The organism is Echinicola salinicaeni (assembly GCF_014280965.1).
Lineage (GTDB): Bacteria > Bacteroidota > Bacteroidia > Cytophagales > Cyclobacteriaceae > Echinicola > Echinicola salinicaeni.
In genome coordinates this window covers 1-49,759 of record NZ_JACODZ010000014.1, presented here as the reverse complement: position 1 = coordinate 49,759, position 49,759 = coordinate 1, and the positions used below count along the sequence as shown (strand labels likewise).

Annotated in this window: 37 protein-coding genes; 3 read left to right on the top strand and 34 right to left on the bottom strand. The window is 38.1% G+C overall.

What is annotated here, in order from left to right; genetic code table 11:
- Positions 1–770 precede the first annotated feature (770 nt).
- On the top strand, positions 771–1,052 hold the full coding sequence (locus H7U17_RS20130; protein ID WP_186758652.1) for a DUF6520 family protein: 282 nt from the start codon (positions 771–773) through the stop codon (positions 1,050–1,052).
- 347 nt (positions 1,053–1,399) lie between these two features.
- Here the strand turns inward: H7U17_RS20130 and H7U17_RS20125 are convergent, their stop codons facing one another.
- From H7U17_RS20125 to H7U17_RS20115, 3 genes are all read right to left on the bottom strand, one after another.
- On the bottom strand, positions 1,400–2,764 hold the full coding sequence (locus tag H7U17_RS20125) for a RagB/SusD family nutrient uptake outer membrane protein (RefSeq protein ID WP_186758651.1): 1,365 nt from the start codon (positions 2,762–2,764) through the stop codon (positions 1,400–1,402).
- A 773-nt stretch (positions 2,765–3,537) separates the two neighbouring features.
- Positions 3,538–6,753: a SusC/RagA family TonB-linked outer membrane protein gene (locus H7U17_RS20120; RefSeq protein ID WP_186758650.1), complete on the bottom strand. Its 3,216-nt coding sequence runs from the start codon at positions 6,751–6,753 to the stop codon at positions 3,538–3,540.
- Positions 6,750–8,126: a TlpA family protein disulfide reductase gene (locus H7U17_RS20115; protein WP_186758649.1), complete on the bottom strand. Its 1,377-nt coding sequence runs from the start codon at positions 8,124–8,126 to the stop codon at positions 6,750–6,752. The genes H7U17_RS20120 and H7U17_RS20115 overlap by 4 nt, the downstream gene beginning before the upstream one ends.
- A 1,415-nt stretch (positions 8,127–9,541) precedes the next feature.
- On the opposite strand from H7U17_RS20115, the gene H7U17_RS20110 reads away from it, so the two are divergent.
- Both H7U17_RS20110 and H7U17_RS20105 read left to right on the top strand, forming a co-directional pair.
- The gene (locus tag H7U17_RS20110) at positions 9,542–10,075 is read left to right on the top strand and encodes a helix-turn-helix domain-containing protein (protein ID WP_186758648.1); all 534 of its coding nucleotides are present in this window, start codon (positions 9,542–9,544) and stop codon (positions 10,073–10,075) included.
- A 321-nt stretch (positions 10,076–10,396) separates the two neighbouring features.
- Positions 10,397–13,015, top strand: a complete 2,619-nt coding sequence (locus tag H7U17_RS20105; RefSeq protein WP_186758647.1) for an AAA family ATPase — start codon at positions 10,397–10,399, stop codon at positions 13,013–13,015.
- Positions 13,016–13,108: 93 nt separating this feature from the next.
- Here H7U17_RS20105 and H7U17_RS20695 read toward each other — a convergent pair whose 3' ends face one another.
- From H7U17_RS20695 to H7U17_RS19950, 31 genes are all read right to left on the bottom strand, one after another.
- A complete protein-coding gene (locus H7U17_RS20695) occupies positions 13,109–13,459 on the bottom strand; it encodes a hypothetical protein (protein WP_230981514.1) in 351 nt (116 codons plus the stop codon).
- A gap of 92 nt (positions 13,460–13,551) precedes the next feature.
- On the bottom strand, positions 13,552–14,481 hold the full coding sequence (locus tag H7U17_RS20095) for a nucleotidyltransferase family protein (protein WP_186758646.1): 930 nt from the start codon (positions 14,479–14,481) through the stop codon (positions 13,552–13,554).
- Positions 14,482–15,141: 660 nt separating this feature from the next.
- On the bottom strand, positions 15,142–16,191 hold the full coding sequence (locus H7U17_RS20090) for an NAD-dependent epimerase (protein WP_186758645.1): 1,050 nt from the start codon (positions 16,189–16,191) through the stop codon (positions 15,142–15,144).
- A gap of 26 nt (positions 16,192–16,217) precedes the next feature.
- Positions 16,218–17,951, bottom strand: a complete 1,734-nt coding sequence (locus H7U17_RS20085) for a capsule assembly Wzi family protein (protein ID WP_186758644.1) — start codon at positions 17,949–17,951, stop codon at positions 16,218–16,220.
- 37 nt (positions 17,952–17,988) lie between these two features.
- On the bottom strand, positions 17,989–19,002 hold the full coding sequence (rfbB, locus tag H7U17_RS20080) for a dTDP-glucose 4,6-dehydratase (protein WP_186758643.1): 1,014 nt from the start codon (positions 19,000–19,002) through the stop codon (positions 17,989–17,991).
- Positions 19,003–19,118: 116 nt separating this feature from the next.
- Positions 19,119–19,973 carry a dTDP-4-dehydrorhamnose reductase gene (rfbD, locus tag H7U17_RS20075; RefSeq protein ID WP_186758642.1) on the bottom strand — a complete coding sequence of 285 codons (855 nt, stop codon included), beginning with the start codon at positions 19,971–19,973 and terminating at the stop codon, positions 19,119–19,121.
- A complete protein-coding gene (rfbC, locus tag H7U17_RS20070; protein WP_186758641.1) occupies positions 19,966–20,538 on the bottom strand; it encodes a dTDP-4-dehydrorhamnose 3,5-epimerase in 573 nt (190 codons plus the stop codon). The genes rfbD and rfbC overlap by 8 nt, the downstream gene beginning before the upstream one ends.
- Before the next feature lies 1 nt (position 20,539).
- Positions 20,540–21,421, bottom strand: a complete 882-nt coding sequence (gene rfbA, locus H7U17_RS20065) for a glucose-1-phosphate thymidylyltransferase RfbA (protein WP_186758640.1) — start codon at positions 21,419–21,421, stop codon at positions 20,540–20,542.
- Positions 21,418–22,521, bottom strand: a complete 1,104-nt coding sequence (locus H7U17_RS20060; protein WP_186758639.1) for a DUF1972 domain-containing protein — start codon at positions 22,519–22,521, stop codon at positions 21,418–21,420. The genes rfbA and H7U17_RS20060 overlap by 4 nt, the downstream gene beginning before the upstream one ends.
- Positions 22,522–22,650: 129 nt before the next feature.
- The gene (locus tag H7U17_RS20055; protein ID WP_186758638.1) at positions 22,651–23,640 is read right to left on the bottom strand and encodes a glycosyltransferase family 4 protein; all 990 of its coding nucleotides are present in this window, start codon (positions 23,638–23,640) and stop codon (positions 22,651–22,653) included.
- Positions 23,633–24,901 carry a hypothetical protein gene (locus H7U17_RS20050; RefSeq protein WP_186758637.1) on the bottom strand — a complete coding sequence of 423 codons (1,269 nt, stop codon included), beginning with the start codon at positions 24,899–24,901 and terminating at the stop codon, positions 23,633–23,635. The genes H7U17_RS20055 and H7U17_RS20050 overlap by 8 nt, the downstream gene beginning before the upstream one ends.
- Positions 24,888–25,937 (bottom strand): ATP-grasp domain-containing protein, encoded by a 1,050-nt coding sequence (locus H7U17_RS20045; protein ID WP_186758636.1) that lies wholly within the window; start codon positions 25,935–25,937, stop codon positions 24,888–24,890. Before H7U17_RS20045 ends, H7U17_RS20050 begins: the two co-directional genes overlap by 14 nt.
- Before the next feature lies 1 nt (position 25,938).
- Positions 25,939–27,414 carry a lipopolysaccharide biosynthesis protein gene (locus tag H7U17_RS20040; protein WP_186758635.1) on the bottom strand — a complete coding sequence of 492 codons (1,476 nt, stop codon included), beginning with the start codon at positions 27,412–27,414 and terminating at the stop codon, positions 25,939–25,941.
- A 14-nt stretch (positions 27,415–27,428) separates the two neighbouring features.
- Positions 27,429–28,913, bottom strand: a complete 1,485-nt coding sequence (locus H7U17_RS20035) for a capsular polysaccharide export protein, LipB/KpsS family (protein WP_186758634.1) — start codon at positions 28,911–28,913, stop codon at positions 27,429–27,431.
- Positions 28,914–28,995: 82 nt separating this feature from the next.
- Complete coding sequence (gene pseI / locus H7U17_RS20030) at positions 28,996–30,030, bottom strand: pseudaminic acid synthase (RefSeq protein WP_186758633.1); 1,035 nt, start codon at positions 30,028–30,030, stop codon at positions 28,996–28,998.
- Positions 30,027–31,037: a GNAT family N-acetyltransferase gene (locus H7U17_RS20025; RefSeq protein ID WP_186758632.1), complete on the bottom strand. Its 1,011-nt coding sequence runs from the start codon at positions 31,035–31,037 to the stop codon at positions 30,027–30,029. The genes pseI and H7U17_RS20025 overlap by 4 nt, the downstream gene beginning before the upstream one ends.
- A complete protein-coding gene (gene pseF, locus H7U17_RS20020; protein ID WP_186758631.1) occupies positions 31,012–31,707 on the bottom strand; it encodes a pseudaminic acid cytidylyltransferase in 696 nt (231 codons plus the stop codon). The genes H7U17_RS20025 and pseF overlap by 26 nt, the downstream gene beginning before the upstream one ends.
- Positions 31,700–32,884: a UDP-4-amino-4,6-dideoxy-N-acetyl-beta-L-altrosamine transaminase gene (gene pseC / locus H7U17_RS20015; RefSeq protein WP_186758630.1), complete on the bottom strand. Its 1,185-nt coding sequence runs from the start codon at positions 32,882–32,884 to the stop codon at positions 31,700–31,702. Before pseC ends, pseF begins: the two co-directional genes overlap by 8 nt.
- 32 nt (positions 32,885–32,916) lie before the next feature.
- Positions 32,917–33,942 carry a UDP-N-acetylglucosamine 4,6-dehydratase (inverting) gene (gene pseB, locus H7U17_RS20010; protein ID WP_186758629.1) on the bottom strand — a complete coding sequence of 342 codons (1,026 nt, stop codon included), beginning with the start codon at positions 33,940–33,942 and terminating at the stop codon, positions 32,917–32,919.
- Between the two features lie 44 nt (positions 33,943–33,986).
- Positions 33,987–35,099 (bottom strand): Wzz/FepE/Etk N-terminal domain-containing protein, encoded by a 1,113-nt coding sequence (locus H7U17_RS20005; RefSeq protein WP_186758628.1) that lies wholly within the window; start codon positions 35,097–35,099, stop codon positions 33,987–33,989.
- Positions 35,100–35,217: 118 nt separating this feature from the next.
- Complete coding sequence (locus tag H7U17_RS20825) at positions 35,218–35,388, bottom strand: four helix bundle protein (RefSeq protein ID WP_186758627.1); 171 nt, start codon at positions 35,386–35,388, stop codon at positions 35,218–35,220.
- A 361-nt stretch (positions 35,389–35,749) separates the two neighbouring features.
- Entirely contained in the window at positions 35,750–35,953 is a 204-nt protein-coding gene (locus H7U17_RS19995; protein ID WP_186758626.1) for a four helix bundle protein, read from the bottom strand.
- A 233-nt stretch (positions 35,954–36,186) separates the two neighbouring features.
- Positions 36,187–38,772 carry an SLBB domain-containing protein gene (locus H7U17_RS19990; RefSeq protein ID WP_186758625.1) on the bottom strand — a complete coding sequence of 862 codons (2,586 nt, stop codon included), beginning with the start codon at positions 38,770–38,772 and terminating at the stop codon, positions 36,187–36,189.
- A 204-nt stretch (positions 38,773–38,976) separates the two neighbouring features.
- Positions 38,977–39,339 (bottom strand): four helix bundle protein, encoded by a 363-nt coding sequence (locus H7U17_RS19985; RefSeq protein ID WP_186758624.1) that lies wholly within the window; start codon positions 39,337–39,339, stop codon positions 38,977–38,979.
- 195 nt (positions 39,340–39,534) lie between these two features.
- Positions 39,535–40,851 carry a UDP-glucose dehydrogenase family protein gene (locus H7U17_RS19980; protein ID WP_186758623.1) on the bottom strand — a complete coding sequence of 439 codons (1,317 nt, stop codon included), beginning with the start codon at positions 40,849–40,851 and terminating at the stop codon, positions 39,535–39,537.
- A gap of 176 nt (positions 40,852–41,027) precedes the next feature.
- On the bottom strand, positions 41,028–41,390 hold the full coding sequence (locus tag H7U17_RS19975) for a four helix bundle protein (protein ID WP_186758622.1): 363 nt from the start codon (positions 41,388–41,390) through the stop codon (positions 41,028–41,030).
- Positions 41,391–41,637: 247 nt separating this feature from the next.
- The gene (locus H7U17_RS19970) at positions 41,638–42,150 is read right to left on the bottom strand and encodes a winged helix-turn-helix domain-containing protein (protein WP_186758621.1); all 513 of its coding nucleotides are present in this window, start codon (positions 42,148–42,150) and stop codon (positions 41,638–41,640) included.
- 1,308 nt (positions 42,151–43,458) lie between these two features.
- On the bottom strand, positions 43,459–44,775 hold the full coding sequence (locus H7U17_RS19965) for a nucleotide sugar dehydrogenase (RefSeq protein WP_222439255.1): 1,317 nt from the start codon (positions 44,773–44,775) through the stop codon (positions 43,459–43,461).
- Positions 44,776–45,593: 818 nt separating this feature from the next.
- A complete protein-coding gene (locus H7U17_RS19960) occupies positions 45,594–46,592 on the bottom strand; it encodes a mannose-1-phosphate guanylyltransferase (RefSeq protein ID WP_186758620.1) in 999 nt (332 codons plus the stop codon).
- 30 nt (positions 46,593–46,622) lie between these two features.
- On the bottom strand, positions 46,623–47,696 hold the full coding sequence (locus tag H7U17_RS19955; protein ID WP_186758619.1) for an SDR family oxidoreductase: 1,074 nt from the start codon (positions 47,694–47,696) through the stop codon (positions 46,623–46,625).
- 248 nt (positions 47,697–47,944) lie between these two features.
- Positions 47,945–49,261 carry a UDP-glucose dehydrogenase family protein gene (locus tag H7U17_RS19950; protein WP_186758618.1) on the bottom strand — a complete coding sequence of 439 codons (1,317 nt, stop codon included), beginning with the start codon at positions 49,259–49,261 and terminating at the stop codon, positions 47,945–47,947.
- Positions 49,262–49,759 lie beyond the last annotated feature (498 nt).

The following is a 49,759-nucleotide window of genomic DNA, read 5'->3' as shown; positions in this document are numbered from 1 at the left end:
CGGAGAGAACTTCGCTTACAATTTTTCTACGTGCATTTTCGGAAAATTTTTCCAAATCCTTCATTTTGTCCGATTATAGGTTTACAATTTTCAATTAAATTGTGTCAACCTATTTCAGGACATGACCGTCATCCCGAGGTAGCAGCTTGTCCCGACAATTGTCGGGAAGGGATCTCTTCCAGTAACATAATACATGAGAAGTCGAATCGTAACCGTCATTGCGAAGGATCCGCCACAGCGGAGACTGCGGCAATCCCGTCTTTCGAAGGTGGGATTGCTTCTCCCGGCTAACCAGGTATTAGGGATTATTGAAGTATTGAGTATTGAGTCTTGTGTATGAGGTACTAAAAAATAGTTGAGTCAGAGACTCAATTTTCATCGTCCCGCAGCTAAGCTAACGGGACAACGGAGGTACAACTGACGGGACAACGGGGTGAGAGATAGTTTTGCTACTTAGCCACTTACCCCGAAGGGGTAAAATCTACGTAGACGAAATCGCTAAGGTAAATCCACACGACCCTGAAGGGGTCGAACAAAGTTTAATCGTCCCGTCCGCCACGGCGGGATCGGGACAACGGATCATAAAACATTTGCCCAACCCTTGGGAAGGAAGTATTAGATAGGGTTAGCTTTTTTCCCCGGCAATGAAAGGAGGATGCCGAAAATCCTGGAAAGAGTAGGCAAAGCAACCTATGACCCGAAATATACTAATGCACAATCCGGGTTTAAACGTTAGGGGATTTTGATCGTTAAAAATCCCATTTTCAACCATGAATAAATTTTTGAAAAGTTTGCCAGCATTGGCCTTTGCACTGGCTGCATCTGTAGCTTTTGCTTTTAATATGCCATTGGATGATGCAAGTTCAGCCACTAAGGTCTGGACACCGGATGCAGCTGAACCTCACGGTTACAGAGAAGTGACTTCCATTGTCCAGGAAGAGGAATACGATTGTAATCTTTCTTCCAATGAATGCCTGGTAGAATTCAGCAATGACGATCCAGCTACTGGAATGAAAACCATTCTCCAAGATGGAGATTTCCAGGAGCAATAAGGTAATCTAATTTGAAAAACTTATCCAAGGCCGGGTGGCCTTGGATATTTATTGTTTTTATTTAACAAGCCTTAAAAGGGTGTTAGTTTAAAGATGTTGATGTTTCGGAGTCTAGGGACTCCTTTTATTTTTTAGTTCCAAGTCACCGCTTCGCTAAAGATTTGCAACAGCGAAAGACAAAATCGAATGTCATCCCGAGGCACCTAGGGATCTCTTCCAGTAACAAATAGCTAATGAGATCCCTCCTTTGTCGGGATGACAAAAAGGGAATAAGGAGTCCCGCACCTGTTCACCTTGGCGTAACTCAGCTGACGGGACAATTGACTGAGTAGTCAACTGATCAAACATTACCTTGGATTCTGTTCGATCCCTGATTCTCTTATTTCCTCGGGAGGTATGGGGAAGATGTATTTTGGACTGTTAGGGTCTAAGGTATATACCTTATTGTTTAGGTTCCTTTCCAAGGTCATTTGGGTAGAGGCCTCCTGGTTCAATCGCCTCAAATCTGCCCAACGTAGTCCCCTACCGATCAACTCTTTCTGGCGTTCCACTAATATCCTATCTAAAACATCTTCATTCTCCAAGTGATCAAGCCCCTCCCAGGTTCCGGTTGTATAACGCTTTTCCAATAGGCGGTTCAAATATCCCTTGGCTTTATTCAAATCACCTGTTCGAAAGGCGGCCTCTGAGGCAATTATCAACATCTCACCAATTGCAATTCCTCCAAAGAAACGGCTATTACCAGTTAACTTTCCTGTATACTGATATAAACCGCCCTCCATTTCTGTAAAATAAAGGGATTTCCTCAGGTCATTCTCCTCATAGACATCCATCAAATCAGTATCCACATAGGTCTCATTCCCGTTCATATAGGAATAATTCTGCAAGCTGGAATAATAGATCAGCTCTGCATTGAACTTGTCAAAAGGTCGGGAGGCTGCTGGATCAAGCTCATTGAAATCCAGGCTTTCTGGATGCGCTTCCAAGACTTTCTCCGATGCCTCCAAGGCAGTTTGATAATCCCCTACCATTAAACTGGCACGGGCCATCAATCCCCAGGCTACAGATTTTGTGGGCCTGGTCTTTGGCGTAGTATTAGTCGGCAAATTATCAATGGCCAAATTTATATCCATAAAAAGGGCTTGATAAGATGCCTCAAGGTTTGACCTTACGGGATCGACTTGCACATCTGGTTCGTCCCTGAGGACAATACCCATTTGAGAACTATTGTCCTCCCCTTCTTTATAAAGCGGGGCATAAACCTGCAAGAGTTGTAGATAAGCATAGGCCCTATGAAAATGGGCGGTTCCCAACAATTCATAAAATCCCTTATCCTTTTCCCCTGAATATGTTTCCAAGCCTTTCAGGGCCACATTCGCATAAAAGACCTGTTCATAAGGCCCTGCCCAAACATTGGTCACGCCTCCCTGATAGGGATCATCTGCCCAGATATAAGTGGCCTGTTCTGCAGGATTGGAAAGTGCTGCCCAGCCTTCATCCGTGGTCCAGAATTCATCCGAAGCAATGCTCGTCAGACCTGCTTGGGTATTAAAAACAACGGTATTATCCAGTAAGGCCTGTATATCTTCCAAGGTCTCTGGAACCAGTACGCTATGATCCGGCCTCGGATCCAAAAAACTATCGCAAGCGGATAGCAGCTGCATTAGGCTGATGATCATGATTTTGAATATGGGTTTTGAAATATTTTTCATGTTTATAGTATTTAGTCATGAGTATTTAGTCATGAGCCTGCCTGGCGGCAGACAGGTAGTTAGTATTGAGACTTGTTTTAGGTAGCGAGAACGAGTGTCACCCTGAGCCCTTCGACTTAGCTCAGGATAAACTTAAGTAGAAGGGAGACACGGAGGCTTCGACTCCGCTCAGCCTGACATACTGGAATTGCGGCAATCTCGTATTTCGAAGGTGAGACTGCCGCGGATTCCTTGTGGTCATCCTCGCAGTGACGTGTTCTTTGACTTTCCTCCTTCTTCTTTACTCTTTTTTCTAAAAAGAGTCCCCGTTTCCCGTCTGGAAACATTTCCCGCCGATGATTTTGTGTTTTAACATATGAAGAAAGTACGCGGTAAGGGACTCGATTTAGATGTTAGACACAAGACGCTAGATGAAAGACTTGTTTACGTGGGCGAGGTCATATCGCCACAGTCATTGCGATCCCGGTAAGCCGGGAGAAGCCCGCCTCCCGGAGGGCAGGCAATCCCGTCTATCGAAGGTGAGATTGCCTACCTGAGGCAGGTAAACTTCACTTCACTTCTCTACGTTCGCAATGACGGAGAAACAGGTGTTCTCATCTCCGAACTCAATCTTTCCTCCTTCTTCTTTACTCTTTTTTCCATCTTGCTACTTGATACTTTCATCTTGATACTCAAAAAAAAGCTCCGCCCACCTGCCTATGTGTAACCCGGTTAATATTTGATTTAAGTTGAACATTGATTGATTTGGTGGACGAAGCTATGTCTTTGAGGCTTTAGAAATCTATTTTTACTCCCACCGCCAAACTCTTCAATGGTTTGGCAGTGCCAAAGTCAGGGTCCCATGCTTTGTCGGCGGCTTTCCAGATCATGCCCAGGTTATTTGCGTAAAGGTAGAGCTGGGCGCTATGGAGCTTGGACTTATTTAGCCAAGTATCTGGCAATACATAGCCCAAGCGTACATCCTGTAAGCGGATATGGTCTCCACTTTGTACCAAAACCGAACTGTTGCGGTAGAAAGTATCCCTATAAGTATCCCGCTGATCAGGTTGGGAAGGTACATCAGTATGGGCTTCATCTCCTGGTTCCTGCCAGCGATCAGCATAATCACTGTGTCCTCCCCTGCCCAATAAGATATCATTATACTGTACCGAGGTCTTTTTGAAATAGTAGCCCATTCGGAAAGCAATATTCACCGAAAGGCTCCAGCCCTTATAACCTAAGGTATTCCTAAAGGCCCCAAAGGTAGTAGGCCTGGCAGGGCCATGATAGATAATACTTTCCATACTGGCATCATTGACAAGGGTGCGATAATCCTGGCTGCTTTCTCCATCCAAGACACCCTGCGGCGCTCCTGTATCAGGATCCAGCCCCGCCCAAGGCAGAGAATAGACTCCAAACAGCGGTTTGCCCTCTACCGGGAAATACTCTCCTCCCAATCCCGAGGAACTGTAATTCAATAAACTGGAAACAGGAATTTCATTTTCATAAGCCAGCACCTCCTCCTTTAATCCGCTTAGGAGCAGTACCGAAGACCAGTGCCAATTGTTCCATGATTGCTTATACTCCAAATTCAGGTCATAACCCATGGTCAAGGTGGATGCATTGTTTCCCCTGAATCGGGCTATGCCGGTGGACGGAGCGAAGGGGCTTTCCCCGATCAGATCTAGTCCTTCCTTGTGGTAAAACTCCAAGCTTCCTGAAAGAGAACCCGAGCGGTTTTCAAAGTCCAATCCTGCATTGATCACCTTAATACGCTCCCATCTTAGGTCCTTATTGGGTGGGTTCATGATCTGGGCATAGGGCAATCCAGTGGTGGGATTAAAGCTCACCATCCGGGCAGTGGTGAAGGCGGTTAACCTCCGGTCAACATTCCCATTATAGCCATAGCTCAGCCTGAGTTTCATATAGGGCATTTGACTCCAATGATAGAAATCCTCCTCGCTTAATGTCCAGCCCAAACCTGCAGACCATAAGGGAACGGCCCTTTGGTTGGTATTTACGCCGAAGAGATTGGAGGCGTCTTTCCTGGCGCTAAGGGTCAGCAAATACCGCTTTTGATATTCCAAGGAGGCATTGCCATACAGTGAATAAAAGCGGTCCTGGGTGATGGAATGCCCATCGAGATTCGGGATTTGTGCCGTGCCATAGGGATTGTCAAATAAAGGATAGGGATTGACCAAGTCTACTGCCTGACTGGTGGCCCTATTTTCATTATAGCCATAATAGCGGGTACTATGGGCAATAGCCTTAAGGGCCCTTATCTCCGTTCCTGCCAGGGCATTCAAAGCCCAATCTCCTTTCCAAGTATTCTGGTAGTTTGCCTGTAGTCTACCCGAATGACTTTGGGTATTACTATTTCTATGGTCCAAAATTCCTCCTTCGGGAATACCATAGATCAGGTTTTCGTTATCATCAATCTGGGTATAGCGGTTGATCAGGTTTCTGGTGGTATAACTTTCTTCCGAGTAATGGATTTGATTGCTCTGACTGTTGGTCCAGTACTGGTAAAGCCCTTCCAAATTAAGTCCTTCAGTCAACTTATAGCTCAGGGATGTATTCAATCTCCAGACATTACCTAGGCTCTCCTCTGGTGCCCGGCCGATTTCCTCCAAGGGAACAAAGTCCCAATTATACAATCCAGCAGCTTGCGCTTCCTCCTTAAAGCTTTGTCGGTATTCCCGATACAGGGGCAAGGGATTTCCCTGCTCATCGGCCAGTCGGGCATAGGGATAGACTTGGCCTGAGGTATTAAAGATCAGATCGGATGGCCCCATATTCTGATCTGACCGGCTAGTTCTGATCCCATTGATACCTGTGCGGATTTTCAGTTTATCCTTTAAGAGACTGAAATCATTTTTAAGGTCCAGGGTAATACGGCGATTTTCATTGCCCACCGTGCCCTCACGGTTCTGGTCAAGGCCCAAACCTATCCTATAGGCATGCTGATCCGCTCCCCCACGGATGCCCAAGCTGTACTGTTGGTTCAGCTGTGGACGGAGCATGTATTCCGCGATATCCTTTCGCAGGTCATAGCCCCTATACTCCTTGATCAATGCTTGGGCTTCTTCGGGACTGATCAGGCCATCCCTTTCTTGGATCAAGGCCTCCACCACTGGACTGAGCACGGGGTTACGGACATTGTTTTCATAACTGTTATAAAAACCATCCGCAAACAGCTGCTGCTCCACATCGATATAATCCGCCACCGAGAGGATGGGATTACGGAAGGGATCCATTTCCTCTATCCAGTTGGCATTGGCGGAAAAGCTTATTTGGGTGTCCTGCTTGGTACTGCCCGACTTAGTAGTAATCACGATCACTCCATTTCCTGCCCGGGCCCCATAGATGGAAGCCGCTGCCGCATCCCGCAGTACCGTGATACTGGCCACATCATTAGGGTTGATATCCGATAGCTCACCATCATAGGGGAAATTGTCCACTACGATCAAGGGCCTGGCATAAGCTCCCAAGGTACTTCGCCCACGGATGGATATGGGATCACGACCTGTATCTCCTGTACGGTTGATGATCAGACCAGAAGTGACATCCTCCAAACGGTCGATCAGGTTGGTACTTACCCGTCTGCTGAGCAGTTCCTCATCCAAGCTGACAAAGGAACCCGAGGCCCGGTATTTGGGCAAGGTTTGGTAACCCGTGGAGAGGACCTCCACTTGTTCCAGTTCAATATCCTCCCCAATCAATTCCACTTTCATAAGGCCATCCTTGGGCACCGAAACAGGAATGGTTTGGGTTTGGAAACCCAGACTCCCGAAGGTAATCCTATAAGCTCCCCTATCCAGATTAAGGCTAAAGTACCCCTCTTCATCACTGATGGTGGAATTGCTTTGGTCCACCACCTTGATCCACGCACCGGGGATAGGCTCTCCAGTACCAATTTCCATGATCCTCCCTTTCAGGATCTCCTGGGCCCAGGTAAAGGATAGCCCCAGCCAAAGGCCTAACAGCACAGCAAGTACAAGTCTTTTCATGGCATATGGCTTTTAGGATTTCCAATTTTCTTCAGTACCAGCACCGGGATTTCCTCTTCCCTTTTCACCAGGTCCAGACCGATTTCATTCAGTCCTTTTTTCAGACTTTCCCGATTGGAAAGGGCGGCCTTGACCTCAAAATCTATGGGATAATCAATCCCCGTAAGGTCCATTACCGGATAGGAACTGTTTTGCATAAAATAGAGATTCAGGTAATAGATGAATCCGGTCAGGGTGGATTTGTCCACCCGTATCCCAGTAGGCCTGACATCGTACCAAACCTTGTCTGCTGTGGATGCAGAAAATACAGCGCCCTCCTTTTTCACTATGGCCCAGACCGTTTGCGGGCGCTTTTCCACCTTGGCCTCGATATGGGGGAAGTAACGCTTGAGGTCTTCCTTCATCAGGCTGTACTTGTCCATGCCCGGAGGTGTGATCAGCTCATAGCCATATACATGGCCGCCGGCCTCCATCCATTCCAAATAGTCTATGCCCGTACGGTCGGTAAAGAGCTCCTCTTCCCCAAATCCCTCCGCGATGATGCGGTTATTGCCAAAGTAATTGGCCAGGTCCTTTCCTGAATAGGCCATTCTGTACAATTTGTACAGGGGCACATTGACCAGCTGTATATGCCCGCCCTTTTCATCCGAATCCAACTGGGCGCCACGCACCCCCGGGATATAGCGGGTCAAGGCCGACTGGAAGCTGATATTCTTATCGGGGATCTGTGCATTTTCACTGATCAGGCGCTCCTCATGCTCGAAGGGAATACGCTTGTCCGACTTTAATCGGAAAGTAGGGTTTCCTGTACGTATAAGTGCCTTAAGTTTATTTTCTGTAAGGTCCTCCTTGCCCGTGATGGCCAGCACCTTTCGTTTGGGATCCAGGATTACAAAGTGCGGCAGGGTATTATGCGGAAAGCTCCTTAAGAGTCCCCTTTCCCCTACCACCATCGGCAGGTTGACATCCTTGAGGGCCGGATAGGCCTGTAATACCGCTCCCACCTTATCCGGATCATCCATGGTAACGGGCAGGAACTGGATTTTATCGCCAAAATCCTCCTGTAGCTTTTCCAGATCAGCCAGGTAATGCGTGCTGGCACTGCATACCGTGGACCAAAAACTCAGCACCAGGTATTTGCCCTTGAAATCCCCAAAGGCCAGGCTTGACCCTGAGTGGTTGATGGCCCTTTCAAAGCTCTTGTCCTCCGGCAAGCGGTCCCCAATGGTCAGGGTATCTAAAAGGGAAACAGGAGCCCCGCCCCCATCTCCCCTTGCTGAGGTGTACGCAACTTTATTCAGTTCTTTTCCATATACTTTGCTTCCTAAAAGGCATAGCAATGCCAGGAAGCACGTGAACGTTGTTTTTTTCATGCTTAAAATGCGGTTGTGTAGAAAGTGTTGGGACAAGACTCGGAGTCTTGTCAGAAGCTAGACGCTAGACTAAAGACATAAGACTGGATTTCGGAGGCGAGAGCTCTCTCAAACCCGTCATTGCGAACCATTGGTCATTGAGCCCGTCGAAATGTCCAATGGTGAAGCAATCCCACCTTCAGAACACGAGAACACACCCAAACCCGTCATTGCGAAGAATCCGGGCAAGCGGAGACTGTGGCAATTCCGCTTTCCGAAGCAGCTTTTACCCTCACTTTTCCTTTGCCTTACTTTTTCCTCCCGATAGGAATCGGGACAGGCTATCACTGGAAAAAGTAACAAAAAAAGCTAGGCCGGTGGAGCGTACTTCAAATTGGATAGATATGGTTTACGATTCCAATTGGTTAAGTCCAATTTGATTTTTGCCCAATTGTTCCAGGCTAAAAATGAGTGGATCTAGCCGAGGACTAGCTAACTCATTTTCTTCACGCCTTTCTCAATTGTTCAAAAACCGTACGCTCCAAGGGCCGGAAATAAGGATTTCGTAAACGAAGATACTTCCGCCACTCAGCTTCCTGACTCCGTGTTTTCTGTACAATACGTACTCCAAAGCTTTCGGCCTTCGCCTTTCGACTTTTAGCTTCCTTCTTTCTACAATTGTTAAGAAATCATTTAATTACCCCAGTACTAATAAAGCCCCAGGCCAGGCTGCCCTACCAGACGCGAGGGGCGTCCCCCAGGCGAATGCAGCCTCCGAATCGTCGAAAAGTACGAGGTATGAGGTACCCGGTACGATGTATACATTTTAAAATAGGTTTGATGGTGTTTTTGGGTATTTGGAATGGAGCATATGTGCGCAGAATTCATATCCTCTATACTTCCATCCAAATGCTGTTAAATCGGATTTTTTGGTTTTTTCTCAAATAGGATGTCAAATAAATTTATATCCCACTTAGAAATGAACTGAACAAAACAATACAAGCATAACTCTCCTATTTTCCTAACAAGAAAAGATATTTTAAATCTGTAAAGGAGGTTTTCAGATTGCTTCATTTGAATCTATAATTAAAACTTTCTCCAAAAATGAAGCATCTCTCTATCTAAAAAATGTAAGAGATGGTGCTACACTCATGGCATGTTGTATGGGACGTAGGAGACCCGAATATCTCTATTTAAGATATTCTGAAACGCATGCTCAAGAGTGAGCCCACCTCTATATAGCAAATATAGTGGATGGGCTACTACTCTCTGTCCTGCGTTTCAAGAAATTTCCTACGTTTCTACAACAAGACTTTGATTAGTTGCCTATTTCACGATTAATATGTTCTAAATAACATTGGCAATATAAAAAATAGTACTCAATAAACAAACTAAATCCCAAACAATGAGGACAAATGTTTTTTTCTATTTGTTATATGAAGGGGAAAAAACAAGTAACCATAGATTTATCTCAATTAGCAAAAAATTTAAAGTCATTAAGAATTGAAGCTAAGCTTTCTATTTATGGTGTAGAAGCTGCTACAGGCTTTTCATCCGATCATATCAGACAACTTGAAAGAACTGACAATCAAGTAAATCCAAACACCAAAACCTTGTTAGCTTATTCGAACCTCTATGACGTTTCAATTGATGACCTATTAAAAAAAGTTAATATTAGAATTGGAAAGGATCTAACAGTTTTGCACCAATTCAAAAATGAAAATATTATGAACAAAGAATATTTTCATAATAAAAACTCCTTGCCCGACTTTTTATTAAGCAAAGTTCTCCCCCATCCAGAAATGAAAAAAGGATTAAAAATATCAGAGATAATAACAATGTTTTCTGACTATGATTTGAAAAGTAAAGCTGTATCCAGAGAGATGAGTAGATTAGTGGATAAAGGTAAAGTCATTAAAGAAGATAGAACTGGAACTGGTGCTGTTTTCCATTATAAAGTAAAAGGATAAAATCTACAGCCTCTAGTGGATTTAAACTTTCAAAGTTCTTAAATTAAGGAAGCTAAGAAATTGCGATAAGTTGTTTAAACCCTATTCAATAAATTAAGGAAGCCCTTCGATTGGAGGGCTTTTTTTTGTGGGGTTTTGGTGAAAAATACCCCAAGTGGGGTATTTTATTTATGAAATGGACTTTTTAGCTTTAGAGTTTGAAAAAAAAATAAAAGGAACTAAAACCAGACTTATCCTACTAAATTGGAAGAATATGTCTGGAAAAACCAGACATATAAATAAGTTATGCTTTATTAAAAACCAACCTGATAAATATAAATAATGCCAATACTAAATGATATAATTGATTGGGTGGAAAACAAGCCTATTTTTTGGCAAATTGCCGTTGACCGTTTAATCAGAAACAATGAACTAACCGATAATGATATTTCGGAATTAAAGGAAATCTGTAAGGTAGATTATGGCTTATCAGACTTTGATTTTGACGAAGTGGATTTTGATGATTTAAGAGACTTCGCAAATAACTCAACAAGCAGTGATGATTTAATACTTTCAAAAATTTCAAATGTCAACAACATAAATGCACTCTCACAAACCAGTGAATTAGAATTTGCCTCAAATGGACTTACGCTTATCTATGGAGATAACGGTTCAGGAAAATCAAGCTATGTTAGCATTTTAAAACACGCTTGTAATACTAGAGGAAGTAAGCCGAAAATAAATGACAACCTATATGATCCAGCTTCTTTTGGAAATGATAAAAAAGCGGATATTGAATATACTACTGATGGAATAAATTTCAACACCGTAAATCTTATAAATGAAGTAGTAAATGATTCTGTTTTAAAAAGCATTGATGTTTTCGACACGTTTAGTGCAAATCATTACATTGAAGGAGAAGATGAAATTGCCTTTATTCCGCAAGGTTTATCGATTGTCGAAAAATTAGCTGTCTGCATTAAAAAAGTTGAGAATGAACTAAATGAGGAATTTTCAAACCCTGCATTAGCAAAATTCGACCATACACTTCTAGAAGTTTCTGACTCTTCAACTGCGAAAACATTTCTCGATAATTTAAATTCTGAAACTACACTAGACGAATTAAGAGCTGAATCCATTTGGAATACTGCCAAAAACTCTAGACTTGAGGAGCTAGTCAAAAGAATAGATAAATTAAAGGCAACAGACCCACAGAAAACTTTAAAAGATAACGAGGATAAGATTAAACGTTTTGAGATTTTATTAAACAAATTTCAAACCTTAGAAAACAACTTGACCGGGGGGAAATTAAAAGATTTACAACATATATTAAATAATCTTGTAACCACAAATGAGGCTCTTAAAGAATCTTCTGAAAAAGCATTCTCTGAATTACCAATTGAAGGAGTTGGCAACAGTTCTTGGAAGTTGCTTTGGGAAAGTGCTAGAAGATTCTATAACGAAAGTACCAAAACAGAAACTTTTCCAAAAGTAGATGGAGAAAGTAGTTGCCCTCTTTGTTTTCAAGATCTAGGAGAAGACGCAAAAAGCAGATTTTCAGCTTTTGAAGATTTTGTGAAAAATGATATTCAAAAAACTTATGATGAAGCTTCTGATAAATTTGATTTAGAATTAGAAAATTTAAAAAGTCTAAAATTCTCTTTTGATGAGCAAAAACCAACAACAATTGAATTAGATGAACTAATTGATGATTTTTTAAAAAATCAATTAGACTATTTAGAACTACTTTCTAAACAGAGAGATTATTTGGTAGGACTTTTTAATTCCAAAAAGACGGTTGAAATAATTCAACCAATTGAAATTGAGAATTCACCTAGAGTACAAATTCAAAATCTTATTAAAACTTTAAAAGAAACAAATGAGAAATTAAAGGTTCAATCAATTGAAGAAGAATTAAAACCTCTAACTAAGGAATTAAATCAATTGAATGGAGAAAAAAAGATTTTTGATTTTAAACCAAAATTAGGTCGTGAAATTTATCGACAAAAAAAGATAAAACTACTTAATAAATGTACGAGTAAATGTAATACTCGAACAATCACCACACTTAGTAACGAGTTAGCGACAAATTACATTAGTCAAAATCTTAAACAGAATTTCAAAGCAGAGCTTAGTAAACTAGGTTTTAAAAACATCAAAATAGAAACCGAGACAAAAGGACAGAGGGGAAAACAATATCACTATTTAAGACTTGACGAGCAAAACGCAAATGGAATTGCCTTAAAAGAGGTTTTAAGCGAAGGAGAACATAGGTGTATTTCCTTGGCTACGTTTTTATCTGAATTATCTATTTCAGAACATAAAAGTGCTATAATTTTTGATGATCCAGTCTCATCTCTAGACCACAAATGGAGAAATAAAATATCAAAAAGAATTGCAGAAGAAGCTTTAGAACGACAAGTTATCGTATTCACTCACGACATCACTTTTCTATTAATGATTCAAGAGCATTCTAAGAGTTTGAATTGTGATTTAGAAATTAAGAGCCTTACTAGAAAGAAAAAGGAAACAGGGCTGATTGCAAGCAATCCACCTTGGGATGCTTTGCCTGTGGGAAAACGAATTGGCTTATTGAAAGATGCATATCAAAAACTAGAGAAAATCGAAAGAACCGAAACGGAAGAAGTATACAAGGAAAGGGCGAAAATTTTGTACGGTAAACTACGAGAAACTTGGGAGCGGTTTATAGAAGAAGTATTCTTGAATGGAGCAATACAAAGATTTGGCAGAGCAATACAAACCCAACGGTTATCAAAAGTTGTAGACTTAACAGATGATGACTATAATCTTGTTGATGCTAATATGAGTAAATGTTCTACTTATTTCACAGGACACGATACGGCAGGAACTTTAATAGAAGAAATGCCTGACTCTGCTGAATTTCTTGCTGACTTAACTGTATTAGAGGATTACATTAAAACAATCAGAAGACGAAGATAAAATAACAAAGCATAATCGTGTAGACGGCCGTGAGCCATAAGCCCACGGTGCGCCTCACACACCACCGAGCGTACGGGTCTCGTACTCGGCGGTTCACTGGATTGTAGGTTGCGATTTGAGGTAGTAGGAAAGCATGGATTCGTACCCCTTTCTTCTCAGGCGTGACAAAGTGATAGTAGTGATCAGAATAGGGCTTTGAGCCACTGCCCATCCTCCTTTTCTGGTTCTACTCCATGCGTAGGCATGGTCTTGGTCCACTCCCAGTCTGATCAGGTTTTTGCGTTTCCGCTCCTCCCGCCCACTATACTGGCCCAAAGCTCTCGCTTTGTCCTCAATCGTGCCATATACAGTATCTGAGTCGGTTTCTGAGCCGGAATAGACAGGAAGTGTTTGGGTTGGTATATTAAGGAGGATTATAAAAGAAAACAGCACAAAAAAAGCCACCCCAAATTAATGAGATGGCTTTGTGATTATTTATATCTTTTGGCCTTAGACTTTCGGCCTTCCTCTTTTGGCCTTATTCTTTCAGCATTAGACTATTTTTCTACCACCGTTTCCTTCTTCCATAGCTTTTCCGGATAAACTCCCTTTTGATGCAAATCCCTTAAGGACTCCTCAACAGATTCCTTATCCTCCGGGTAAGTTACCCCAAACCAGGTTTTGCCACCTTCCAGGATATTCACAGATGCTTTTCCTTCCTTAATCAGTTCATTCACCACAGTAGGAATATAAAATTCCGCTTTGGGATTATTCTTATTATCTTCCAGAAATTGATACCATCGTTTTTCAGTCTCCTCAAAAAATGATGGCTGGAATCCCCAGCAATTCATGGATACAGGTGTATTCTCATCAATCTCCAAAACATCCTCACCCATCCTACTGATGACCTTCTCCCCTTCCCTGGAGATCTTTTCTCTTTCCGTCATTCCTGTCAACTCACCATTATCATTGGATGCACAAACACCACGATTCACTGTACCATATTTCGATAATACATTTTTAAGAGCATAGCCTACCATACAGTGCTTATTTGGCTCTTGAGGACTCCCTAGGTATTCGCCCAACTGATCAATAGCTTCCTTACCATAAAAATCATCCGCATTGATCACGGCAAAAGGCTCTTGAATAACATCCTTGGCACATAAAACCGCATGTGCCGTTCCATAAGGCTTGGTTCTTTCGGGATTATGATAAGCTGCAGGTACTAGGCTGCTGAGGGATTGGATGACAAATTCCACCTGGATCTGATCCTGGATTTTATCCAAAAAGCGCTCAGACACCAAGTCAAGGATTTCTGCCCTTACGATAAAGACCACCTTGCCGAAACCGGCCTGAATGGCATCATAAATGGCATATTCCAAAATGGTTTCGTTATTAGGGCCAAAGCCATCGATTTGCTTATTCCCCCCATACCGCGAGCCCATCCCCGCAGCTAAAATCAATAATGTTGGTTTTGTTGAATTCATTATATATTATGTTTATTAGGGTCTCTTGTTTTTAGATAAATAGTTGGATAAGGAAACAGTTTATTGGTATTAAAAAACGTCATTGCGAAGGAACCGCTTTAGCGGAGACTGCGGCAATCTCGCATCCAATAAAAGTCCCTTCGAAAAGGATAGTTGAATATGTCGAAATGTCAATACGTCATTACGATCCGCCGTGCCTGCCTGGCATCAGACAGGGCGACGAAGCAATCTCTCCTAGAAAAACGTCATTGAGAAAGGTCAACATTTTCTCAAATATAAGGGAGCTGAATGACAGTTGACAATATTTATACGGAGTTACCCTGAGCGGAGTCGAAGGGTTTGTCTTAGGGCTTCGACTTAAGTTTATCCTGAGCTAAGTCGAAGGACTCAGCCTGACACATTAAGTAATCCCTGTCAAAGGTAGGAGGAACGACGAAGCAATCTCCCCTTAAATAAAACACCCGATTAAAAAGAGTAAACCAGCTCAAGACTCACGACTCTGGACCTGTCTGATTCCAAGCATGCTCAAGACCATTTTTTCCCAATCCTATAAATCAAATGCGCTTGCGCAAACACACTGAACTTATCCTTCCCCACAATAGAAAGCCAAAATAGCCCCTTTAAGGAGCTATTGAGAATTATTCTTAGAAAGCCCTAAAGCTATTCTGCTGAAACCGCATAAAATGATTGATACCAATCCACAAACTTTTTAACACCTATTTCTAAAGCTGTATTTGGCTTATATCCTAATTCCTTCTCTAAATCTGATGTATCAGCATAAGTACTAGGTACATCTCCTGGCTGCATAGGTAAAAAATCTTTTTCAGCACTAACACCCAATGAATTTTCAATGGCCTCCACAAAATCCATTAATTTTACTGGTTTAGAGTTCCCAATGTTGTACACTTTGTATGGAGGAGTAGAGGGATTCATTTCTTCAACACTTTTCTTTTTCTTTGGAGGATTATTTATCACCCTTAATATACCTTCAATAATATCATCGATATAGGTAAAGTCCCTCATCATATCCCCATTATTAAATACCTTGATTGGCTTTCCGTCAATAATAGCCTTAGTAAATAAAAACAGTGCCATGTCTGGACGCCCCCAAGGCCCATAGACCGTAAAAAACCTTAATCCAGTTGTAGGTATATCATACAAATGACTGTAAGTATGTGCCATTAATTCATTTGATTTCTTAGTTGCCGCATATAAAGAAACAGGATTATCGACCGTATCGGATGTTGAAAACGGAACTTTTGAATTCGCTCCATAAACAGAACTGGAGGATGCATAGACCAAGTGCTTAATATCGTGGTAGCGACATGCCTCCAAAATATGAGTAAAGCCCAAAATATTGGAGTCAATATATGCCAAAGGATTTTCTATGGAATACCTGACCCCCGCTTGAGCAGCTAAATTAACGACTACATCAAACTGCTCTATTTCAAACAATTCATCAACACATTTTTTATCTTCTAAGGAACCCTGTATAAAACTAATATTGTTTCGAAACGAACTCTCTACTTTCTTCCCATATCCAATATTGGATTCTACAAACCCAAGTTCTTTTAATCTTCCAAATTTTAGATTGGTATCATAATAATCATTGATATTATCCAACCCAACAATAATATGGTTTTCTCCAATTAATCTTTTTGCTAAATGAAAACCAATAAACCCGGCCATGCCGGTAATCAATACTTTCATAATCCTATTTCTAAAGAATGCTTAAGCTATTTGCCTTTTTTTAAAGGCTTCAATAAATAAATCAAATGCGCCTGCCCAAAAACACTAAATTGATCCTTTCCTACCGGAAACTCCTCAGTACTATTTTCATCCAGCTGCCATTGATAGTTCATCCCATTAATAAATTGTAAACGGGAACTGAGCATAAATCTATCCCATTGATAATCAAACAAGAAACCAAGAGATAAATCAACCCAAGGTTGATGTTCAGGTAACCTCCCAAAACCTCTTAGATAAAAATCTTGATGATTCGCCAAACGTTCCAAAACAATTCCAAACTTATTGAGTTGATCGATTAATGATACCTCTATTGTCTGCACATTAGATCCAGCATTACCAATACCTACCCCCATAGACTCCCCAAAATTGGTAAAACCACGTACTTGATAATGTGCGTGCCAACTCGTATTATTAGAAGCCAATATTGATGTATATCGAATATATTTATTAACTGATTCTTGCTGCTGAGTCATTTCAGCCCTCAGCTGTAACAACTTATTCGAAGAAGGTAATTCAAATAATTTATTGAATCCTAACAAATAAGCACGGGCATGTTCCGGGTTCATCACAAATTCTCTAGCTGTATAGGCATGATCCCTTCGTCCATATTCAAAATACAACTCTGCTTTGGCTTTTTTAAACAAATACCTTCCAAATACCGAAACCTGTTGATCCTGTCGCTTTCCATCATAATCAACAGAATTTCCATTGGAGAACAATTTACTTTTGGTAAATCCCTCAAAAATCGGGAACCAATCTCCAAATGAATTGGTCTTATCCTCACTATATTGTTGAAAAGTTCGATTTAGCCCTAGAAATAGCCCTGACACCCACTTGGGTTGATAACTAATGCTCATCCCATTTAAATAGCGCCAGTCTTCCGATAATGGATTAAAATATTGCTGATTTAATTCTTTCCAATGACTTGGGGCATAACCAGAAGGCTCTAGCCTCCCCATAATAATCTGCCCTTCAAATGATCCCAAAAAGGTCTTGGCAGGTTTGGTGGTATTTAAGGTCAAATGAGGAAAGCCTTGGGCATTATTGGAAAAGATTAAGGCATTAAATTGACCCGGCCCCCACCAGATATTCTCTGTTGATGCCCCAATCTCAAATGCTCCATAACTCAAAGTAATCTTGGACTGTCCTGGAATAAGTTTTGAATAGGACTTTTCTCCAAATCTTTCAGGATTATCTCCATGATTCCAATAATGAAATTTAGCGTCAATGATGGGATCATCAAAGGAATTGGAGAATCCATTAAACGAATTATTCTGGGCCCATACCCATTCAGGCATCAATTGTAGATTGATAAAATGAAATTTAGCAGCAATACCTCCAGACAGCTTATTTTGAAAGCCAACATTGGGAATCATTGGCCCATTGCCCCAACCATAGGGCCTTCCTGAATTATAGGCTGTAGTATTTATTATGGGGAAGGGACGAAGAAAAACTTTGTTGCCATTCCCTGTTCCGTTTATTACCTCATTCCCTGAAATAAGGTTATCAAAATCATTATAAATACTTTCATTAAAAAACTGATCGGTCTGTATGGGACGTAAGCTAAAGCTAAAAGAAGAATCCAACTCTCCTGTTAATTGTTTCCGCCTAAGTGCTTCTTCAAATAAAGGCATCCCTGCACTAACTGTTTGAGCATATAAGCGTAAGCCAGTTAAGTGTATGATGTATAAAAGAAGCGCTACCTTAAATAAAGTCTGCATAAAATATCATCGAACAAATAAAAATATTATTCAACCTCTAAAGAACATATTTCTCTAAATACCACTTTACTGTTTTCCTAATACCGCTTTCAAAATTCTCATCTGCTTTCCATCCCAATCGATCTTCTATTTTAGAAGCGTCAATAGCATACCGCCTGTCATGACCTGCCCGATCTTCTACATAAGAGATTTGATCCTTATAGCTACCTGCAGTTTTGGGATATATTTCATCAAGAAGAGCACAAATATGATCTGCTATATAATTATTATTCCGCTCATTTCTTCCGCCAATATTATAAACCTCACCTGACTTCCCCTTGGTATATACTAAATCAATTCCCTTACAATGATCCAAAACATACAACCAATCACGGATATTTTTCCCATCCCCATAAATAGGAATATTTTCTCCTTTCAATGCTTTCCTGATCACTGTAGGAATCAGCTTTTCGTCATGTTGCTTAGGACCATAATTATTGGAGCAATTGGTAATTACTGTATTCATTCCGTATGTATGATGATAACTTCTCACCACCATATCAGAACTAGCTTTACTAGCGCTATAGGGTGAATTAGGAGCATAAGGGGTCTCTTCAGTAAATAAGCCAGTCTCTCCCAAAGTACCATATACCTCATCTGTAGAAATATGTAAAAACCTTGCCTCCTTATATGCTTCTTTAATTTGAAAAGGCTTATCCATCCAATATTTATAGGCCGTATCTACCAAAGTAAAAGTTCCATTGACATTGGTCTCAATAAATACTCCCGGATTTTTGATGGAATTGTCTACATGAGATTCTGCGGCAAAATGAATCACTCCTTGAATATCATAGCTTGAAAACAGGTTCTGAACTAACTCTCTATCTCTAATATCTCCCTGAACAAAAATATGTCGTTCATTCCCCTCTATCTCTTTTAGGTTATCCTTATCTCCAGCATAGGTTAATAAATCCAAATTTACTAGTCGAACATCTGAATACTTTTCTAGAAAATAAGGAACAAAATTAGATCCAATAAATCCGGCACATCCGGTTACCAAAATTGTTTTCATAACGAATTAAGATGATTTAGCTTGTCTAGTCGACAAAAACTGAGATTAATATATACTTTGAAAATTATCCCTTTAGAAATGCGCTGTAAGATCAAAATAAAAAAAGGGGGAAACTATTACATTAAGTCCAAACAGGAACGCAAAGAATCCCTCCAATAAGGAATAGTAATATTAAAAGTCTCTTTGACTTTATATTTATTTAAAACGGAATAATGAGGTCTAATGGCAGGTGTTGGATAGTCTTTGGTAAGCTGCGGATATACTTTACAGTTAATTCCTTTAATTTCCATTATAGCTGTGGCAAAGTCATACCAAGAACACACCCCCTCATTATTATAATGAAAAACTTCAACTCCTTCATGATCAAGTTTTGCCAGCATTTCAAGTATGGTTTGAGCAAGATCCCTAGCATAGGTAGGACTTCCAATTTGATCATCAATTACTTTTATATGATCTCGTTCCTGGCCTAGACGAATCATTGTTTTTACAAAATTATTTCCAAAAGAAGAATAAACCCAGCTCGTACGAATGATAACTGAATTATCAGGATCAACTCTTAATAGACCTTTTTCACCATCCAATTTTGTTTTACCATAGACATTTTGTGGATTGGTAATTTCATCCTCTAAATAAGGCTTAAATCCTCTCCCATCAAAAACATAATCAGTGGATACATGAATAAGCTTGAATTCTCTTTCTTTAGCTAATTCGGCCAAATTGACAACTGCTATATGGTTGACTAAATTAGCAAGCCCTTCCTCTGCTTCTGCCTTATCAACAGCGGTGTAGGCAGAACAATTAATAACAACATTTATATCATTGAGATCGACATATTGTCTTAATGATTCTTTATTGGTAATATCCAATTCTTCTTTACCTGTAAAGAAAAATTTATAATCATAACTGTCGGATAAAACCTGGATTTCAGATCCTAGTTGCCCTTTTGAACCTGTCACTAGAATATTAAACATAAAATGCTTCTTTAAAATCAAAAACCTCAGCTTGATCAAGTAGGGGTTGGTTTTGATCCTTTTTGGACAATTGCAATTTATCTAAAGGAAGTTTCCAGTCTATATTCAATGCTGGGTCATTAAAGGCAATTCCCCTATCATTTTCAGGACTATAGTAATTATCAACTTTATAAGCAAAAACAGCCTCATCACTCAAAACCACAAAACCATGAGCAAAACCACGTGGCACAAATAATTGTCTTTTATTGTCTTCGGATAGTTCTACTGCTACATGCTCACCAAAAGTGGGTGAACCTTCTCTAATATCAACTGCCACATCCAATACAGTCCCCTTAAGTGCCCTTACCAGTTTAGTTTGAGCAAATGGTTCTAATTGATAGTGCAGCCCTCTTAAAACACCCAATGAGGATTTGGATTCATTATCTTGACAAAAATCCAATGGAAAACCTAAAAACGATTCCCATAAATCTTGCCGAAATGTTTCTGTAAAATACCCCCGAGAATCTCCGTGTATTTTAGGTTCACCTATTACCACATCAGGTATTTTAGTCCTAGTAAACTCCATCTTATTTCCGCTTATTTACTTTTCTTATTAAATACTGACCGTACTCATTTTTTCTTAAAGGCTCTGCCAAAGCCAAAAGTTGTTCACTATCAATATACCCCATCTCATAAGCGATCTCTTCCAAACAAGCTACTTTCAATCCTTGCCTTTTTTCTATGGTATGAATAAAATTAGAGGCCTCCAACATAGATTCATGTGTTCCAGTATCCAACCAGGCATATCCACGCCCCATTAGTTCCACCTTTAATTCTTCACTTTCCAAATAAGCTTGATTTACAGAAGTGATTTCCAACTCTCCGCGTTCACTAGGCTTGATTTTTTTTGCTATATCCACTACAGAATTAGGATAAAAATAAAGTCCTACAACGGCATAATTTGATTTAGGATCTTTAGGCTTTTCTTCAAGGCTTAATACAATTCCACTATCATCAAATTCAGCTACACCATATCTTTCAGGATCTTGAACATAATAGCCAAAAACAGTCGCCTTTCTCTGTTCTGAAACATTATTCACTGATTGCTTAAGTAACCCTGTAAACCCATGTCCATAGAAAATATTATCCCCCAAAACCAAGCTTACGTCATCATCTCCAATAAAATCTTCTGCAATGATAAAGGCTTGAGCTAACCCATCTGGACTCGGTTGTTCTGCATAAGAAATAGAGAGCCCTAACTCTGTCCCATCTCCTAAAAGCTTTTGGAAATTAGGCAAATCATCAGGAGTAGAAATTACCAATATTTCCCTTATTCCCGCAAGCATCAAAACTGATAGAGGATAATACACCATCGGCTTATCATATATAGCCAAAAGTTGTTTAGATGTACCTTTAGTAATTGGATAGAGACGGGTACCAGATCCTCCAGCTAAAATAATTCCTTTCATAATACAGAGTTTATTAAACTAATATACTTCTCACCAATCCTATTCCAAATATAATTTTCTTCCGCTATTTTTTTCATTTCTCTTTTTAATGAGATTCTTTGGTCTTCATTAATAGTTTTAAATTTCTCTATTAATTCAACTTTAGTATTAAAATAAATCGCTTTATTTTTTGTAGTTGACCTATTGTAGGATACACCATATGCAATTATTGGAAGCCCTAGATACATTGCCTCGACTAGGGAAGGATTTGTTCCTCCTGCACTGTGTCCATGTAAATAATAAAAACAATTTTTCCGCAATTGGTCTAGAATTTCTTGTTGATAAATTGGATCCAACATAAGTAAATTCTTTTGGGTTGAATACTTTTCCTTTAACTTAACGCCATAATCACTTTTATGAAAATTACCTATCAAAACATATTGTTTATCAATATTTGAATCCAAAAAAGCTTCTATCATTAGATCTAGATTATTTTCAGGTTCTATCCTGCATACGGTAAAAAAGTAACTATCTTTTTTTACGCCATAATTATCAAGTAGATTAACCTCATTGGTATCCCTAACATGATCACCTCCATATGGTATCAAACATGATTCTTTATTATAATTTTCAAGAACATGTTTTTGGATATAATAATTATCAGAAATGATTGCATCCGAATATTTTATGGCCCATAACTCTGATAATTTTAAAAATTTTTTTGTTAGTAAATTCCATTTATCTCTTTTCCACTCTAATCCATCAATATTAGTTATTATTTTTCCTTTGTAAATTTTTCTTATTGCTGGCAAAATAAACGCACCTGAAACTCCCAAAATAAGAATTGAATCAAAGTCTCTTGCCCTAATTATGGATGTAGCATCAAAAATAATGCTAGACACCCCATTGGCATTGTAATTTAAATATTGAAGTTTAGCTCCTTTGTAAAATTTCAATTTTTCTGAATAAGAAGAACTTTCACAAAATACGGTGACTTGAAAATTATCACACAAATGTTCAAGTATATTTTCAATTAATGTTTCAAATCCACCATATTTAGCAGGCACCCCGACAATTCCTACAACCCCTAAACTCTTCTTTTCTATATTTTCATCAAACATTTGAATATGATTTTAATCAACCATGTTTTACTTATTTTTAAAACCTTACATTTATCTAATAAGTCTAAACAATTCTTTAAGGTCCAATTCTTTAATTCTATAAAATAAAGCAAACTTTAAAAGCCATTTTTATATTCTTAAAATGTTTTTATACAATGCCAGTAACTCTTCACTCTTTGAATCCATATCTAATCCTGATTTAACCAAATGCGAACGCAAATCAAATTTATCACTTGACTTTAATACCTTATCAACTAATTCTGCTAATACTTTAGGATCAGCGTTATTAGATACGTATGTTCCATCAACACCTTTCAACATCTTGGATACATTTCCAACATTTCTTGAAACAACAGGAATATTACAGGCTAAAGCTTCCTTAACGGAATTAGGTGAACCTTCAAAATCAGAACATAAAAGGTGAAGACATGAAGCATTGAAATAATAAACTAATTTACTTCTTTCCGTATTCACCAAGCATAACTCTCTGATATCATCATGATGATAAACGTCTTTCAAAATCCTTAAGACTTCTAAATAAATATCATACCTTTTTTGGGCCCTAAATTTATCCTTTGAACTTACAAACAATATGTAACGCACATTAGAATCAAGATCTAATTTTTCCTTTGCATTAAACTCATCAATAGGATAAAATTTATTTAAATCAACGCCATTGGGCAAATAGAAACTATTATCACCAGCATATGAAGGAACTTTATCTTTAAAAATTTTAAACACGCGATTATCTTTAATTAATAATTTTGTGATCAATGAAAACACATAATTAAAGTACCTCAGTTCTTTATATTCTTTATCAATATTATTCAAAAAAGACGCAACTATTTTTTTTCTTGAAAAAAAAGTCAAAAAATAAGTTAATAGAAAAACAAACCCATGAAAAGTATGAATCACTTCATATTCTCTACTTTTACGGACTATTGGTAAAATACTCTTTATGTATTGGATCCAACCATCCTCAGTGGAGTTAATAAAAATTAAATCACTTTCAACTTTCCCTGTCTTATTAAGACCTTCAATTTGTTCTTTAGTGAAAACACAGAACTCAGGTTTACTATTTGTTGGATAACCGTTTGTAATAAATAAAACTCTAATCATACATTCTAATATTTGAAATTAACCCCATTAATCCGGCATAAATTAATATGAAAGCCACTTGAGAGGGTATTGCAAGAACAAGACTTTCAAAAAATACTGAGAACAAAATCCCTTTCACAAACAACATATCTGACTTATCATTAAAACCATTATTAAGATTAAGAGCATATGCTTTATTTAGTCTTTTAATTGGATAAAAATACAACCACAAAAATAAGGCGAATCCCAAAAAACCAACTTCACCTAAAATTGACGACCAATAAGTATCTAATAAAAATTTATCTTTTGATGTTCCATTAATTGTTGATTCGCTCCCCAGCCCGTGTAAATAATTAAGATTATAATCGTAATAAACATCACTATAATTAATATTAACGGGATAACTTCCAAATGTAGCTTGCCCAGATCCCATAGGAAAGTGATCATTTGCCAAATTAAATGAAGTAAAATACAACGCAAACCGAGGCGTACTTGATGCATTCTCTGATTGATAATATAAAAAATAATACCTTTTTAATTTATGATTTAGAGATGGATTAAGTAATATTAATAATGGCAATCCAATTAATAAAAGCATAATACTCCACCTCGGGATTTTGATATAATTTGAATATCTGATAAATAAAAAAATAATTATAAAACAAGATATAATGGATTTTAGAGATAATGCAGAAAAAATGAAAGCAATATAAAAAAATGCCTTTATAAAATATTTCCTCCTTTTAGTTTGAATTAACTTCCTTAAAGTTATTGTCAAACTTATATTGGATAAAGTTGTGGCAAAAGCTGGCGTCTTTAGTAAAGAACTGTTTAAAAATTCTCGACCTTCACCAATAAATATAGTTTCAAATAAGGTAAGTATTATTAGAGTATCACAAGTAAATACGATATAGTCAAGTAATTTATTAAAATCAGCTAAATGAATTTTGACATTATAAAAAAATATAAATGTAAATAATGGCAATAGGGTAAAAACAGTTCCAATAAGAAACCAAGTTAATCCTGGAATATATTGAGAAAAAAAATAATTAATCAAAATGAATGACAACAATGTTAGAAATGCAAAGAAATATTTTTTTTCTACATTAAAAACTTGAAATCCAATCAAAATATTAAAAAAAAATAATATAACTAGGGCGATATAGTCTAATCCCGCTAGATATATACCTATACCTTTTAGTAAGGTACTCCCTATTAATGATATTATAAAAGTAACAAGAAATAAAAAAATTCTTAACTTACTTTTACTAAATTTCAACATCCTTCAAATTTGGTTGAATTAAATCATTTCTTTTTAATAGATACTTCAAAATTAAAAAGCCAGGCCAAAAATTCCCTTCTTCCCAATCCAAGTTTTTATCCCAGATTCCTGGACATTTATAAAGAGCTTTATCGGAGTAAGTGTAACTAATTTCGCAGATTATCGGATTATTATGTTCATCGTATATAAAATCATATGCCATAGAATCAAAATTCAACTTTTCTGAAATTTCAAAGGCTATTTTTATACACCTGCGATCTATTTCATCTGGATTATAATCAATCATACCGCTTCCAGAAGCCCTAAAATCATTTTCCCTTACGAATCTCCTGAAACCGTATGCTTTATTTCCAATTACTGTAATTCGAGTATCAAATGAATTATTTGGATAATACTTTTGAAATAATACATAGTTTTTATTTAGCCCCCAAAATAGCACTTTGCCACTGAAATAATTTGTATATATATTATAAAAACTAGACTTCATAAAGGAAATAATATTTTTGAACCTTAATGAATTGCTACTTGGAATTCTGTCATGTTTTATCCCTTTGCCGAATGCTTTCTTAATTATTTTAAAGGCATTTGTTTTTGATTTAACTAAAGCTACATTTGAAGAACCTGCACCACCTCTCAACTTGAAAATTTTCGGATAACTTACATCATCTGCCCAATTTAATGCTCCAGATTTTTCCCAAAACACATAGCTTTCAACTTTTTTAGTAGTCACCAGATTTAACAGGTATTCTTGTTTTACTTTATCATCGTAATGAAACCTCGAATTAAATTTTGGAAATACTGTTTTGTTTAATACAAATTCAACAGAATCCATAAATGAAAATGCTTCTTGAATCTGATAATCATTATTTGTAAACCTATAAATAAAAACATTAGAATTTTTAACGTTTTCCCAAAAGTCGGAATCTCCTAAACTAGTCACAACAAAATCAATATTATTGTGATTTAATATTTCAACAAAAATCTTATTGTAAAATGGTGTTAACCAAATATTAGAATTATATAAACAAACTTTCATATTATTTTCTTAAAATAATTTTTATGATATCCGAATTTATTAGAAGTGATATAACAAGATATGAGATACAAAATATTATGTTAGTAATTATAGAGCCAATATCAGATAATTCTAAAAGGGAGCTTTGTAGATAATACAACGCCCATAAAAAGCTAAATACTAAATAGTTTTTAAAATAAATCAGAATATATTTCTTAAATGATAATTTAAAAAATTTTGAATAGCTGTATACCTGAAACAAAGACAATAAACCATAAACTAGAACTAAAACTATAATAAACCCCGTCAACCCAAAAAAATTGAATGAAACAAATGAAAACAGTAAGGAAAAAATAGTATTCGCTAAATTAAAAAGTATACTCATTTTATATCTTCCCTGATTATAATAAACCATCAATGGAACGGCAAATGAAGGTATTACCAGAATTAAGGTATATAATGTCAAATAAAATGAAAATTTCAAATTTTCTTCATCAACCAAAATAGCCCCTATTAATTTATTATTAATTATTACACAAAATGTGAGTAGTAAAATTAAGAAAGAATGAATTTTCACCCCTTTAAAGACCAAATTTTCCAAGGACATAATCTTTAAAAGTTCCGAAGTTGCTGGGAGAAATGGTCTGATAAACATATCTGAAATTTTTCTAATAAAATCAATTACTTTCTTGGCTATGGAGAAATCCGCAATCAATGCAGGAGTGCCTATCACTGACAAAATAATTTGGGGACCAAAGTTGTAGGATTGACCTAAAATAGTAATCAATGAAATCCCTTTTAAAAAGGAGAAATCACTTTTTAACAAATCCAGATCCATCCAGCAAAATTTCAAATCTCTTAAAGGCAAAATTGAATTAGTCTGAAAAATTTGAATAACTAATCTTAATAATGGATATATAATAAAAGTCAGCATACAATAACCTAGAATATTTTCATATACTCCTGAATTAATCCATAAAAAAAACAATAATATATAAATAAGTTTTGAAGCTACATTCGAGTAAGCTGGCAATTCAAACCTGACGAATCCTTGCTGTATATTATCAAAAAAGGCATTAATATTTTGGATTAAAACACCAAATGCAAAAATAACAAATCCAGTATTTAATATAAGTATTTCATTTGGCTGAAGATTTACAAAGAGTTTGTTTGAGAAAAATGGTATAGATAGACAAAACAGAAATCCTACTAAAGATAAAAAAACTTTCAGCCAAAAATAAGACCAATAAAATTTTGAGAACTTCCCAATTCCACTATTAAAATATTTTAAACTAAAATTAGTAATTGTGGTCCCAATCCCTATATCAAGTAATACATTTATCAAATTAAATGAAAAAATAATTTCAAATAACCCATATTGATCCTTTCCCATTGAAGAAATCAAAAAAGGTATAAAAACAATTCCCGTAATTCCTAATACTACTAAATTTAAAATTTGAAAAAATACACTTCTTCTAATATTCTTTTTAATATCCATACTTTATCCACCAACTAAATCCCATTCAAAAATTTAAAAAGATTATCAACAGTGACATCTTTTGGAATTTGAGAAACGGACTTGTACCCTTTGTAATGATAAGCCTCTAAACAACGATCAAAGATTTGGAACAATTCTTCTTTAATGGTTTTCACATTACTCTTTGCTGGTATTACTTCAGCCTCTTTGATTATTTTCCTAAGTTCCTCTAGAGATTGGGGGTAGAAGACATTAGAAACACCTCTATACCAAGCGTATCCAAAAACAATTACAGGTTTTCCTCTTAATGCAGCTTCTATACCTATTGTACCTGTTAAGGTCACCACAGCTAATGCATTATCTATTAGTTCAAATGAATTAACAGTCTCTTTGATAAACTTGACTCTTGGATGCCTTTTGAAGTAATCATAAAAATGCTTACTCCTCCCAGTTTCACCCTCCATTTCTGGATGAAATTGACTTATATGCTCTTTTACATAAATAAAAGTATCATCATTAGTAGCTTGAATCAAGCTTTCTATTACTAACTTTTGATCTACAAATATTCCACCGCTGGGACAACTTGTTTCCTCAGGCTGATAATGAAGTCCAAAAAAAATGTACTTTAAATTAAAATCAACATCTTCGCATAAACTCCAATAATGATTTCTTAACTTCTTTTTTGAAGAATTACCTTTAGATTTCAAAATTATCTTTTCAATATTAAGATAATAAGAATCAGATAGCAATTTATCTTTCTTCTTCCAATAAACTAACGAATCATTAAATAACCACGAAACTTTATTTAATACTTTTCCCTCCTTTATATTCTTGGATATTTTACTTACTAGACCATCATCAAAAGTAGTTTTTTGTTGCCGCATGTAGTACGGTTCTGCTTTTTTATAATCTGATGTAATACGCTCACAAAATTCTTCAACAACTAATGGTAACCGTTCATTTCTGAGCAATTCATTATTCTCTAAAAAGGATATTGATTCAATAGATCTTGTGGGTAAAATATATCCAGGCCAAGATGTCATTTTAAAAGTTATGTATTCAATTTTTAATTTTTTAGATAATACATATATAACATAATCAAATACTCGATGGGGAATGCTTGGCGCAATAATTAGAGATATCTCCTCTCTTACCAAAACATTATACCAATCAAAAAATAATTTTCTAAGAAAATCCTGTCTCTCATTAAAAGTAAAGGAAAATTGATCAGGATCTAAGCGCTCAATCATCTTTAGGCCGATAAGCTCTTCAAAAGATATGTCATTGAAAAAAAAGGGTGATAAACCTTCTCTTTTGTCAAATTGTTGTTTTTGAAAAGGAAATTCCCCTTTCCATGCTAGGTCAATGTCATGAAATGATACATCTTTAAAAGTAGTATTTATTATCTGCTCATCTTCTTTCCATCCAATCCAGTAGGAAATATCCTTGGATTTTGAAAGCTTTTTGGCTACATCTACCCATGGATCACCAACACAACAACATAACATTACTTTATCCATTAATTAATCTATATTAATAGTTCTGTTAAAAATTTAAATCGTAATAAAACGTTTTATTGTCTTTTTAATAGTCGAGAATTGATTAAATAAAATCCTTAGATAATCTTGTTCCCTTTTCTAAGGAAACTTTTGCTTTCTTGCCTAAAATCTCTTTCAAAAACTTGGGATGTAAACCAAAACCAGGTCTAATGCTTTTTACATTTTTATCAGTTATCAAATCTCCTTCTTTAATGTCTTCAACTACATATAACGATCGACTAAAATCTCTTCCTTTTTTCTGCTTATCCGTAAGTTCATAAGAAACTGAACCAATAGCAGATTCGGCCTCTCTTACTGCTTTAACCATCTGAGTAAACTCTTCCTCATTCATGGAAAAAGAAGCATCCGGACCACCTATCGACCTGTCCAAAATAAAGTGCTTTTCGATAATCTTTGCGCCAAAGCAGGTGGCTACCACAGGAACTGTACTCCCCATAGTATGATCAGACAATCCTGAAATAACTCCAAAACGATCAGCTAAATCTTTTACCATAACCATATTGGCTTCATTTATCGGAGCGGGGTAGCTGGACGTGCATTTTAGAAGGGCTATATCCGTATTACCCATTCTTTTACATGCATCCAGTGCCAATCTAATATCTTCTTCATTTGCTATTCCAGTGGAAATAATCACTGGTTTTCCTTTGGATGCCACATATTCAATTAAAGGGATATCAGTAATTTCAAATGAAGCTATTTTATAGGCTGGTACATTTAACGATTCCAGAAAATCAACTGATGTTGGATCAAAGGGAGAAGAAAAACATAATAAGCCTTCGCTTTTTGCCGCTTCGAAAATTGCTTTATGCCATTCCCACGGGGTATACGCTTCTTGATATAGTTCATATAAATTTTTACCCTCCCATATCGTTCCTTGAATCAAAAAATCAGGCTTCTTAGAATTGATGGTTATGGTATCCGCTGTGTAGGTTTGTAATTTGATACAGTCAGCCCCTGCCCTTTTCGCCGCTTTGACCGTTTCAAGTGCCGTTTCCAAGCTGCCATTATGGTTTGCAGATAATTCCGCAATAATAAAAACAGAAGAATCACTATCTATTTTATAATTACCAATTCTCATAATAAAGTCAATTCAAATTTAATTTCTGATTCATTTTCACAGCCTATCTCATAACCCATTCCTTGAAAGATTTTCAACGAGGGAATATTTTCTTTAAGGACATAGCCATAAACCTTTTGGATACCTGGCATATTGGCTTTAAATCTATTAACACCTGCCTCTAAAAGATATTTCCCTAGTCCCTTTCCAGTATGGCCACTATCCACCAAATAGCTTATCTTGGCCATCTTGCCCGAGTTTTCAATATCAAACCTGATAGAACCAACAGGTTTATTATTTAATTCCAACACATAATATTCACAATCATTGGATAGGACTTTAACCCTAAACCATTTATCATGGCTGGTTCTTTCTATTGGATCTTGATTATAAGAGTATTTTCGGACTATAGGATCATTTGCCCATTTAAAGGTTACTTCCACATCCTCAGGAGTTGCATTTCTAAGCACCTTTTGTGGTTGAATTTTGGCATGGATAACCACATCAATAAATGAGCTCTCAAAGAAGCAATGTTCCTTTAATATAGCCTCCTTTTCAAATCCTTGACTTTCCAGAGCAGTGTACAATCTTGGCCTTAAGTCAAATGCATAGGTAAATATCTTATGGAGGCCAAGTTGATCAAATGCAACTTTTTCAATCATTGATAAAAAACTGGCCCAATGAAATTCAAAACAATCTTTTTCCAGTGACGTCTTCATGATAAATGAGATCTCAGCATATTTGTCAAGCCAATTGATATGAACCAAGCCTCCATAACCAATACATTCATTACCTTCTAAATAGGAAAATAATAATTGATCCGGTTCCTCTTGATCAAATAGTTTAGAAACCACATTAACAAAATAATTGTCTTGTCCCTCTTTTGTCAAAGGTTGGGGCTGGCGTAAATGATAAATTTGTTCATTCCGCCATTTCATGATATCAAACCTATCCTCAAATCGAATAGGAACTATTTGATATTCCCCTAATCTAAAAACTTGCTTATCTAGCGCCTTGTAAGATCTCATACTTTAATTCTGCCAATTTCCAATCAATTTGAGTATCAATATCCTGAACCTTCAATTCAGAAAGTTCTACCATACCCGTATTATGGCCAAAAATATTGTTGTTTTTTAGTAAATCATCAATATTGAACCAATACCACTGACCTGCATCATGATAAACTTTTTTGAGATCTTGAGACCTAGCATTCCTATATTCGGGCCAAATCATTTTAGCCGTTTCATCCTCGGATTTTTCAAACCCTCTCCAAACTGGATAACTAAATGCAACCACAGGAAATACACACTCCCTTTCTTCTGACAGTAATTTTTCATACCCGATCTCCAAATCATCAACCTCTAAAAAAGGAGCAGTAGGGTATATGCAACAACCATTATCAAACTTCTTTCCGATACTTCTATATTCATTTATTACCTCCTTTATAACATCAAAAGTGGTAGAATGATCGTCTGCATTTTTTGTTGATCTCAAAAAAGGCACCTTTGCCCCCAATTCAATTGCAATTTGTGCTATTTCATGATCATCAGTTGAAACCATCACTTCATCAAATAATTTACTTTTTAATGCAGTCTCTATAGAATAGGCTATGATCGGTTTGCCTAAAAAGTCCTTGATGTTTTTGCGAGGTATTCTCTTACTTCCTCCTCTTGCCGGAATGACACATAAATTAGCCACTATAATATCCCTTTATGATATCAATAACCCTATTTTGATCTATCGCTGACAAGGTTGGAAACATTGGAAGGGACAAACAGTTCCTGTAGTATCGCTCAGCATTGGGCATATCCCCTTCCTTCCATCCAAACTGTTTGTAGTATGGCATTAAGTGAGTAGGAATATAGTGGATTTGTGCAAAGACCTGCTTTTCTCTCAAATGGTTATATAGACCAAGCCTATCCTCCACCTCTATCACATACAGGTGGTAGGCGTGCCCTTCCACTACCCCTGATTGTCCAATCATAAAGGAAGCATTTTTGAAGGTCTCATAATATCTTTCTGCAATTTGTCTTCTCTTTTCCACGCCTTCATTGGCACGACCAAGTTGACTTAGACCTAGTGCTGCCTGAAAATCAGTCAGGCGGTAATTATATCCCAAGTCCTGCATCTCCATATACCAAAGTGGATAACTGTCCTTCCCTCCGGAAAATTCGATGGTATTGGTATATAAACTATCATTCTTCACAATACCGTGGGTACGAAGCGCCAATAATTTTTGGTAAAGCTTCTCATCATTAGTGGTTATCATCCCCCCCTCACCTGCGGCAATATGTTTGACTGGATGAAACGAAAAAATAGCCAAATCAGCGAATTTACCGTTTCCGCAAGATTGTTGTACTCCATTAGAATCCACAAAGTACCCCCCAGGAGCATGACAGGCATCTTCCATCAACCATAGGCCGTATTCGTCGCATAGTTTTCGAAATTCTTCCAAGTTGACAGACCTACCCGCAAAATCCACAGGGATGATTCCCTTAAAGGTTCCTTTTGGCGAGTTTTCAAGTAAATGTTTTACTGATTTTATGTCCAGCAAATAGGTTTCTGGATCAATATCTGCAAAAACCACCTCCCCTCCACAATAACGAATACAGTTTGCACTCGCCGCAAAGGTAATGGGAGTGGTAATTACTTTATCTCCAGGTTGAATATCTAAGGCTATAGCATTTAGATGCAAAGCAGCTGTTCCATTTGAAACAGCTACTGCATACTTAGCTCCTACATATTCCGCAAATGCTTGTTCAAAGGCTGCAATCTTCGGTCCCTGAGTAAGGTAATCAGACTTCAAGGTTTCTACCACTGCCTGAATATCTTCATCAGTTATAAACTGCTTTCCATAAGGAATGATCTGACTCATAATAATTATCTAAAAGAATTTCACCTATTTCCTTAAGCTTCCTTTAATTCAACAGAAAAAGTTGGATCAACATGTTCAGTTATTAGTTCTCTCAAAGACTCTACTGTTTCCCATTCTTGGTTCTCTCCAGAATTATACCTAAACCCAAGAGGAACTTTCTTTGCATCAAATGAATTTATAAAATCCTCTACATTCCATTTAGGGGTAGATGGTATAATAGCGTAATATTTACCTAGGTCGTAGGTGAAAAATGAGTCGGATGCAGTAATCATTTCTTCATGCACCTTTTCACCTGGACGAATTCCAACCACGGGTTTTTCGCACTCAGGTCCAATCGCTTCTGCAACATCTAGAATTTTATAGGAAGGTATTTTAGGAACAAATAATTCCCCCCCCCAAGCATGTTCCATGGCATGCATAACCATATCTACTCCACCCTGCAGTGAAATATTAAACCTGGTCATATTGACATCAGTAATGGGTAATTTCCCTTCTTTTCGCTTGTTAATAAAGAAAGGAATTACAGATCCATTTGACCCCATAACATTACCATATCTTACCACCGAAAACTTTATTGGGTTATTACCTTTTATATTATTAGCCGCAATAAACAATTTATCAGAAGTAAGTTTTGTTGCCCCATACAAATTGATAGGTGCACAGGCCTTATCCGTTGACAAAGCCACCACTCTCTGAACTCCCGTTTCCAACGCTGCATGGATTACATTTTCAGCGCCTCCGATATTCGTTTTTACACATTCATCGGGATTATACTCAGCGATAGGAACATGCTTCATCGCAGCTGCATGAATTACATAATCAATACCTTGAAATGCCCTTACCAGTCTTTCTTTATCCCTTACATCTCCTATAAAGAAGCGAATTTGAGGGTATTTGTGATTCGGATATTCCTGAGCCATTTGAAACTGCTTTTGCTCATCTCTGGAATAAATGACCACCCTTTTTACTTCAGGGTACTTAGAAAAAATATGTTTTGTTAAGGCCTTACCTAGGGATCCTGTTCCTCCCGTTATTAAAACTGACTTATTATTTAACATGTTATTAATTTTTTATTTTATTTTATAATACTCTAACAAAGAAATTAAGAGTCCCATTCTTTTCTCAATTTCATTAAAAATTCCTTACCCAAGATATATCCCACAGATAATACAATCCCTAAAATTAGAAAAACAAACATAATTAAAGATCGTTTAGGTGAAGACTTTTCTATTGGCACAGAAATAGGTTGAATAACAGAAAATAATGGTGTATCCTTACTCACTTGTAATTTTGCCTGTTCCAATTGCTTTGCTAATTCCGAATAGATAGAAAAAGCCAAGTTATATTCAGCTTCCAATTTTTCTAATTCATTTATTGCAACGGAACTGGATATATTTTGATTCCTATCCCTAAAATGTGCTAATTTAGTTTGTATGGCTTCAAATTCAAATTTCTTTTCCTGGTAGCGTTCTTCAGTAAATTTCAAAAGTTCTTTGGCATTTTTCACTTTAAAGGCAATTACTTCCTTTTGTAATAAATTTTCCGCAAACTTGGCCAATTCTGCTGAAGCTATGGCTTCAGGCATTATGATAGACAACTGAACAAACCCCTCTTTATCATTAAAAGCAATAGACACCTGGCCATCCAATCGTTTAAAATGCTCTAATTCTTTAGGAGAAACAGTAATGATTTCTTCTGCATCATTTCTAACAATCTTTTGCGCTTGTTCACTTTTTATAATTTTAATTAGTAGCCCGGGTAATCCAATAGTATACCGCTTTATATATCCTAAAAACCCAGGTGAATAATACTCCTCATAATATTCCTGATAGGTCACCTTTTTGTCAAACTCTTCAAATTGTAAGGGAGCCTTCAACATAGCCTTTTTAAAAGGTACACTGCTCACAATTTTCGGGTATAAAGTAGGCGGAATTTCAGAGCCTCCACTTACTCCTCCAAAATTAATTCCAGCCAAGGAAGCTAAGCCAGACAAAGAGCCTCCTCCTTTACCTCCTTCAGTGGTCTGGGGCAAATAGGTCCCGCTAGCAGTAAACTCCTTAGGAGAAAGTATCGCCACCAACAAACCCAATATGACAAAAAGTCCTACGATTCGGAAAACAAGCTTCCTTTGATTCCAAACGGTTTTGGCTAAGGCAAGTAGGTCGATTTCATCGTCAGCTGGCGGAGCGGTGTTATTATTTGAATCGTTATTCATATTTTATGATAAATATTCTTATGACAAGGTAATTGTTAATGTTATTCGGGATTTGTTACTCGCAATTCAGTGTTCAATCTCTGATTACTCCAATATCAATTACTCTAATACCAATGATTCACTGTCTTTCATTCTGATTTCTTAAATATCTAATATATCCATTGATTAATTGAAGGCACTTTTCACAGTCTTTTCTAATTCGGTTTAAAGTTGCATCATCGATATAATCCCAAGATTTGGCTTCCAAAGCATGATCTAAAATTTCAGCTACAGATCCCCGAGCATTCAATAAAAATTAATATTCTATGTATATCCGAGTCTTTTCATTTAGTCTCTGAGAAACAAAATATTTTCCGAAATCACTTATTCGGCCTTTGGAGCATTCGGTTTTGGAACAGTTGAGGAGGGCGTTAAGAAAATGAGCTAGCTCGCGTCGTGGAACAGGGAGATCCGCTTATTTTTAGCCCGTAGCAAGTGTTCCAAAATCAAATTGAGAAATAGTCCTCATCGACACCGTAATCGACTCAATTTGGAGAAGGCTCCATGGCCTAGATTTTTTGCCTACTTTTTCATCAATGGAAAAAGTAGGAAAGCTTTAATACAAACTTTTATCTTTGATTGTTCGGCCACGTGCGGTATTCCACATACACTTATAATATTTTCTTAAAACGATACCTACCCCAGCCTTCTGCAATATTTGCCGTAGCTGATCTACTAGCTCTTAATAATTGACTGAACAATTCATAACGCTCATGCTTGGGCAATTTTGTTAATACTTCCTCTCTTATATACCGCTTGAGTTCATCACATGCTTGCCAGCATTTCAATTCTTCAAACGATTTATAAGAAGTCATATTTATTCCTTGTTAATTATTAATTGGAAAACCATACTCCATTTTTCAAATTTCAATCGCCAAATCGCCAATCACAAATCCGGATTGCTCAAATACCAGATTCCTATTATTCTAATCTCTATTACTCGAATCCCAAATCACGATTATCGATTACTCGAATCACTATTCCAAATGCGGGACTCCCACGGCTTGCTCTCCTCGCTCCATCCTAAAAGCCTTGGAGTGCCGTGTGGCTACTGCGCTACCCGATCAATCAATATCGCTAAAGTCGCCAAACTGGAAGCCAAACCTATCCAATTTGTAGCCGACATTGGTTGTCTATCTGGCTTTTGCGGCACAATGATCTCGGCACCTGGTTCTACATTGGGATAATTCTTAAAGAATAAGAACCCCTTAGTCCTAGCCACATCCCCATTCGCATACACCACATAAGCTTTCCCTTTTCGGGCATTATCGGTAAATCCACCCGCCTTGGACACATAGGCCTTAAAACTATCCCCCTTTTCATATCTAGCAGAAGTAGGGAATAATACCTCCCCGCGCATACGTACCGTTTGCAATTCCTTAGGGATACTCAATACATCCCCTTCTTGTAAGATCAGATCCTGATCGGAACCAGGATGCTCCATAATATAGTCCAAGTCTATACCGATCAACTCCTGCGTCCTAAATTCCACTTCGGCTACCCTAGAACTATCCGAAGCTGCCACTTCTTTCACACGATTGATTTTAAATTCCCCAGATGTCAACCCTTTTTGATTGGCCAAATCTCCTCCCTGTTCCCCTATTTTCTCATCTATACGAGATAGCATATTATTCTCTGCCTCTGTATTCTTTCCATCTTCTTTAATCAAATTATTCTTCACCTCTCTTAATTCAGCTGATTTGATCTCATTATCACTTTGAGGACTATAAAACTCTGTACGCCTAATCAAAGTGGCGCCTTTGGTATAGGCAAATTGATTGATCCCCCCCGCTCTTTTTAATAAATCAGAAATACGCTCTGTGGCAGTGGAAATGGTGTACTGACCTGGATAATTCACTTCTCCCTCTACGCGTACCAATTGTTCCCTTTGAAAACCCGGACTTCTTCTAATGATCACATGATCAAATGGATGTAAAACCACTTCCTTATCAGCCCCATTGATTTCCAAATTCTCATCAATATCAATGGTGAAGATTTCAGCAATCTGTCCATCTGTTCTATCTTTCACTCTTCTGGCTACTTCTATATAAGCATCTGAAGCAGATTCCTTAAATCCCCCTGCTTTCAATACCAAATCTTCCACAGTCATATTCTCCGCAAAGGCAAAAGCCCCCGGTCGGTTGATCTCACCGGAAATCTTTACATAATACTCTTCGTTCAAGTCATACTTGCTGGGGATATGCAATACATCTTCCCGCTGTAATACAATATCCTGAGTTGTACCATTGACTACTGCTTTGACATCCACAGGTACAATTTCCAAGGTCATATCTTCTTGGGTTCTATATAGGGTAGCCCTATTTAGAAAGGCCTCTCCTCTTAAACCCTCTGCTTTCCCAATCAAATCCTTTACAGTCATCCCCTCTAATAAAGCAAACTCACCTGGATGATAAACGGCACCAGATATCTGCACCCTGTTTTCAAAACGGTTCAGTTTTTCTCCGACTAGATAAATATCCCCATCCTGCACCTTAAAACTTTCAAACTGCTCTTGTGATACATCGGCCACCTTCCTTGCATCCTCAGAAAGCCTTCTCACTCCAATGCGTTGGGTATAGGCCTCACTTTTAAAACCACCTGCATAGTTGATCAAATCCCTAATATCCTCATCAGCCTGAATTTCAAATAAACCTGGCCTTCTGACTGGCCCTTGTACCTCTACCCGGGTCTGCACAGCAGGTACGATAATTACATCATTGTCCTGCAAACGAATATTTTGTTTTTGATTACCATTGGTCAAAAACTCATAGACATCCACTTCAGCCACCTGACGGGAATCCCTGTATACTTTGATATTTCTAAAGGAACCTTCCTCATTTGGACCTCCCGCAGCATATAAGGCATTAAATACCGAAGCAAAAGAAGGTAAGGTATAGGTACCAGGATGGGTCAATTCCCCAGTCATGGATACCTGAATGGAACGGATATTCCCTAAACGAATCTGTAAGAAGGTGCGGGGATTGGAACTGTTTAAATCTGAATAAATACCACTTAATTCCTTCTTGATCCTTGCTGTAGCCGCCTGAATACTGGCTCCTCCTACAGCAATGGGCCCTACATTAGGGATATACAGCCTGCCCTCTGGATTCACAGTCAAACTATATGACTGTTGAGAATCTCCATACACATCAATCAATAACTGATCCCCTGTGCCTACTACATAACTTTCTGGAGTAGGAATATTCAGATTGGGAGAGAAGTTCAGTTCCTTATTATGAAAAAGACCAAAACCATAAATCTTTTGCTGCTCCTCGGTTAATTTGGAACTACCTCCATTAAGATTTCCTGTTACCGGCGTAGACACCATTCGTTGTGCCCCTGTATCTGAAGAAGTACTTGCTGACTGTTCTACATCAGCAGTCCCCAACTGGCTAATCCTTGTAGCCAACTTATTGGCTTCCATCGCCGAAAGTCCCCTTTCCTGTGCTAAAGTCGGGATTTGAGATTGGGAAATCCCCTGCTCCTCCGCATTCTGTACAATCGCAGCAATTTGCGCATCCGACAACTCATCCACTTTAACATTTTGGATATTGGATAAGGACTGGGCATGGAGCACAATCGCTGATAGCAATAGAATTATTGTAAAATAAAAAGATTTGATATTGATGGACATACCTTATTGATTAGGAATGATGAATGTTAATATATAATTAGGAATGGTGTTATTGTCGAACTGTCGAATTGAATGAATGTTAGATTGTAAACAGTCGAATGGCGAAGGTCTAAGGCCGAAAGCCTGTTTTTTTTGTCTAAGGCCGAAAGATAAAGGACAAAAGCCTGTTACTATGATTAATATAAGCGAAGATGAAAGCCTCATTTAGATTGCATTTATAAGCGCTTTTAGCATTGAGGCTATCTCCAATCCCCCCGATTCTATTCTATTGAGTTGCGCTGTTGTAATCCAATTTCGTCTATGAAAAAGATTAGCGAGTGTCACCATCTCATATAATGATCCACGACTATAATAGAGGAATTGTTTGAACTCCTTGTCTGTATTTCTACCTTTTCCTTCTGCAATATTTTGAGAAACTGAAGCCGAGCAAGATTCGAACTGTTCAATTAATCTAAAATGCTTTCCTGGAGTATTCAATTCTTCAACAAGCTCTATACAATATTCAGCCAAATCCATTGATTTTTGCCAAACCCTAAGCTCCTTAAAATTGAAATGTCGCTCACTCATTTATCCAGTACAGCTTACTACTATATTTAGACTTAAAAGCTTTCGGCTTTCGGCTTTCGGCTTTGGGCTTTCGGCTTTCGGCTTTAGGCTTTAGGCTTTAGGCTTTCAACATTCAGCCTTCTCTATTAGCCTTCGCCCTTCAGCTTTAGACTCCTTTCTTCAGACATTCGGCTTTCGGCTTTTGACTTTCAGCTATTAAATCCCAATCCCATAATGCACAAACCCTTCTTCCTCCAAATGCTTGCGGTCATAGATATTTCTGCCATCAAAAACCACTTTATTCTTCAATAGCTTACTTACTGCTGACCAGCTAGGTAGTCTAAATTCTGACCACTCCGTAACCAAAAGCAAGGCATCCGCATCCACACAGGCATCATAAGCGTCATTGCAATAGGCCACCTTATCTCCTACATAAATTTCTTGGGCTTCCTCCATGGCAATAGGATCATACGCTTTTACATTAGCTCCGGCGGCACGTAATTCATCAATAATCACGATAGCCGGCGCTTCACGCATATCATCGGTATTAGGCTTAAAGCTCAATCCCCAAAGGGCAAAAGTCATTCCTCTCAAATCCTCTCCAAAATGCTTCTTTACCTTATTCACCAATACATATTTCTGGTCATCATTCACGTCCTCCACCGCTTGAAGCACACGTAATTCATGTCCATATTCTCTACCCGTACGCACAATGGCCTTAACATCCTTAGGAAAGCAAGAACCACCATAACCTACGCCTGGGTAGATAAACTTATTACCAATCCTAGGATCCGAACCAATCCCCTTTCTAACCATATTGGCATTGGCCCCAACCAATTCACATAAATTGGCAATATCATTCATAAAACTGATCTTGGTAGCCAGCATGGCATTGGCCGTGTATTTGGTCATTTCTGCAGACGGAATATCCATATAGATAATACGGTCTCCACTCAATTGGAATGGCTTATACAAGCGCTTCATGATCTTTTCAGCCCTATCGTCCTCTACCCCTATCACTATTCTATCTGGTTTCAAAAAGTCTTCCACAGCAGCGCCTTCTTTCAGGAATTCTGGATTAGAGGCAACAGCAAAATCCATCGCTCTTTCTCTTTTTTCCAAGGCCTTTTGGATAGTCGCCTTTACCTTTTGCCCCGTAGTTACCGGTACAGTACTTTTAGTCGCCACCACGATATAATCCGACATCTTCTCTCCAATCTCATTCGCAACGGCCAATACATATTTCAAATCAGCAGAACCATCTTCACCCGGAGGGGTACCTACCGCAATAAAAGCCACCTCGGATCCTTGAATAGCTTCGCCCAGATCAGTGGTAAATTGCAATCGGCCACTTTCATAGTTGCGCTTAACGATTTCTTCCAATCCTGGCTCATAAATAGGCATAATGCCATTCTTGAGCTTATCGATCTTCTTTTGGTCAATATCCACACATACCACCTCTATCCCTACATCTGCAAAACAAGCGCCTGAAACTAAACCTACATATCCGGTTCCTACTACGGTAATTTTCATATTTCTTATTGTTGAATTCTTGAACTGTCAAATTGGGATATTCTCGAACAGTTCAATTATTGAAAAGTATAATTGAGTTTAAATATTGTTGAATGGTGTTATTGTCAAACTGTCGAATTGGAGGACTGTTAAATTGTAAACAGTCTAATGACAAAGGCCTAAGGCCGAAAGCTCGTTTACATGGCATTTATAAGCGCCTTTAACATTGAGGCTATCTCCAACCCCTCTGATTCTATTTTATTAAGTTGTTTTGATGAAATCCAATTTCTTCTTTGAAATAGGTTGGCCAATGTCACCAATTCATATAGGGAGCCACGACTGTAATAAAGGAATTGCTTGAACTCTTTATCTGTATTTCTACCTTTTCCTTCAGCAATATTTTGAGGAACTGAAGCCGAGCAAGATTCAAACTGTTCAATTAATCTAAAATGCTTTCCTGGAGTATTCAACTCTTCAACAAGCTCTATACAATATTCAGCCAAATCCATCGATTTCTGCCAGACCCTAAGCTCCTTAAAATTGAAATGTCTTTCACTCATTTATCCAGTACAGCTTATACTATTTAGACTTAAAGACTTTTTTCCTTTAACTTTTATCTTTCGGCTTTAGGCTTTCAACATTCAGCCTTCTCTATTAGCCTTCGCCCTTCAGCTTTAGACTCCTTTCTTTCGGCATTTGGCTTTTAGCCTTGCGCTTTCCGCTCCGTCCATAGCTTCGCCCGGTCAGTCACATATTGTGCTTAGCGGGCAATTCTTTTCATAAAAAAGAGTAGGAAAATCGCTTTCCTTACTCGGCTGCTTTATTATATAAAACTATGCCAGTTTGAATTTCTTCTGCCAAAATCGTAAAACTCACTTTACGGTTGATCAAATCGGCTATGCGATTACCCAAACTGTCGAGGTATTCCTCATTCAATGCATTACCTTGAATCACTATATCAATGGTACCCGTATCCAAACCATTGGCATAATCACCAGTTAGGATTACCTTGTTAACATCACCCATCCTATCTAGGACTTCCTCCACCAAAGTATCCAATCCCAAATACTTGCGGATGATATCCTGCAAGGATCCAAATAAGGGATGCTGGGTATTGGCACTATAGCAGATTCGGTTCTTTTCAGACTCCTTCTGCAAGTACCCTGCTTCGGATAAATTATTGAGTTCTTTTCTTATGGCATTGGTAGATTCTCCAAACTCCTCGGCCAAACCGCGGAGATGGCTATGGTTGTCTGCGTTGATAAAAAACTTTACCAAAAGTCGCAATCTGGTCTTGGAAGTAATTAAAGAATCTAGCATAAAAAGAAAGCCCTCCCGTAATGAGCACCAAAAGTACTCAGTGCTTTCAAAAGCTCCAAGCTTTTTCTATTTTTTTATTATTCCCCATTAAAAATTAACAAATGGTAATATTCAAACAACATAACTGCAATATTCACAAAATTCAATCTCAACTAAAATGGACCACAGGATGTATATAAAAATTTGTTTTTGAAATAATTTCCTATGTCATCCTGAACAAAGTGAAGGATCTACGTGCTGATTCAATTCTTTAAGATGCTGGTCCTATGCTGGTCCGCATTTGCAATGCGGACCTCTAAATAATGGGCATTTGCAATGCCCTAAATGCGACGCTGGTCCAAGTCTCTAGCGCAGCGCTGACTTGGACCCAATAAATCACAGGAGTCTCCAGACTCCCATGCTTTTCCAGATTTAAAACTTCGTTGTCCCGTCAGCTAAGCTGCGGGACCCAAGCAGATACGCTTTTGCTCTGCGAGCCTTAAATATAGGAGTCTCCAGACTCCACTATTCCTTTTCATCCATCCAACGGAACAAAGGAAATTGCTTTTCCAGATTTAAATTCTGGAAATAATAATAAAAGAGGATTTTAAATCCTCTTCTACTATTATTCGACTTTGCAAAAGTCGAACAGCCTTTAGGCCTTAGACATTCGCCCTTCGGCATTCCTAAAGCCCAAGCTGGTCCGCATTTGCAATGCCCTAAATGCGACCTTGGTCCAAGTCTCCAGCGCAGCGCTGACTTGGACCCAATAAATTACAGGAGTCCCCTGACTCCACTCTAGAAATCTTCGTTGTCCCGTCAGCTAAGCTGCGGGACCCAAGCAGATACGCTTTTGCTCTGCAAGCCTTATATATAGGAGTCTCCTGACTCCATTATTCCTTTTCATCCATCCAACGGAGCAAAGGAAATTGCTTTTCCAGATTTAAATTCTGGAAATAATAATGAAAGAGAATTTTAAATCCTCTACTACTATTGTTCGACTTTGCAAAAGTCGAACAGCCTTTAGGCCTTAGACATTCAGCCTTCGGCATTCCTAAAGCCCAAGCTGGTCCGCATTTGCAATGCCCTAAATGCGACCTTGGTCCAAGTCTCCAACGCAGCGCTGACTTGGACCCAATAAATTACAGGAGTCCCCTGACTCCACTATTCATTTTCATCCATCCAACGGAACAAAGGAAATTGCTTTTCCAGATTTAAAATCTGGAAAAAATAATAAAAGAGGATTTTAAATCCTCTTTTATTATTATTCGACTTTGCAAAAGTCGAACAGCCTTTAGGCCTTAGACATTCAGCTTTCAGCGTTTGCTCCTAAAGCCTCGCATCCACCTTATCCTTATCCAATACGCCCTTCACATCATACACGACCAAGCGATCGGATTTCTTTATATCCCAAGTTTTAAAAGATTGATGAGCCACCGCCAGTATAATTGCAGAATATTGGTTAGGATCAGGCCTCTCATTTCCCTCTAGCATCTTGATATTATACTCCCTTTGAACCTCTTCTGCATCAGCACAGGGATCATATACATCCACGGCTATATCAAAATTCCTCAGCTCTTCATAGATATCAATCACCCTTGTATTCCTTACATCCGGGCAATCTTCCTTAAAGGTAAAGCCCAAAATCAACACCTTGGAATCGATCACTTTCAGGTCTTTGCGCATCATATGCTTGATCACCTCTGTGGCTACATATTTACCCATGGAATCGTTCAACCTTCTTCCAGCTAAAATAATTTCTGGATGATAGCCCACCTCCTGCGCCTTTTGGGCCAAATAAAAAGGATCCACTCCTATACAATGTCCTCCTACTAGTCCAGGCTTGAAGGGTAAAAAGTTCCACTTCGTGCCTGCTGCGGCCAAAACTTCCTGCGTGTCTATATTAAGCAGATTGAAAATCTTGGACAGTTCATTAACAAAGGCAATATTGATATCCCTTTGGGAATTTTCTATCACTTTGGCTGCTTCAGCCACCTTAATAGAGGAAGCCTTATAGGTACCGGCTATAATAATTGATTGATAAAGTTGATCTACAAATTCGGCTGCGGCTTCCGTACTCCCTGATGTCACTTTCAAAATTTTGGAAATGGTATGTTCCTTATCCCCTGGATTGATCCTTTCGGGGGAATAGCCTACATAAAAATCTTGATTAAACTTCAGTCCCGAGCCATTTTCCAAAACAGGCACACATTCATCCTCAGTCACTCCCGGATATACCGTAGATTCATAGATGACGACATCTCCCTGCTTTAAATACTTGGCTACAGTCTTTGAGGCAGCCAACATGGGAGTTAAAACAGGCCTATTTTGCTTATCCGTAGGAGTCGGTACGGTAATAATAAACACATTACAATCATTTAATGCTTCCGCATCATTGCTTGGGAAAAGACCAAGTGTATTGGAAGCTGCTGATTTATCCTTGATTAATACGGATTGAAGCAAATCATTTTCGACTTCCAGGGTATTGTCTATTCCTAAGCCCAATTCATGAATGCGCTTTTTAGAAATATCAAATCCAACAGTGGGGTATTTTTTTGCAAATTCAACTGCCAATGGTAATCCTACATAGCCCAAGCCAATAACCGCTATCCTGCTTTGATTTAACAAAAAAATAGGTGATGCCATACTTTTCTTCAATGGTGATTTTTAAACTTTGAATAAACAAAAGGCCAATGATCATCTCTCAAAACATTACCCTTCTGATATCGCTAAGGCTAGAATCCCTGACCAGGAAAACGCTCCTAAATCACTTAGCTTAATTCAATCGGCTAAATTATCAATATTATACATTGAAATTTAATTAAAGCCAATAAATTATTAATTACCTCAAGGAATTAAGCCTACGAGCTGGTCCGCATTTGCAATGCGGACCTACAAATAATGGGAGTCTCCTGACTCCTATACGAATATTTCTAATGCTTTTCCAGATTTAAAATCTGGAAATAATAATAAAAGAGGATTTTAAATCCTCTCCTACTATTGTTCTACTTTGCAAAAGTCGAACAGCCTTTAGGCCTTAGACATTCAGCTTTCAGCGTTTGCCAAGCTGGTCCCCATTTGCAATGCGGACCTTTAAATAATGGGCATTTGTAATGCCCTAACCGCTACGTTGGTCCAAGTCTCCAGCGCAGCGCTGACTTCAACACAATAAATTACAGGAGTATCCTGACTCCACTCAAGAAATCTTCGTTGTCCCGTCAGCTGAGCTGCGGGACCCAAGCTGGTACGCTTTTGCTATGCGAGCCCTAAATATAGGAGTCTCCTGACTCCACTATTCCTTTTCATCGATCCAACGGAGCAAAGAAAATTGCTTTTCCAGATTTAAATTCTGGAAATAATAATAAAAGAGGATTTCAAATCCTCTCCTACTATTGTTCGACTTTGCAAAAGTCGAACAGCCTTATTTAGGCCTTAGACTTTGGGCATTCGGCTTCAATCTCCATTTAATTCACCAAATCAGGATTCTCCTTTTCCAACTTCTCAAATACCTTCTTCACATCCTGGGCCTTTTCTTTTTGTAATACTAATATGGCATCTTTGGTTTGGATTAGCATGGTATCTTTCAAACCTACAAATTCAGTATAAATATCAGCTCCGATCACCATATTGCCGTTTTCATCAGCTTGATGCCCATGATTTTCCAAATATTCAAAGACCGATTCAAATGAACCCATATCGGACCAAGAAAATGCTGAGGGTACTACTTTAATTTTTGTGGAGCGTTCCATGACCGCAAAATCAACTGAGGTAGAAGGGATTTTTAGGGACTTTTCGTAATCCAAAAAAACATCATCGGCACTTTCAATGACCACTTTGGAATATTTCAATACCTTTGGTTCAAAACGCCCCAACTCCTCCAAAAATACGCCCGCTTTAAAACAAAACATCCCTGAGTTCCACAAAAAGTTTCCTTTCTTTAAAAATCTCTCTGCTGTATCCAAATTAGGCTTTTCCCTAAAACTTTTCACATCCTCTCCATCACTTTCAATATACCCATACCCTGTTTCAGGATGATCAGGTTTTAATCCAAAAGTGACAATATAATCCTGCTTAGCCAGTTCAATTGCTCTTTTGACACTTGAAGAATAATCATCCCCTGTGTCTATAAGGTGATCTGAAGGAGTCACAAAAAGAATATCTCCTGGATCACAAGATAATGCTGCAAAAGCAATGGCCGCAGCGGTATTCCTTCGACAGGCTTCAACAATTTCTATATAATCTCTAAGACCTAAGCCTGCTAAATCTTTCCTTGAAAGCTGATAATTATTTTTATTACCAATAACCATCAGCTCCTCACAAAAAGCTTGGTTCCTTTGTACCGTTTTTTGGAATAAGGTATTCCCCTCGAAAATTGGCAAATATTGCTTGGGGCAACTCTTCCTTGAAAGCGGCCATAATCTACTTCCTACTCCTCCAGATAATACAACATTAATTATTTTCATATCTCCAAAAAGTTATATACGCTAAAAACTTTATTCGTCTTTAATCGAATTTAAATTCTTCAAATACCATTCGCAAACTTTTGATAGCCCTTGCTCCAAATTATATAAAGGATCATACCCTAAAATTTCCCTTGCCTTTTTTATCGATGCCAAAGAATGGGGAATATCTCCTTTTCTTTTAGGTCCATAAATAATTTTAACATTTGTAATTTCTGGATCAAAAAAGGACAAATTAGATTTCAAGTTCCTGACCAAGTTATTTAGATTTTCTCTTTCCCCAAAGGCTACATTAAACACTTCTGAAACTCCCTTCTCCCCGTCAAAATGATCATCAATAGAACTATAATAAGCAGCAAGCTTTTCAACTAATTCCTCTTTTGGTACTTCAGCAGCCAATAAATTAGCTTGGATAACATTATCGATATAGGTAAAATCCCTGGAATAAGTCCCATCTCCATTGATCTTTGGAGATTCATGTTTGATCAATGAACATAGAAATTTTGGAATTGCGGCAGCATATCCTCCATCTGGATCTTGTCTTTTACCAAAAACATTGAAATACCTCAAGCCAATGGTCTCTATATTATATATTTCCGAGAAGTTTTTCGCAAACAATTCGTCCACATATTTGGTAATCGCATAGGGAGACAAGGCATTGCCGATTTGATGTTCCACTTTAGGCAAACCCTTATGATCCCCATAGGTAGATGAACTCGCTGCATATACAAACCTGCTTATTCCTGCTTCATAAGATGCAAATAGCATTTTAACAAAACCTCCAATATTCACATCAGTACTGGTCATCGGGTCTGCTATGGAACGCGGGATAGATCCCAATGCGGCCTGATGAAACACTAGATCGCAGCCTTCAACCGCCTTTTGGCAATCTTCATAATTCCTGATATCCCCCTCTATCAAAATAAAATCCTTGAATTGCTTGGCTTCTTCTAGGTTCTCCCGCTTCCCTGTGGAAAAATTATCCAAACAGACCACTTTATTCCCATACTTCAACAATTCATCTACCAGATTAGACCCTATAAATCCAGCCCCTCCAGTAACCAATATCTTTTTCCCTGAAATGCTCCCTTGAGAACGAATATCCATTTTCTTTTATAGTATTTAATATTTGTATCCGTGTCTTTGCACCTGTCCCCTGAGAAACGAAATATTCACCCATTCCTCATTAATAATTCATAATTCTTCATTGAGTTCCCTTCTTTCCTTAACAGCCCCACTTCAAGCTTCTCAAATGGATAGGAATCATATTTCATAAAACAAGTTTTTGAAAACAACAGTCAAACAATTCGACGCTTCAACAGTTCCACAATTCAACAACCCCACAATTCGACTTCTTAAACCCCAATCCCATAATGGGTAAATCCTAACTCCTTAAGGTATTTCCGATCATATATATTCCTTCCATCAAAGACCACTTTATTATTCAGCAATTTCCCCAAAGCACTCCAACTTGGAATCCTAAACTGTGACCATTCTGTCACCAGCAATAAGGCATCAGCATCCACACAAGCCTCATAAGCATCATTACAATAAGTGACCTTATCGCCAATATAAACCTCTTTGGCCTCTTCCATAGCAATTGGGTCAAATGCTTTAACCCTAGCACCTGCAGCCCTCAATTCATCAATGATCACCAAAGCGGGTGCCTCACGCATATCATCCGTATTGGGTTTAAAACTCAAGCCCCACATGGCAAAGGTCTTCCCGCTCAAATCATCCCCAAAATGCTGCTTGACTTTTTTCACCAGAACATGCTTTTGAGACTCATTCACCTCTTCCACAGCCTGTAACACCCTCAGATCATAACCATATTGCTTGGCAGTCTTTACTATGGCCTTTACATCTTTAGGAAAACAACTACCTCCGTAACCAACGCCCGGATAGATAAATTTATTTCCAATCCTAGGATCAGAACCAATCCCGGCCCTGACCATATTGGCATCAGCACCTACCAACTCACACAGGTTGGCGATATCATTCATAAAACTGATCTTGGTCGCCAACATCGCATTGGCGGTGTATTTGGTCATCTCAGCGGATGGGATATCCATATAAATAATCCTATCACCGCTTAGCTGAAAAGGCTTATACAACCTCCTCATGATCTCCTCAGCTCTTTCATCTTCTACGCCAATGATGATCCTGTCAGGCTTAAGAAAATCCTCCACTGCTGCTCCCTCCTTTAAAAATTCGGGATTGGAAGCCACAGCAAATGGTAGCTCGCTTTTCCTCTGGTCCAAAGCATCTTGGATGGCCTTTTGCACCTTACAACCTGTAGTTACTGGAACGGTACTTTTTGTCGCCACCACGATATAGTCAGACATGGTCTTTCCTATCTCATCAGCAACAGCCAACACATATTTCAAATCAGCTGATCCATCCTCGCCCGGAGGTGTCCCAACCGCAATAAAGGCCACATCTGATCCCTGAATGGCCTCTCCAAGATCAGTGGAAAACTTCAAACGGCCACTTTCATAATTCCTGACCACGATTTCTTCCAGCCCTGGCTCATAAATGGGCATGATCCCATTTTTCAGTTTATCAATTTTCTTCTGATCAATATCCACACATACCACCTCAATCCCTACGTCAGCAAAACAAGCCCCTGAAACAAGGCCCACATAACCAGTTCCTACTACAGTAATCTTCATATTTAACAGTTCAAATTAAGGTATTAAAAATAGCATTTATTAATTGCATATTCACTGAATTCAAAAGTCCATGACAAAATTAAAATCAATGCAAACCTTAAAATAAAGATTATCAAGCAATTTACCGTCAACAATATTTCAATTATATACCAACTCATGAAATATGTTAATGGAGCGGTTCTTTTCGGGTATCAAATAAAGCCATAAAGCTTCCTGTCTAAACTCTTATCGCATTAAACAATCACAACAGCCCTGAGCGGGCTAAATATATTAACCCCGGGTTCATCCCGCGGCCAGGAACAACTTAGCTGAGCGCTTTAGCCGCAAAGCCTGCCAATTGTGCAAATTAATTCCAGCTAAAGCACAAGCTGCCTTGAATAGTCCCTATCTTAACCCCTTATAATATCGGAAAGCTTTACCCTCAATTGAGGCATAAAATCCTTTTATAGCATATATTAAATTGAAGTTTCATTCACTCCATCTGTACAAAGCCCTCTT

Bases quoted from the DNA above. Each gene is read 5' to 3' on its own strand.
- H7U17_RS20130 (WP_186758652.1), top strand. From the start codon at position 771: ATGAATAAATTTTTGAAAAGTTTGCCAGCATTGGCCTTTGCACTGGCT.
- H7U17_RS20125 (WP_186758651.1), bottom strand. From the start codon at position 2,764: ATGAAAAATATTTCAAAACCCATATTCAAAATCATGATCATCAGCCTA.
- H7U17_RS20120 (WP_186758650.1), bottom strand. From the start codon at position 6,753: ATGAAAAGACTTGTACTTGCTGTGCTGTTAGGCCTTTGGCTGGGGCTA.
- H7U17_RS20115 (WP_186758649.1), bottom strand. From the start codon at position 8,126: ATGAAAAAAACAACGTTCACGTGCTTCCTGGCATTGCTATGCCTTTTA.
- H7U17_RS20110 (WP_186758648.1), top strand. From the start codon at position 9,542: ATGAAGGGGAAAAAACAAGTAACCATAGATTTATCTCAATTAGCAAAA.
- H7U17_RS20105 (WP_186758647.1), top strand. From the start codon at position 10,397: ATGCCAATACTAAATGATATAATTGATTGGGTGGAAAACAAGCCTATT.
- H7U17_RS20095 (WP_186758646.1), bottom strand. From the start codon at position 14,481: ATGAATTCAACAAAACCAACATTATTGATTTTAGCTGCGGGGATGGGC.
- H7U17_RS20090 (WP_186758645.1), bottom strand. From the start codon at position 16,191: ATGAAAGTATTGATTACCGGCATGGCCGGGTTTATTGGTTTTCATTTA.
- H7U17_RS20085 (WP_186758644.1), bottom strand. From the start codon at position 17,951: ATGCAGACTTTATTTAAGGTAGCGCTTCTTTTATACATCATACACTTA.
- rfbB (WP_186758643.1), bottom strand. From the start codon at position 19,002: ATGAAAACAATTTTGGTAACCGGATGTGCCGGATTTATTGGATCTAAT.
- rfbD (WP_186758642.1), bottom strand. From the start codon at position 19,973: ATGTTTAATATTCTAGTGACAGGTTCAAAAGGGCAACTAGGATCTGAA.
- rfbC (WP_186758641.1), bottom strand. From the start codon at position 20,538: ATGGAGTTTACTAGGACTAAAATACCTGATGTGGTAATAGGTGAACCT.
- rfbA (WP_186758640.1), bottom strand. From the start codon at position 21,421: ATGAAAGGAATTATTTTAGCTGGAGGATCTGGTACCCGTCTCTATCCA.
- H7U17_RS20060 (WP_186758639.1), bottom strand. From the start codon at position 22,521: ATGTTTGATGAAAATATAGAAAAGAAGAGTTTAGGGGTTGTAGGAATT.
- H7U17_RS20055 (WP_186758638.1), bottom strand. From the start codon at position 23,640: ATGATTAGAGTTTTATTTATTACAAACGGTTATCCAACAAATAGTAAA.
- H7U17_RS20050 (WP_186758637.1), bottom strand. From the start codon at position 24,901: ATGTTGAAATTTAGTAAAAGTAAGTTAAGAATTTTTTTATTTCTTGTT.
- H7U17_RS20045 (WP_186758636.1), bottom strand. From the start codon at position 25,937: ATGAAAGTTTGTTTATATAATTCTAATATTTGGTTAACACCATTTTAC.
- H7U17_RS20040 (WP_186758635.1), bottom strand. From the start codon at position 27,414: ATGGATATTAAAAAGAATATTAGAAGAAGTGTATTTTTTCAAATTTTA.
- H7U17_RS20035 (WP_186758634.1), bottom strand. From the start codon at position 28,913: ATGGATAAAGTAATGTTATGTTGTTGTGTTGGTGATCCATGGGTAGAT.
- pseI (WP_186758633.1), bottom strand. From the start codon at position 30,030: ATGAGAATTGGTAATTATAAAATAGATAGTGATTCTTCTGTTTTTATT.
- H7U17_RS20025 (WP_186758632.1), bottom strand. From the start codon at position 31,037: ATGAGATCTTACAAGGCGCTAGATAAGCAAGTTTTTAGATTAGGGGAA.
- pseC (WP_186758630.1), bottom strand. From the start codon at position 32,884: ATGAGTCAGATCATTCCTTATGGAAAGCAGTTTATAACTGATGAAGAT.
- pseB (WP_186758629.1), bottom strand. From the start codon at position 33,942: ATGTTAAATAATAAGTCAGTTTTAATAACGGGAGGAACAGGATCCCTA.
- H7U17_RS20005 (WP_186758628.1), bottom strand. From the start codon at position 35,099: ATGAATAACGATTCAAATAATAACACCGCTCCGCCAGCTGACGATGAA.
- H7U17_RS19995 (WP_186758626.1), bottom strand. From the start codon at position 35,953: ATGACTTCTTATAAATCGTTTGAAGAATTGAAATGCTGGCAAGCATGT.
- H7U17_RS19990 (WP_186758625.1), bottom strand. From the start codon at position 38,772: ATGTCCATCAATATCAAATCTTTTTATTTTACAATAATTCTATTGCTA.
- H7U17_RS19985 (WP_186758624.1), bottom strand. From the start codon at position 39,339: ATGAGTGAGCGACATTTCAATTTTAAGGAGCTTAGGGTTTGGCAAAAA.
- H7U17_RS19980 (WP_186758623.1), bottom strand. From the start codon at position 40,851: ATGAAAATTACCGTAGTAGGAACCGGATATGTAGGTTTAGTTTCAGGC.
- H7U17_RS19975 (WP_186758622.1), bottom strand. From the start codon at position 41,390: ATGAGTGAAAGACATTTCAATTTTAAGGAGCTTAGGGTCTGGCAGAAA.
- H7U17_RS19970 (WP_186758621.1), bottom strand. From the start codon at position 42,150: ATGCTAGATTCTTTAATTACTTCCAAGACCAGATTGCGACTTTTGGTA.
- H7U17_RS19965 (WP_222439255.1), bottom strand. From the start codon at position 44,775: ATGGCATCACCTATTTTTTTGTTAAATCAAAGCAGGATAGCGGTTATT.
- H7U17_RS19960 (WP_186758620.1), bottom strand. From the start codon at position 46,592: ATGAAAATAATTAATGTTGTATTATCTGGAGGAGTAGGAAGTAGATTA.
- H7U17_RS19955 (WP_186758619.1), bottom strand. From the start codon at position 47,696: ATGGATATTCGTTCTCAAGGGAGCATTTCAGGGAAAAAGATATTGGTT.
- H7U17_RS19950 (WP_186758618.1), bottom strand. From the start codon at position 49,261: ATGAAGATTACTGTAGTAGGAACTGGTTATGTGGGCCTTGTTTCAGGG.